This is a genomic window from Thermostichus sp. OS-CIW-31, assembly GCF_054060305.1.
This window is the reverse complement of the sequence record NZ_JBSSDA010000007.1, coordinates 1-57,671: the sequence shown is the minus strand read 5'-3', so window position 1 is coordinate 57,671 and position 57,671 is coordinate 1. Positions and strand designations below refer to the sequence as shown.

The 57,671-nt window shown below is 57.6% G+C and carries 49 protein-coding genes and 3 pseudogenes; 29 read left to right on the top strand and 23 right to left on the bottom strand.

Annotation, left to right across the window (positions count from 1 at the left end; genetic code table 11):
- Positions 1–209 precede the first annotated feature (209 nt).
- Positions 210–1,196, top strand: a complete 987-nt coding sequence (hemC, locus tag ACVWY9_RS05910; protein ID WP_457387771.1) for a hydroxymethylbilane synthase — start codon at positions 210–212, stop codon at positions 1,194–1,196.
- Between the two features lie 251 nt (positions 1,197–1,447).
- On the opposite strand, the gene ACVWY9_RS05905 is transcribed toward hemC, so the two are convergent.
- The 9 genes from ACVWY9_RS05905 to ACVWY9_RS05865 all read right to left on the bottom strand — a co-directional run bounded on the left by ACVWY9_RS05905 (position 1,448) and on the right by ACVWY9_RS05865 (position 10,908).
- The gene (locus tag ACVWY9_RS05905; protein WP_457387770.1) at positions 1,448–2,938 is read right to left on the bottom strand and encodes a DUF2157 domain-containing protein; all 1,491 of its coding nucleotides are present in this window, start codon (positions 2,936–2,938) and stop codon (positions 1,448–1,450) included.
- A 17-nt stretch (positions 2,939–2,955) separates the two neighbouring features.
- Positions 2,956–3,702, bottom strand: a complete 747-nt coding sequence (gene purC / locus ACVWY9_RS05900; RefSeq protein WP_414344193.1) for a phosphoribosylaminoimidazolesuccinocarboxamide synthase — start codon at positions 3,700–3,702, stop codon at positions 2,956–2,958.
- 10 nt (positions 3,703–3,712) lie between these two features.
- The gene (locus ACVWY9_RS05895; RefSeq protein ID WP_011433382.1) at positions 3,713–5,272 is read right to left on the bottom strand and encodes a sugar transferase; all 1,560 of its coding nucleotides are present in this window, start codon (positions 5,270–5,272) and stop codon (positions 3,713–3,715) included.
- A gap of 353 nt (positions 5,273–5,625) precedes the next feature.
- Positions 5,626–6,363 (bottom strand): class I SAM-dependent methyltransferase, encoded by a 738-nt coding sequence (locus ACVWY9_RS05890; RefSeq protein WP_041436582.1) that lies wholly within the window; start codon positions 6,361–6,363, stop codon positions 5,626–5,628.
- A gap of 77 nt (positions 6,364–6,440) precedes the next feature.
- Complete coding sequence (locus ACVWY9_RS05885) at positions 6,441–7,331, bottom strand: FAD-dependent thymidylate synthase (protein ID WP_011433380.1); 891 nt, start codon at positions 7,329–7,331, stop codon at positions 6,441–6,443.
- 70 nt (positions 7,332–7,401) lie between these two features.
- Complete coding sequence (locus ACVWY9_RS05880; protein WP_457387769.1) at positions 7,402–8,172, bottom strand: DUF4397 domain-containing protein; 771 nt, start codon at positions 8,170–8,172, stop codon at positions 7,402–7,404.
- 197 nt (positions 8,173–8,369) lie between these two features.
- Positions 8,370–9,689, bottom strand: a complete 1,320-nt coding sequence (locus ACVWY9_RS05875; protein WP_457387803.1) for a bifunctional sterol desaturase/short chain dehydrogenase — start codon at positions 9,687–9,689, stop codon at positions 8,370–8,372.
- A 445-nt stretch (positions 9,690–10,134) separates the two neighbouring features.
- A complete protein-coding gene (locus tag ACVWY9_RS05870; protein WP_414344197.1) occupies positions 10,135–10,659 on the bottom strand; it encodes a DUF192 domain-containing protein in 525 nt (174 codons plus the stop codon).
- Positions 10,660–10,731: 72 nt separating this feature from the next.
- The gene (locus ACVWY9_RS05865; protein WP_187147162.1) at positions 10,732–10,908 is read right to left on the bottom strand and encodes a hypothetical protein; all 177 of its coding nucleotides are present in this window, start codon (positions 10,906–10,908) and stop codon (positions 10,732–10,734) included.
- Between the two features lie 21 nt (positions 10,909–10,929).
- Between ACVWY9_RS05865 and ACVWY9_RS05860 the strand changes: the two genes are divergently transcribed.
- From ACVWY9_RS05860 to ACVWY9_RS05840, 5 genes are all read left to right on the top strand, one after another.
- Positions 10,930–12,240, top strand: a complete 1,311-nt coding sequence (locus tag ACVWY9_RS05860) for a serpin family protein (protein WP_457387768.1) — start codon at positions 10,930–10,932, stop codon at positions 12,238–12,240.
- 137 nt (positions 12,241–12,377) lie between these two features.
- Positions 12,378–13,571, top strand: coding sequence for an RNA-guided endonuclease InsQ/TnpB family protein (locus ACVWY9_RS05855; RefSeq protein WP_457387802.1), 1,194 nt, complete (start codon positions 12,378–12,380; stop codon positions 13,569–13,571).
- Positions 13,572–13,639: 68 nt separating this feature from the next.
- Complete coding sequence (locus tag ACVWY9_RS05850) at positions 13,640–14,254, top strand: Uma2 family endonuclease (protein WP_011433374.1); 615 nt, start codon at positions 13,640–13,642, stop codon at positions 14,252–14,254.
- A 93-nt stretch (positions 14,255–14,347) separates the two neighbouring features.
- Positions 14,348–14,935: a hypothetical protein gene (locus ACVWY9_RS05845; protein WP_457387767.1), complete on the top strand. Its 588-nt coding sequence runs from the start codon at positions 14,348–14,350 to the stop codon at positions 14,933–14,935.
- 159 nt (positions 14,936–15,094) lie between these two features.
- Positions 15,095–18,820: a PAS domain S-box protein gene (locus tag ACVWY9_RS05840; RefSeq protein ID WP_457387766.1), complete on the top strand. Its 3,726-nt coding sequence runs from the start codon at positions 15,095–15,097 to the stop codon at positions 18,818–18,820.
- On the opposite strand, the pseudogene rpsU reads toward ACVWY9_RS05840, so the two are convergent.
- Positions 18,817–18,960: pseudogene (rpsU, locus tag ACVWY9_RS05835) on the bottom strand (30S ribosomal protein S21). The gene ACVWY9_RS05840 and the pseudogene rpsU overlap by 4 nt on opposite strands.
- Positions 18,961–19,291: 331 nt before the next feature.
- Between rpsU and apcD the strand changes: the two are divergent.
- From apcD to ACVWY9_RS05815, 4 genes and pseudogenes are all read left to right on the top strand, one after another.
- Positions 19,292–19,765 carry an allophycocyanin subunit alpha-B gene (apcD, locus tag ACVWY9_RS05830; protein WP_099812040.1) on the top strand — a complete coding sequence of 158 codons (474 nt, stop codon included), beginning with the start codon at positions 19,292–19,294 and terminating at the stop codon, positions 19,763–19,765.
- A gap of 267 nt (positions 19,766–20,032) precedes the next feature.
- On the top strand, positions 20,033–20,518 hold the full coding sequence (locus ACVWY9_RS05825; protein ID WP_099812041.1) for an allophycocyanin subunit beta: 486 nt from the start codon (positions 20,033–20,035) through the stop codon (positions 20,516–20,518).
- A gap of 39 nt (positions 20,519–20,557) precedes the next feature.
- Positions 20,558–21,958, top strand: coding sequence for a chlorophyll a/b binding light-harvesting protein (locus ACVWY9_RS05820; RefSeq protein WP_457387765.1), 1,401 nt, complete (start codon positions 20,558–20,560; stop codon positions 21,956–21,958).
- 307 nt (positions 21,959–22,265) lie between these two features.
- A pseudogene (locus ACVWY9_RS05815) lies at positions 22,266–22,851 on the top strand (Uma2 family endonuclease).
- Here the strand turns inward: ACVWY9_RS05815 and ACVWY9_RS05810 are convergent.
- Positions 22,829–24,607: a flavin reductase gene (locus ACVWY9_RS05810; RefSeq protein ID WP_457387764.1), complete on the bottom strand. Its 1,779-nt coding sequence runs from the start codon at positions 24,605–24,607 to the stop codon at positions 22,829–22,831. The pseudogene ACVWY9_RS05815 and the gene ACVWY9_RS05810 overlap by 23 nt on opposite strands.
- 236 nt (positions 24,608–24,843) lie before the next feature.
- Between ACVWY9_RS05810 and ACVWY9_RS05805 the strand changes: the two genes are divergently transcribed.
- Positions 24,844–25,074, top strand: a complete 231-nt coding sequence (locus ACVWY9_RS05805) for a DUF2555 domain-containing protein (RefSeq protein WP_414355764.1) — start codon at positions 24,844–24,846, stop codon at positions 25,072–25,074.
- Positions 25,075–25,109: 35 nt separating this feature from the next.
- On the opposite strand, the gene ACVWY9_RS05800 is transcribed toward ACVWY9_RS05805, so the two are convergent.
- The 3 genes from ACVWY9_RS05800 to pdxA all read right to left on the bottom strand — a co-directional run bounded on the left by ACVWY9_RS05800 (position 25,110) and on the right by pdxA (position 27,862).
- On the bottom strand, positions 25,110–25,541 hold the full coding sequence (locus ACVWY9_RS05800; RefSeq protein WP_457387763.1) for a hypothetical protein: 432 nt from the start codon (positions 25,539–25,541) through the stop codon (positions 25,110–25,112).
- 87 nt (positions 25,542–25,628) lie between these two features.
- On the bottom strand, positions 25,629–26,744 hold the full coding sequence (locus tag ACVWY9_RS05795) for an aldo/keto reductase (RefSeq protein WP_457387801.1): 1,116 nt from the start codon (positions 26,742–26,744) through the stop codon (positions 25,629–25,631).
- 29 nt (positions 26,745–26,773) lie between these two features.
- Complete coding sequence (gene pdxA / locus ACVWY9_RS05790; protein ID WP_457387762.1) at positions 26,774–27,862, bottom strand: 4-hydroxythreonine-4-phosphate dehydrogenase PdxA; 1,089 nt, start codon at positions 27,860–27,862, stop codon at positions 26,774–26,776.
- 183 nt (positions 27,863–28,045) lie between these two features.
- Here pdxA and ACVWY9_RS05785 point away from each other — a divergent pair, with 183 nt between their 5' ends.
- The 5 genes from ACVWY9_RS05785 (at position 28,046) to chlP (ending at position 33,446) form a co-directional block, all read left to right on the top strand.
- Positions 28,046–29,026 (top strand): alpha-ketoacid dehydrogenase subunit beta, encoded by a 981-nt coding sequence (locus ACVWY9_RS05785; protein ID WP_414331610.1) that lies wholly within the window; start codon positions 28,046–28,048, stop codon positions 29,024–29,026.
- A 105-nt stretch (positions 29,027–29,131) separates the two neighbouring features.
- Positions 29,132–30,511, top strand: coding sequence for a DUF3084 domain-containing protein (locus ACVWY9_RS05780; protein WP_457387761.1), 1,380 nt, complete (start codon positions 29,132–29,134; stop codon positions 30,509–30,511).
- Positions 30,508–30,978: a pre-16S rRNA-processing nuclease YqgF gene (locus tag ACVWY9_RS05775; RefSeq protein ID WP_414358351.1), complete on the top strand. Its 471-nt coding sequence runs from the start codon at positions 30,508–30,510 to the stop codon at positions 30,976–30,978. The genes ACVWY9_RS05780 and ACVWY9_RS05775 overlap by 4 nt, the downstream gene beginning before the upstream one ends.
- Complete coding sequence (locus ACVWY9_RS05770) at positions 30,950–32,101, top strand: extracellular solute-binding protein (protein WP_457387760.1); 1,152 nt, start codon at positions 30,950–30,952, stop codon at positions 32,099–32,101. Before ACVWY9_RS05775 ends, ACVWY9_RS05770 begins: the two co-directional genes overlap by 29 nt.
- Positions 32,102–32,225: 124 nt before the next feature.
- The gene (gene chlP / locus ACVWY9_RS05765; RefSeq protein WP_011433360.1) at positions 32,226–33,446 is read left to right on the top strand and encodes a geranylgeranyl reductase; all 1,221 of its coding nucleotides are present in this window, start codon (positions 32,226–32,228) and stop codon (positions 33,444–33,446) included.
- A 7-nt stretch (positions 33,447–33,453) separates the two neighbouring features.
- On the opposite strand, the gene ACVWY9_RS05760 is transcribed toward chlP, so the two are convergent.
- On the bottom strand, positions 33,454–34,272 hold the full coding sequence (locus ACVWY9_RS05760; protein ID WP_457387759.1) for a hypothetical protein: 819 nt from the start codon (positions 34,270–34,272) through the stop codon (positions 33,454–33,456).
- A 398-nt stretch (positions 34,273–34,670) separates the two neighbouring features.
- On the opposite strand from ACVWY9_RS05760, the gene secD reads away from it, so the two are divergent.
- Together secD and secF are read left to right on the top strand one after the other, a co-directional pair.
- Entirely contained in the window at positions 34,671–36,017 is a 1,347-nt protein-coding gene (gene secD, locus ACVWY9_RS05755) for a protein translocase subunit SecD (RefSeq protein WP_457387758.1), read from the top strand.
- Positions 36,014–37,015, top strand: a complete 1,002-nt coding sequence (secF, locus tag ACVWY9_RS05750; RefSeq protein ID WP_414357750.1) for a protein translocase subunit SecF — start codon at positions 36,014–36,016, stop codon at positions 37,013–37,015. The genes secD and secF overlap by 4 nt, the downstream gene beginning before the upstream one ends.
- Before the next feature lie 73 nt (positions 37,016–37,088).
- Here the strand turns inward: secF and ACVWY9_RS05745 are convergent, their stop codons facing one another.
- Positions 37,089–38,921, bottom strand: coding sequence for an FAD-dependent oxidoreductase (locus tag ACVWY9_RS05745; RefSeq protein ID WP_457387800.1), 1,833 nt, complete (start codon positions 38,919–38,921; stop codon positions 37,089–37,091).
- A 229-nt stretch (positions 38,922–39,150) separates the two neighbouring features.
- On the opposite strand from ACVWY9_RS05745, the gene ACVWY9_RS05740 reads away from it, so the two are divergent.
- Entirely contained in the window at positions 39,151–40,353 is a 1,203-nt protein-coding gene (locus ACVWY9_RS05740; RefSeq protein ID WP_457387757.1) for an argininosuccinate synthase, read from the top strand.
- 101 nt (positions 40,354–40,454) lie between these two features.
- Positions 40,455–40,784 (top strand): hypothetical protein, encoded by a 330-nt coding sequence (locus tag ACVWY9_RS05735; protein ID WP_457387756.1) that lies wholly within the window; start codon positions 40,455–40,457, stop codon positions 40,782–40,784.
- A 165-nt stretch (positions 40,785–40,949) separates the two neighbouring features.
- On the opposite strand, the gene ahcY is transcribed toward ACVWY9_RS05735, so the two are convergent.
- On the bottom strand, positions 40,950–42,230 hold the full coding sequence (ahcY, locus tag ACVWY9_RS05730; RefSeq protein ID WP_457387755.1) for an adenosylhomocysteinase: 1,281 nt from the start codon (positions 42,228–42,230) through the stop codon (positions 40,950–40,952).
- A gap of 94 nt (positions 42,231–42,324) precedes the next feature.
- On the opposite strand from ahcY, the gene ruvX reads away from it, so the two are divergent.
- A complete protein-coding gene (gene ruvX, locus ACVWY9_RS05725; RefSeq protein ID WP_457387754.1) occupies positions 42,325–42,837 on the top strand; it encodes a Holliday junction resolvase RuvX in 513 nt (170 codons plus the stop codon).
- Between the two features lie 130 nt (positions 42,838–42,967).
- Positions 42,968–44,185: an NAD(P)/FAD-dependent oxidoreductase gene (locus ACVWY9_RS05720; RefSeq protein WP_457387753.1), complete on the top strand. Its 1,218-nt coding sequence runs from the start codon at positions 42,968–42,970 to the stop codon at positions 44,183–44,185.
- On the opposite strand, the gene proC is transcribed toward ACVWY9_RS05720, so the two are convergent.
- The 5 genes from proC to speB form a co-directional block, all read right to left on the bottom strand.
- On the bottom strand, positions 44,182–44,985 hold the full coding sequence (gene proC, locus ACVWY9_RS05715; RefSeq protein ID WP_457387752.1) for a pyrroline-5-carboxylate reductase: 804 nt from the start codon (positions 44,983–44,985) through the stop codon (positions 44,182–44,184). The genes ACVWY9_RS05720 and proC overlap by 4 nt on opposite strands.
- A gap of 5 nt (positions 44,986–44,990) precedes the next feature.
- The gene (locus ACVWY9_RS05710; RefSeq protein WP_011433347.1) at positions 44,991–45,566 is read right to left on the bottom strand and encodes a cell division protein SepF; all 576 of its coding nucleotides are present in this window, start codon (positions 45,564–45,566) and stop codon (positions 44,991–44,993) included.
- Positions 45,567–46,132: 566 nt separating this feature from the next.
- Positions 46,133–46,816 carry a YggS family pyridoxal phosphate-dependent enzyme gene (locus ACVWY9_RS05705; protein ID WP_457385506.1) on the bottom strand — a complete coding sequence of 228 codons (684 nt, stop codon included), beginning with the start codon at positions 46,814–46,816 and terminating at the stop codon, positions 46,133–46,135.
- A gap of 103 nt (positions 46,817–46,919) precedes the next feature.
- On the bottom strand, positions 46,920–47,768 hold the full coding sequence (locus ACVWY9_RS05700) for a prohibitin family protein (RefSeq protein ID WP_457387751.1): 849 nt from the start codon (positions 47,766–47,768) through the stop codon (positions 46,920–46,922).
- A gap of 72 nt (positions 47,769–47,840) precedes the next feature.
- The gene (gene speB, locus ACVWY9_RS05695) at positions 47,841–48,764 is read right to left on the bottom strand and encodes an agmatinase (protein ID WP_414413650.1); all 924 of its coding nucleotides are present in this window, start codon (positions 48,762–48,764) and stop codon (positions 47,841–47,843) included.
- 193 nt (positions 48,765–48,957) lie between these two features.
- Between speB and ACVWY9_RS05690 the strand changes: the two genes are divergently transcribed.
- The 7 genes from ACVWY9_RS05690 (at position 48,958) to ACVWY9_RS05660 (ending at position 57,376) form a co-directional block, all read left to right on the top strand.
- On the top strand, positions 48,958–49,710 hold the full coding sequence (locus tag ACVWY9_RS05690) for a DUF561 domain-containing protein (RefSeq protein WP_011433343.1): 753 nt from the start codon (positions 48,958–48,960) through the stop codon (positions 49,708–49,710).
- 257 nt (positions 49,711–49,967) lie between these two features.
- Positions 49,968–51,122 (top strand): RNA-guided endonuclease InsQ/TnpB family protein, encoded by a 1,155-nt coding sequence (locus ACVWY9_RS05685; protein ID WP_457387750.1) that lies wholly within the window; start codon positions 49,968–49,970, stop codon positions 51,120–51,122.
- A gap of 224 nt (positions 51,123–51,346) precedes the next feature.
- Positions 51,347–52,081, top strand: a complete 735-nt coding sequence (gene rph / locus ACVWY9_RS05680; protein ID WP_011433341.1) for a ribonuclease PH — start codon at positions 51,347–51,349, stop codon at positions 52,079–52,081.
- Positions 52,082–52,606: 525 nt separating this feature from the next.
- Complete coding sequence (locus tag ACVWY9_RS05675) at positions 52,607–53,848, top strand: response regulator (protein WP_011433340.1); 1,242 nt, start codon at positions 52,607–52,609, stop codon at positions 53,846–53,848.
- 604 nt (positions 53,849–54,452) lie between these two features.
- Positions 54,453–56,150 (top strand): ABC transporter ATP-binding protein, encoded by a 1,698-nt coding sequence (locus ACVWY9_RS05670; protein ID WP_414332172.1) that lies wholly within the window; start codon positions 54,453–54,455, stop codon positions 56,148–56,150.
- A 12-nt stretch (positions 56,151–56,162) separates the two neighbouring features.
- Positions 56,163–56,801: a riboflavin synthase gene (locus ACVWY9_RS05665; RefSeq protein WP_414332173.1), complete on the top strand. Its 639-nt coding sequence runs from the start codon at positions 56,163–56,165 to the stop codon at positions 56,799–56,801.
- 11 nt (positions 56,802–56,812) lie between these two features.
- Positions 56,813–57,376, top strand: a complete 564-nt coding sequence (locus ACVWY9_RS05660; protein ID WP_457387749.1) for a shikimate kinase — start codon at positions 56,813–56,815, stop codon at positions 57,374–57,376.
- A gap of 121 nt (positions 57,377–57,497) precedes the next feature.
- On the opposite strand, the pseudogene ACVWY9_RS05655 reads toward ACVWY9_RS05660, so the two are convergent.
- Positions 57,498–57,671, bottom strand: a pseudogene (locus ACVWY9_RS05655) (photosystem II D2 protein (photosystem q(a) protein)); the annotation flags it as partial.

The window sequence follows — 57,671 nt, the reverse complement described above, 5'->3', positions numbered from 1 at the left end:
GCTCTGGGGTTGGGGAAGAGGAGCTTGACAGACCGGATCCTCCCCCGCCGAGCCGGGGAATCCATCTACTTATCCTACCGGCTGGGATCCCTGCGGTAAAGTCTTGATTTCGGGAAACTGCAATTTTGGTTAAGGATCTTAAAGGCCGCCGCCTTGCCCTGGCACAGATTCGGCTAGCGTGAGAGACAGTGTTCTTTTTTGCGGCAGCCATGAGTGAACTGGCTTCGACCCCCTCCAAACCCTCTGCTGGGATCACCAAGCCGGTGCGGATCGCCTCTCGAAAAAGCGAGTTGGCTTTGGTGCAGACCCAGTGGGTGATGGGTCAGTTGCAAGAACACCATCCGGGATTACCCCTGGAGCTCAACACCCTCTCCACCCAGGGAGACATCATCCTGGATGTAGCCCTGGCCAAAATTGGAGATAAAGGTCTCTTTACCAAGGAATTGGAGGTTAGCCTGCTCAACGGCAGCAGCGACTTGGCGGTACACAGCCTTAAAGACTTGCCCACTCGCCTGCCGGAGGGCTTGGTGTTGGGGGCGATCACGCGGCGGGAGGATCCCCTGGATGCTTTGGTGGTGGGGGAAAAGTTCCGGGATTACCGACTGGCCACCCTGCCAGAGGGGACGGTGATCGGCACTTCATCGCTGCGGCGACTGGCCCAACTGCGCCATGCCTTTCCCCACTTGCGCTTTAAGGACGTGCGGGGCAACCTCAACACCCGCCTGGCTAAGCTGGAGCGGGGAGAGTACGATGGCCTGATTTTGGCGGTGGCCGGCTTGAAGCGTCTGGGCAAAGCCGACCGGATCCACGAGGTGCTGGATCCCAGCGTGTCTCTGTACGCGGTTGGGCAGGGATCCCTGGGAATCGAGTGTCGGCAGGGAGATGAGCGGATTCTGGAGCTTATCCGACCCTTGGCCGATGCGGAGGCCACAGCCCGCTGCTTGGCAGAGCGAGCTTTCCTGCGGGCTTTGGAAGGAGGGTGTCAGGTGCCCATTGGCGTTCACAGCCAAGTCCGAGGGGAGGAGCTGCACCTAACCGGTATGGTGGCCGAGCTGGATGGCCGGCGGCTCATCCGCGATACTCAGACGGGATCCACCGCCGATCCCGAGGCAGTGGGGATGGCTCTTGCAGAAAAGCTAAAACAGCAGGGGGCCGACGAGATTTTGCAAGCCATTTTTGCCCAGGCCCGCCGTTAGGCTTTCCTATTTTTTCTGAGTAGGCTTTGAGAACTTCAGCTAGGGTCAGCTGAAGAAAAGGGGGAACAATGAAGTCACCCCTACGTGAATTGCACTCAAATGGGAAATTCGCATTCGCAGCAGCAGTATCTAAGCTCTAGCTCAGCTTGCAAAACCGCAAACTTTGTAAATTCTTGTGAATTCCAGCTCAATTCCAGCTTTTTCCTTTGCTTGATCATGTAGCGGGGCTTGGCTTCCTAGAAGGGCAAGAATTAGAGACGGGAGAAAATCCGCCGCTCAAATTTCAGCCCCAGCCAGATTACCCCGATCCCACAGGCCACCAACACCGCCGACTTGGCCAACAGGCCGGTTGGGTACTCGAAAAAGCGGGTCAGCACCACCAGGGTTAGCCCCAACAGTCCCTGCCAGAAGCGCCCCCGCCGCCCTTGCTGTAGCCCTTCCCAGCAGAGCACTGCTGACAGCCCCAGCAACAGCAAGGTCACTATCCAGGGGGCAAAGAGGACCAAGGCTGCTCCTGCCGTCACGTTCAAAGGCACAGCGCTGCCGATCCCCAGCAAAAGCGCCAAGGCAACCAGAGAAATCAGAACAGCAGCATCCTTCAGCCAAGACGAAACGGGCTGGGATCTCTTCTCCTGCCAACCCTGCCACCAGCCCCAGCCCGTCAGCAGCAGCAACCCCACTGCCGACAAGCTCGCCCAGGGATCCCCAACGTTCCAGAGGGGATCCTCGGAAAGATCGACCCACGTCCCGACAAAGCTCCAGACATAGAGCAGAACACCCAGCCCCAGCAGAGCCAAGTTCTGGGCTGTCGGGGCCAAATCCAAGCCTTGCTCCAGCTCGCCGGGAAGCTCTGGATCCCTTCCTTCGGTTGAAACCTGCCTTATCCAAGGATCATGGCGTTGGTGCCAGAGAGCCAGCCCCCACACAACTGCAACACCAAGCAGATGCAAAAGGGTTAAACCTTGGAAAGAGCTGCCCAAACGCTCGGCTAACCCTTGCAACGCCAGGCCAAAGTTCACCACGGCCAGGGCAAAAACCCAGCGAGAGCAACACCAATAGGCCAGAGGAACCAGCAGGCCCAGGGTCAACCAAGGATAGAGGAAGTTGACAGTCCCCCAATCCACGAAGTCGGCTACCATCCCCAAGCCCAGCAGAAGGCAGGCCAGTACACCACTGGGGCTGTGACGCAAGCCGTAGGCCATGGCCAAACCGCCCATCCCCCAGGCCCAAAACAGGCCTGCCGCGGATCCGCCAAGCTGAACCCACTGCGCCATCAGGCCAATACAGGCTCCCAGGGTCAGTTCACCGGCTATCAGCAGGGCGCTGCCCAGCCGTCGGGATCCCTGCTGCCAAACCTGGAAGCCAGCCACCTGCAGCCCTACCATGAGGGCCAAGCACCCCCAGGCTCTTGCCCAGCGGGGAATGGCAGCCCAGTTGGCCGCCACAAAGGAGATCACCCCTAGGCCCACCAGAACTGCGCCAAACAGTAGCAGCACCAAGACAAAACGGCTGCCGGCCGCTCGGGGCAAGCTATCCAGTTGGTAGTACTCCCACAGCCGATCCCGCTGCTCAGGTTCAATCAACCCCTGCTCCACCCAGGCATCCAGCAGGTTGGCCAGTTGGCGGCGGAAACGCTCGCCGGGGTAGGGGGGGCGGGGAGAGGTCATGGCGGGATCCCGACAAGCGAAAGGAGGCTCGGGCGTTAAAGGAGTGGGATCGCTGAGGCGATTATAGTCCCTCACCCCTGGCTCCTCTCCCTCTAGGAGAGAAGGAATTGGGATCCCACTGCCTGAAGCACCCGCTGCAACACCTCTTGATAGCCAGCTACTGGATCCCCCAGATCAAAGCGAAAGAGATCCTTGTCCAGCACTCGCGGCTCAGATCCCCCCCGATCCCAAAGACGGCAGGTATCGGGGCTAATCTCGTCGGCTAGCAGGATCTCTCCCTTCTCGTCCAGGCCAAACTCCAGCTTAAAGTCCACCAACTCTAGGCGGCAGCTTCGCCAGAAAGCCTGCAGATGGTTGTTGATGGCCAAAGCCAGGGATCCCAAGCGCTCCACCTGCTCCGGCGTGGCCAACTGCAATAGGCGGATGTGATCTGGGGTCACCAAGGGATCCCCCAAGGCATCGTTTTTGTAATAGAACTCCACCAGCGGCGGCTCGATGGGAAGGCCCTGCTCCAGACCCAGCCGTCGGCAGAGGCTACCCGCTGTGCGGTTGCGCACCACCACTTCCAAAGGCAGGATGTGCAAGGCTCGCACCTGCATCTCGGTGGGGCCGGTTTGGGCCAAGAAATGGTTGGGGATCCCTTGCTGCGCCAGGTAGGCAAACACATGGCTGGAGACGGTGCAATTCACCTCTCCCTTGCCGGCGATGGATCCCCGCTTTTGGGCGTTGAAGGCCGTGGCGTCGTCTTTGTATTGGCAAAGATAAACCCTGGGATCGGCAGTGCGGTAGATGCGCTTGGCCTTGCCCTCGTAGAGCAGCTCTTGGGGGGAGAATGGCATACGCTAACCCCTAGTATCCGGCCAGCCGTCCGCGGATCCCTTGCCAGAAGGTGATGGCCAAGATGCGCAGATCCAGCCACAGCGACCAGTTTTGCACATAGTAGAGATCATACTGGGTGCGGCGGGCAATGCTGGTATCTCCCCGCAGGCCGTGGATCTGGGCCCAGCCAGTCAGGCCGCTTTTCACCAAATGCCGATCCGGATACTTGGGGATCTCCTGGCTAAACTGCTCGACAAAGTAGGGCCGCTCTGGGCGGGGGCCCACTAGGCTCATTTCCCCTTTCAGGACGTTCCACAGTTGGGGCAGCTCGTCCAGGTTGGTGCGGCGCAAAAAGGCTCCTATCTTGGTTCGGCGCGGATCCCCGGGGCGCGTCCAGCCCGGCTGGCCGGCTGCCTCAGCATCCACTCGCATGGTGCGGAACTTGGCAATCCAAAAGCGACGCCCGTCCAAGCTCACCCGCTCTTGCCAATACAGAATGGGGCCAGGACTGCTGCAGGCTACCAGCAGGGCAATAATCAAAAACAGAGGGCTAAGCAAGATCAGGCCCAGGGAAGCTCCTAGGATGTCTACAGCTCGCTTGAGGAACCGGTTGTGGGCGTAGCGCAAAGGGGGCTGACGCAGAGTTAGAAGCGGGATCCCGTCGAGAGACTGCAGGCTGAAGTTCACCGTTAAAAAACTTAAGATATCCGGCACCAAGCGCACCTGCACCGACAATGTTTGCAAACTGAGCAACAGAGGAGCAGTTGCCAGCTCCGGTTGCCCAAACCACACCTCCTGCACTTCTGGGTGGGCTTGCAGATAGGCAATCAAATGGACCAGATCCAGACGCTCAAGAGCCGACCAGGAAGGCTCAAGCTGACTGCACAAGCAGGAGAGGGTTCCTCGGGATGAGCCGGACAGAGTCCTGTCGGCAGACTCAACCCCGCCAGAGGTAGGGCGGGCGGTGTTTAGTACTGGATATGAATCTTGACAGGGATCCCCATTTTGAGATGGGGGATCTTCCTCAAAAGAGCCTTGCTCTACGCCTGCCCAGGCGACTACCTGGAAGCCCAACTGCGGGGATCGCTGCAATCGCTCCAACACTTCCGCCAACACCGACCAGGATCCCACCCAGATGACCTGCCGCCGACCGTAGCCCCTAGAGCACAACCAGCCCATGCCCAGCCGCAACCCCACCCGTACCAAAGTCAAACTCAGCAGAGCCAACAAGCCGGCGTAGCCCACCACCAGCCGCGACAAAGAGACCGAGCGAACGAAAAAGGCCCCTGCCAGCACCAAACCAAACGTCAATCCCAACCCCACCAGCAAACTGGCCCATTCTTCAAAGCGAGACAAGCGCTTCGACTCACCGTATCCGCCTAAGCCCGCCTGAATGCCCCAATAACTGAGGGCGGTCAACAATCCCAAGGCCGCGTAGACATCCCAAGGCAAGAGCTGATGAGGACGCAAGCTGCGCAGCCAGTAGCCCGCCCCAAAGGCCAACCAAATACAAAGGCCATCGCCAAAACAGGCCAAGGGCACCCACAAACGATGCAGATCCAGACGAGTTTTATAGCCGCGTTCGGCCAAGGGTTATCTCCTTCGGCATCAAGACTGTTGACAATCTTACAGAAAAGATTGTGCATCTGAGGCTATTGGACAAGATCAGTGTTGACCAAAACTTGAATGGGTAGCCCTCACCAGATAATTCTATTGACGGCCCTTCCCAGCTTCAAAGGACTTCATGCTGCTGACACAAAATAAGTTCTTTAAGTAATTGGGATCCTCATCATGCAAGAGATAAAAATCCCTGTTGAGTGGGTTAAGTACCTTCGGAAAAGGCTGTTGTAGAAACTACCAGAATTGCAGACATTGGATGTCGAAACATGAGAGTTTAAGCAATGATCAAAGTGCAGTCTGAGAACAGCAATGATGACAGGATACTACGATTTCGTTGCCGGGCCGGCTACTGCCAGCAGAGATACACCAAAGGGCAGAGAAAACTTAGGTATCAGATAGGCTTCTGCAGCAAAAATACCCGTCAGCAGTCGATTGAGCCAAAGCGGCGGCATTTTCAGATCTTGGCTTTCCCTCAGGCGAAGCACTTTCTGCATTATGCGGATCCCTGAAATGATTGGGAAAAGAAAACTGTTGAAGAAAACAAGGGTATAAACTTCTAGACCTGAGCTTTTAAGCAACGACAAAAGTTGCCCGCGGGTATATCGTCTCTTGTGATGATTAAGCTCATCATGTAAACTCCACAGCCACGGATAAGCCGGAACAGTTACAACTAAGTAGCCAGATGGGGTTAACCTTTGACTGAGGGCTAGGAGAGCTTCTTTGTCATTCTCCAGATGCTCCAGCACATCCAGCAAAGCAATCAAATCAAATCGTTGAGAACCAAAGGGGATCCGGTTTGGCAACTCCCCCTCTGCCACGATCCCAATACCGCGAGCTTGGGCCAGCGGCAGTGCAATTTCACTCTTTTCCATAGCCCAAACTTTGCCAAATCTGGACAACATCTCCAGGTTGCCGCCGCTACCACAGCCAGCTTCCAAAATATAAGCAGAGGGGGGAAGCGACAGGGATCCAATAACCCGACTCAGAATGTGACGGCGACCCAAAAACCACCAATGCCGGTCTTCCAAGCCTGCCATTTGCTCATAAGCTTCGGGATCCATACCCGTAACCCAACAAAAGATCAAAAACAGGATTAGCCGCAGAAGGGGTTAGCAGAGCATATCTATCTAAACTAAGTTTAGGGGGATAATCGAGCCTTTCCCCAGCGATGCTTACGATACCAGGCCGCCACGTGGGGACACCACGCTTCAAAGTGGGGCCAAATCAGTTCACACAGATGTTGAATTTCTCGTTGAGCATCTTCTTTGGCTCGTAAATCCAAAAAATGCATTAGACTACGGCAATTGAAAGAGACCACGAAGTGTTGTCGGATCCCGTAGCCAATGATGTTACGGGCATCTTCATAGGGCAATCCGCACTCTTCTACCAGGCGATAATAAGCAATGGCCTGGCTGCGATATTGCGCAAGAATGATATCCAAAGCTGCGGGGGAGATGGGCTTGCAGCCCTGGCGGGTTTTGGCTTTGCCCTCCTTGACGCTGGCAGGAACGTAAAACAAAGTTTCCAGCTCTTGCAAAGACAAGGAGGACTCCGTCCCGCCACTGTGCTCCGCAATGTGCTCCGCACCGCTGTCGCGATAGGCCTCCGGCCCGCTGACGCGATCGCTGACGCAACCGTAGCCGGTCTCGCCAACAGGAGCAGCAGTCTCGGTTGTGCTCCGCACCGCTGACGCGAACAAGAGCTTTTTGCCCAAATCGGCAATTTGCTGGCCTGTATATCGGAAGGATTGAACATCAAAAGAAATTCCCACCCGATGAGTACGGGCCTGTTGCATGACGGCGTGGGGAAAATAGCCCACCCCAAAGGTGATCTGAGGATGCTCTAGAGGCCCATAGTGGCCACGGTTGCCCTCCAGCAAATGCCGCACCACGGCCTCTCCATACTTTTCCGGGATCCGGCTTTCTGAGGTGACAAAATCAGGGCTGTAATCCTGGTGCATTGCCTGGTAGATGACCCGTTCTGGATCTGGGGTTTGATTCAGCACCACAACTTGAAACAAAGCATCCACAGGCTATACCCCCTGTGAGCAAAAGGGATCCCAGAACAGTATAGGGAGGATAGAACCACAAGCAGCCTTGCTATAGGAGCCTACGAGCTCGAGTTTCCTCTGCCAGCACCAGGCTTAGGGCCGGATTGCTGCGCAACAATCCCGCTACGTAAAGGGTATAGACCTTCCCCGCCTCCAACTGGAGGTCAAACCGCTGCAGGGGAATGCTCCGGCTGGGAGCCGACTGCACACCTGGCGCGGAGGCTGAAGGGGCTATGGCCACTTGAATTTGGGTAAAGCCGGGGCGCATAGCTTGAAAGGTGGATACTTGTCCAAACGCCAACTGGGGCAGCAGTACCCGCCCTTGCTCCCCTTGCCATTGCAGGGCCGGCGCATCAGGGGCAGCGTGGACAAACCGCACCAGGGCTTGATCAAAGGGCGGATGGATGTTGTCTTCCAGCACCAGGGCCGTCATGCGATTCGGCTCGTTGGCAGCAACCACCGAGAATACTCCCCCGCCCCTGAGATTGGCTACGGTTCTGGCCGCAACCAAAGAACTCGCAGGCTGGCCAGGGTTCTCAGGCGTTGAAAACAAAACAATGTCGTACTCGCCCGCCGGTATGCGCACGTACTCGCTCACCGAGCCATAGGCTACACCCCGAGCAGCCTTCACCCCTCCCACCTCCAAGTCAATTCGAGGGGCATTGGGGGCCACATGCACCAAGCGCACTTGGACTTCAGAAACTCCCGCAGATGCCGAAGGCATCGGGATGGCACAGCCGGACAACAGCCCCGACATCAACGACCCACCCACCACGCAGAGCACTGCGCCCACCCACCGTCGCACCATGTTCACGCTCACTCCTACTCCTCACACCCAACGCTCACCGGGGATCGAGCTGCTGTGTTCCGCCAAGCCAAGGGGCGCTCTCGCTCCCCAAAAGTTCGTATTGGCGCAAGGGATCCCACCCTGCTGACGCCAAGGAACCTGCTCTTGTCTTACTCCACTTTTGCGCCCAATGCCATAGAGCTATGGGACGAGTTGGGATCCGATCCCTTCTAAACCAAAGGGAACTCGCGGGACTTCGCCTCACCTGCAGCATCTGGGTTGGGGGCAGGGATCCCTGTCTGTTCGCGCTCGCGGGACGGAGTCCTTGGAGACCGACGGCTAAACAGGCGGAAATAGGTGCTCACGGCCAGCTCTTTCAGGGGGAAAAGCAGGTAGGTCAGGGGGTTGATGGTGACGATGATGTTGCGGCAGTCTCGTTTGGCCTGGGCCAAGATCTGAGCGGCCACCCAATCTCCCGACATAACCCCAATGGGATTGAGCTGGCTCTTGAAGGGGCCGAGGATGAGCTTGCGCACTGTGCAGGGAGCATCGAGGCGGCGCAGAGTAACCAGATCGCCTAGGGCCCGCTTGGAGAGCTCGTAGAGGGGACTGAAAGCAGGGCTAGCCTCAGCCTCTGAGGTGTTCACCCACACCTCTTTGGTGGCCATCTCAGGGTTGCCGCGCACCGTCTGGAAGAATAGCTCCATTAGGCGCCAACTGGAGAAAGTGTTGACGGCATAGGACTGGCGGACAGACTCGGGATCCCGTTGCCTGTGGACGTTCAGGCCGTGGTTGAGCACCAAGATATCCACCCGCTCCAGCAGCTCAGCCAGGGATCCCTCTTGCCCCACCTGCCAGCGAACGGTCTCCACCGGCTGGATCTGGCCGTCCACTTCGATGTGAACCGAATCCGAATGGGAGCTGAGGGCGATGACTTTGGCCCCCTGCTGGTGAAAATGCTTGAGCAAGGCCCGGCCCAGGGTGCCGGAGGCGCCGGTGACGGCTACTCGCTTGCCTTTCAAGGAGAGACTGGTGCCCATGAGCCGATCTACGAGAGTCAGGGTGCCGCAAAAATAGGCGTTGGTATCGTCGAAGTGGTGCCGCCAGTGGTAGGCGCGGTTGACATGCCATTGGCTGGGAGGAACGGGGAAAGGCCCCGGTCGGTGGGTGATATCGGTCTCCAGGGCCAGCCCGTAGCCGCGCAGCATGCCTGCCACCCAAAAACTGGCCGAGTAGAGAATGCCCACCGCTGCCGCCAGGCCGTACAGCAGGGATCCCCAGCCCAATACCACCACCCAAGGGATCCCGGCCAGGATCATCGTCGCCGCTTCGGGAACGTCGTGGTGCCACTGGGATTCTCGGTACAGCTGTGCATCCACCACGCTAAGGTCGGGGCGGAACAGGCGGTGGTGCAGGATGTGTTTGGGCATCAGCCAGGGCCACCGGTGGGCCAGCCAATGGCGCACATCCCGCACGATCTCAGCCCAAAGGATGGAGGCTAGGGCGACAGCCCCCACCCCTATCCAATGACTTACGCTGCTGACATCCATAGACTCGCTTGCGGTGGCCAAACTGCTCTTGGGCTTGTCGTCGCCTGATACATTTACGCTGAACACTGCTGAACATCACTGTTCAACTATGCAGCGATAGCATTCTGTTTGTTTCCAAACAGAATGGCGGTATCCCGCAAAGCTTTGAGTAGAATACCCAAAGCGCAGTTTCCGTGTCGTCTTACTACCAATTTTCTGCTTTGCTTTGGCTACCATGTTGGCAGACTCGAAAGTAAACAGAAAGATCAACTGGTAGTAATCCGCACTGAACATATTATACATTATTTTCAGTATAGTTGAGCTTATTATTGACTAGAGTCATGCTCTTCTGTAGGCTTAGTTAGCAACCCTCAAAAATCATCGCAAAGATTCTTCAAAAGATCATCTGCGAGCCTGTCTTCCCTCACCCCCGGCCCCTCTCCCTCAGGGAGAGGGGAGGTAGAAATCAAGGGGCTACGGGCTGAAGCTCTCGGATCTCGACCGGATCTCCAACGGCCAAACCCAAAGCAGCAGCCGTCCCGCCGCGAAACTCCAGCACACCGTCCACCAACTGGGAAGGAGGCGGCCCATAGGTGGGGCAGGGTTGGGCGGGGCAACCGGGCACATCGGCGGCAATGTACACCACCTTGCCTTGGTGAAGGAAAATGATGTCCAGGTTGATCAGGGTGTTGAACATCCAAAAAGAAGCTGGCTGGGGCGGATCAAAGGGAAACCACATGCCCCGATCCGGCGGCAAATCGGTGCGAAACATCAGGCCCAAGCGCTGTTGCTCAGGGGTGCGGGCCACCTCTAGCTCAAAGCGTTGGCCGGCAAGGGTGACTTCGGCTTCAACCGGCAGTTGCTGGGGCTGCCCTATGGCTGGGGGGGATGGAGAGATGGCTTCGGTTACCTGAGTTTGTGAGGCGGGAGATCTCTCCGTGGCAGCAGTACATCCCAAGCCGGATCCCAGGAGCAGTAGAGCCAGGCCCAAGGCGACTCTGCACCCTTTTGGAACGTGTATCGTGAACAGAACCATGTGGCACTCTCCTGTGCAGGCTTCATCCTATCGCGCCAGACGCTGCTGCTGCGACTTGACCAGCCAGACGCAGGAAGTTCCCCCCTGGGAGAGCCTTGCCAATTCTTGCTTGCCGGAAGCGGCCTGTGCTTTTCCCCCTTGAGCGCAGCCGGAATGGCGGCCCTGGGCAAGGGAAGTCCACAACCGACCCGATAGCATAGCCATAGACTCTGCCAGGAGAGCCCTATGAAAGACCTGTTTAATCGATCCTTGGTGAGCCGGATCCCTCTTCTGGCTCTGCTGGGTTTACTGAGCCTGGGCCTCTGGCCCACTCACGGGATGGGATCCCGTTCACAGGAAACCCCGGTGCGGATTCCCTTTGAGCCAACGGTGACCTATGGGGAAGGGTATGGGGAAAAGACCGTGGCCCAACAAGCCCAAAGCCGCTTTGCGCTGAAACTGTTTGATCACCTGCTCCGGCAGCAGCCCCAAGAGAACCTCTTTTTCTCCCCCTTGAGCATCCGCCTGGCCCTGAGCATGCTCTACAACGGCGCCTCTGGGGAGACTCAAACGGCAATGGCCGAGGTGCTGGAGGCACAGGACCTTTCCCTCAATGAGTTGAACTGGAGCAATGCCCAAATGGTGGGCTGGCTGGCGGAGGGATCCCCGGCAGGAGGGCCAGTCCAGGTGCAAATGGCCAACGGCCTCTGGGTGAATCAAACCCTCACCTTACAGCCCCAGTTTTTGCAGGCTTTGGCCACCTACTACCAAGCGGTGGTGAATCGGGTGAATTTGGGATCCCGGCAAACGGTGAACCAGATCAACGGCTGGGTGGCCGAGCGCACCCAGGGCAAGATCAACCGCATTGTGGATCGCCTCAGCCGCGAGGATTTGATGGTTTTGCTCAATGCCATCTACTTCAAAGGCGAGTGGACTCAGCCCTTCGATCCGGAGCGCACCCAAACTCAGCCCTTTACTCGGTTGGATGGCCGCCGCGTCCGAGTACCCATGATGGTTCAATCAGGTCGTTACAACTACCTGGAAACCGAGCAGTTGCAGGTGGTGAGCCTGCCCTACGGGGAAGGAGAACTGGAAATGCTGATCCTGCTGCCCAAGAAGGGAGTGAAGCTGGAATCGCTGCGGGCAGAGCTGAGCCCGGAAACTTGGCAAGAATGGACGGGATCCCTGCGCCCCCGTGCAGGTTCGGTGCGGATCCCGAAATTTGAACTGGCTTATGAAACGGATCTCACTTCAGTTCTACAACAGTTGGGCCTGGGGATTGCCTTTTCCAACCGAGCCGATTTCAGCCAGATGACCCCAGAGCCAGCGCGGATCAGCAAAGTCCTGCACAAAGCAGCAATTGAAGTGAACGAAGAGGGATCCGAGGCGGCAGCCGCTACTGGGGTGATCGTCTCCCGGACTGCTGTCGACCGGCAAGAGCCCTTTCAATTTGTGGCAGATCGGCCCTTCTGGTTTGCCATTGTGGCCTCCGGATCCGGCGGCAACCCAGCGGCCCAAACCGTGTTGTTCATGGGATCCCTGGTGGATCCTAAATAAGGGGATCCCTCAGGGCAGCTTGCTGACTTCTTACCGGGCGTGCAGATCGCTCTTCAGCTAGAAATCGCAGGAGCCCCGCACTGTACCCGTAGGGTCAGTGCCGGGAGAAATGCGCTTTGATGAAGTACAATGAACTTATGAGCCAAATCCTGACCATCTCCTGCAAGCTCAAGGCGTTCCCGTCACAAGCCGCCAAATTGGACGCGACGATGGAGGCTTTTGGCCAAGCCTTGAACTGGGTCAACCAGAACACGCCGGAGAAGATCGTCAACGCGGTCAAGTTGCAATCCCTTTGCTACTACGAGATTCGAGCTCGGTTCGGCTTGTCCAGTAACTTGGCTCAACAGGTGTGCAGACGGGTGGCCGGCGCCCGCAAAGTGGCGAGACAGCGCAACCGTCCAGTTAAAGAGTTCAAGCGTAGGTTCGCTACCTACGACGCTCGTATCTTCTCGTTCCGCGAGAAAGACTGGACGGTGTCGCTGACCACGGTGGAGGGTCGGGAGCGCTTTGAGCTGTCCATCGGCAACTACCAGCGTGGGATACTGGCGGGTTCCAACCCAAAAGCCGCCACGCTGGTCAAGCGGAAAGACGGCTCCTACTACATCCAGATTTGCGTAGAGGGAAAGCCACCCAAGCAGCAAGATGCCGACAAGGTGATCGGGGTGGACTTGGGGAGGACAGATATTGCCCATACGTCAGAAGGGGACAACTGGAATGGACAGCAGTTGAACAGAGTCCGAGACCACTACTCCCGATTGAGGGCGGTACTTCAACGCAAAGCCAGTAAGGGCACACGCAGTTCGCGGCGCAGATGCCGTCAACTGCTGCAACGGCTGTCTGGCAAGGAGAGACGCTTTCAAACGTGGGTCAATCATCGCATCTCCAAAGCTATTGTCTCTAGGGCAAAGGCGACAAATAGCGCTCTTGCTCTGGAAGACTTGACAGGGATTCGGGAAAGGGTCAATCAACAGCCACGCAGCAAGACAGAGCGTAGGCGGGCAAATAGTTGGGCGTTTTATCAACTCCGTCAATTTTTGGAGTACAAGGCTCTGCGTGCAGGGGTTGCTTTGATTCTTGTTCCGCCTGCCTACACGTCGCAGACCTGCCACCGGTGTTTGCACATTCATCCCGACCCTGCGCAATCCTACCGCAGTGGAAAGAAGTTTAAGTGTGGACACTGTGGATGGGAAGGGGATGCGGATTTGAATGGTGCGAATGTGATTGCGCTTTTGGGGGCTGCTGTAAACCAGCCTAGAGGTTCGTGGTTGGCTTGCCAACTGCAGGGCTACCGAAAGCCCGCCCTGTACTGCGAAGCAGTCAGGGTCGGGTAGTTTACGATGTGTTGACCCCAGACCGGCTCCCTTGGTTGGTTTAGCCGTTTTTCATTGCAGAGGTCGTGATGGTCGAGGTTTTGGAAAGAGAAAAATTGGCCGAGGCACCTGCTGATAGTTCTCCGGCAGCTTCTCGAAAAATTTGGACTGACGAAGAGTTTATGGCTTTACCGGAGGATGGCAATCGCTATGAGGTTGTGAATGGAGAACTGGTTACTGTGGGCTCGGCAGGCGCAAAGCATGGGTACTACGTAAGTTTGATTCATATCATTCTAGGCTCGTACGTTCGCAGTCAAAGGATTGGATTTACCTTCGATTCCGATACTTCCTTCAAAATGAAATCCGGTAATCGCCGCTCTCCGGATTGTTCTTTTTTTTCCAAAGAACGACTGCAATCTCTGGGCGGGATCCCAAGGGGTTATATTGAGGGATCCCCAGACTTGGCTGTAGAAGTTCTCTCCGATGCCAACACCATTGGAGAGATCCATGATAGGCTCGTTGAGTATTTTGAGAATGGATCCCGGCTGGTCTGGATCATTCATCCTGAAGAGAAATACGTTCTGGTCTATCGCCGGCCTGAGCCTGAAGCATTGAAGAAACCCGGCGACATCCTGGAAGGTGGAGAGGTGATCCCTGGATTTGCGCTGGATTTATCAGAGTTTTTTGCCGAGCCGGAGTTGTAGTTTTTCACCAACGCAATGTACGGATAAGACGCCTTCAGCGCCTAGGGAAAAGCAACCCCTGTTAAGCTAGCCTAAGCAGTGGGATCCCATTTCATGGCACCGGTCTATCCGCAGGTTCTGGAGCGCAATCCCAAACGGCTGCGCATTGCCCTACAGCGGTTTACCTCTCAGCAACTGGCTTGGCGGGCGGCAGGGGGCTTGGTGCTGCTAATTTTGGGATCCCAACTGTGGGCTCGTTCGCCGCTGTTGGGTTTGGTGGCTGTGGGGATGGGCCTGTGGGCTGGGATCCCTTGGGGGCTAGGCCAGATCTTGAGCCTAGATCGAGAGAGGCAGGTGGTGACCCTGACCCACCTGCGTGGCCCTTGGGGGATTTGGCGGCAGCAGGTGTTTTCCTATCCCTTGGCTCAGTTGCAAGGAGTGCGGCTGCATCGAGTGGGTCAGGAAGTTTTGGATAACCAAGCTCAAGAGAGTTTCCAGGTCCAAAGCCAAGTGCGGCTGCAGTTTCACAGCGATCCTTCTAAACCGGAGCTGAACGAGGAGGTCATCGCCTGCTTTAGCAGCCAAGTCGGCATCAAAGGGGACGAACCAGAAGCTTTCGTGCTCTCTCAGCGGCTGGTGCGCTGGATTCAGAACTATCTATCCGAACACTTAGGAAACCTAAGAAACAACTCTTCATCCTAAAAGCCCCCTTTTCGAGGATACTGCCCCACCGTTCCAGTAGACTCAAACTTTGCTCTCCTTTTCGGGGAGATGGGGAATTGTTGGCACAGTGCTTGATCCTGGGTTAGAAATGCTGCTGAGATTCTTGTAAGCTTTGACACTCCATACACTTACGTAATTATGAGCGTCTCCTGGAATCTAGTCAACCTAAACACCTTACTCGACCGAAACACTCTGCCCGGATGGCTTTGGCTGCTCCTTTGGGGATCCTCACTGGCCGTGGTGATGTACTGGCAAAAGCGCTGGCTGCAGCGGGATCAGGTGGGTTTTCCCGATGTCATCATGCTGGCGCGTGCAGATACGACGGTGGTGGAATGTAACGAAGCTTGCCAAAAACTCTTAAGCAATTGGCGAGGCAAGCGCTGGATTGACGTGCTGCCGGCAGAAGAGCAAGAGCAGGTGCGGCAGAAGATAGCCCAGCTCACCCCTCAGCAGCCTACCTTCACCCGAGTTGGCAGGGTATCGGATGCGTCGGGGCAGACGCGCTGGTTCGAGTGGATCAACCAAGGCATTTTTGACCGGCGGGGCCGCTTGCAGTTTATTCGCGGCGTGGGCCGAGACATTACCGAGAAGAAACAGTTGGAAGAAAACCTGCGGCTGCGGGAGGCCCAACTGCGCACCTTGTTGGATGCCCTGCCATTGGCGGTGTGGGCCAGGGATCCCCAGGGAGTGCTGATTTTGCAAAATGCCACCGACCGCGCCTGGTTTGGCGATCTGCTGGGCACTTCTTTGGAGGAGGCAGCTCAGCAACATCCCCACTGGCTGGAGTACACCTCTCAAGTTCTAGCCGATCTAGAGCGGCAAGGGTTTTCCCAACTCGAGGGCAAGGAAGTAATTCAAGGTCAGGAGCGCTATACTTATCGCCTGGCCGTAAAGCTTCAGGATCAGTCTAAAGGATTAGGGCTTCTCGGCATTGTCCTAGATATCACCGAGCAGAAGCGCCTGCAACGAGAGCTAACAGATCAACAAGAACGCTTTCGCGCCTTTATCAACAACAGCCACGACATCTTGCACCGGGTTGATGCCCAGGGCCGGCTGTATTGCCTTAATCCCCCGGTGGCGGAGAAGATTCTAGGCCTTACCCCCCAGCCAGGAGAGCCTCAACCCCTGGAGCTGGTTCATCCCGAAGACCGCGAGGCCATCGCGTCTGCCTGCGAGCAACTCCTGTCCCAGCCCGGCCAGACTCTCTGCTTTGTCTATCGGATGCAACATGCCGACGGCCATTGGGTGTGGCTGGAGAGCCTCTGCACCAATCTTTTGGAGGATCCTTTGGTTCAGGGGATGGTTGCCAGTACCCGCGATATCACCCAACAAAAGCAGGTGGAACTGGCCCTGCGAGAGAGCGAAGCCCGCTTCCGGGAAATTGCAGAGGCTGTACCGGTGACTTTCTTCGTACAGTCGGCAGACTTTAGCCGCGCTCTTTACAAAAGTCCTCGTTGTGAACAGATTTTCGGATATACACCAGAGGAGCTTTATCGCCAGCCGGATCTGTGGAAGGAAAGGATCCACCCAGAGGATCTGCCAAGAGTGATGGAAACCCTGTCTCTTGCCACCCAAGGCAAAATGTCAGTTACCTATCGGATTTTCCACCCAGATGGCAGGCTGCGCTGGTTGCGTACCTCTTGTTACCCCGTCTTGAACGAGCAGCAGGAAGTCGTTCACATCGCAGGCATTACCGAAGATATTACGGAGCAGAAAGAAGCAGAGCTGGCTCTACAAGAAAGCGAAGCTCGGCTTAGGGCTATTCTGGATGGGATCCCTTTTTCTATCTTTCTCAAAGATCTGGAAGGGCGCTATCTTCATGTAAACAAGACTTATCTACAACAGAGAGGCTGCAAGGCAGAAGAGCTCATTGGAAAGTTGGATAGTGAGCTGTTCGCATCAGAAGAGGCTCTAGAATTTCGAGATCAGGATCAAAAAGCCCTGCAATCTCCGCATCCTGTCAGCTACGAGCGAACCTTTTTCCGCGATGGCAAGAGATTGACCCAGTGGGTCACCAAGCTTGCCCTGCGGGATCAGCAGGGGTCTCCTTACGCCGTTTGCGGCATCGCTATGGACATAACGGCCCTCAAACAAGCCCAAGATCTGTTGCTGAAAGAAGCAGAGCGGGAGCGGCTGCTTGGAGCTTTGCTGCGACGCATCCGTCAGGATTTGGATTTGCAATCTATCTTGCAAACCACTGTTGCAGAAGTGCGAGAGGTTTTCCAGGTGGATCGGGTGATGATCTATCAGTTGCAGGAAGGTGTAGGGGGGTTTGTAGCTGCTGAGTCGGTGGCGGATCCCTGGCCCAGCCACTTGGGCCGCTACGTGTGGGATGAGTATTTCCAAAGGGATCCGTGCTATCGCAAGTACCAAGAGGGCTTTGTCCAGGCAGTGGGGGATGTAGCAATAGCCGATTTGGATCCTTGCTATCGGGAGCTCTTGGAATCTTTCCAGGCCCAAGCCAACTTGGTGATCCCAATTCGGCGGGGAGAGGATCTCTGGGGCCTTCTGGTGGCACAGCACTGCCAATCCAGCCGCCCTTGGCAGGGGTGGGAAATCCGGCTTTTACAAGAGCTGAGCGATCAATTAGCCATCGCGTTGCAACAGGCCCAGTTATATGAACAACTGCAAGCCCTCAATCAAACCTTGGAAGAAAAGGTTCGGCAACGCACCTCTGAGTTGCAGCGATCCCTGCAATTTGAGGCCCTGCTGAAACGCATCACTGACCGGGTGCGCGACTCTCTGGATGAAGCTGAAATTCTCAACACCGCTCTGCGCGAGCTGGGAGAAAACCTAAATGCAGATGGCTGCGATATTGCCCTTTACAACGCCGATCTCACCCTTTCCACCATCAGCTACGAGTATTGTCCTCGCTTGGGGTCGGCCTTGCATACTTGTATTCCCTTTGCCCAATATCCAGATCTCTACGCCCAGTTGTTGCGAGGAGAGCCCTGCATATTTTGTTTACTTCCTGACGCCCCCCGCCAAGGATCAGTCTTGGTCTGCCCTCTGCGGGATGGGGAGCAAGTCTTGGGGGATCTGTGGGTTTTTCGCAGCAGCGAGGAAAGTTTTGATGAGCAGGAAATGAATCTCGTAGCTCAAGTGGCCAATCAATGTGCTATCGGCCTAAGGCAGGCGCGCCTATTCCGAGCTGCCCAAGAGCAGGTGCAAGCCCTGGAGCGCCTTAACCGCCTCAAAGATGACTTTATCAGCACCGTCAGCCACGAGCTGCGCACTCCTCTAACCAGCATGAAAATGGCCCTGAAAATGTTGCAGATGGCTCCCACTGGGGAGAAACGAGCTCAATACTTAGCCATTGCAGAGCGAGAATGCCAGCGGGAGATCGAGCTGATCAATGACCTGTTGGATTTGCAGCGGCTAAAGGCAGGAGCCTATGCTTTGAATCTGCAAACGCTGACCTGGGAAGCCTTGTTGGGGGATTTGCTGTTGGCTATTGGCGAACGCGCCCGTACTAAGGGGCAAACCTTTCAAGCCAACGTGCCTCTGGAGAGCAGCATCACCACAGATCCTCTCCTTTTGGGGCGTATCCTGCGGGAGCTGCTACACAACGCGGTGAAATACACCCCCGGCCAGGGATCCATCCGCCTAGAAGTCAGGGTTGAGGCCAACCGAACTCGCATCCAAGTCAGGAATAGCCAAGAGATCCCGGCTGAGGAACTCACCCGCATTTTCGATCGTTTTTACCGGATCCCCAGCCATGATCCTTGGAAAGAAGGGGGCACCGGTCTGGGCTTGGCTTTGGTGAAACAAATGGTGGATCAACTGAGGGGATCCATTGAGGTCAGCAGCGCCGCCGGCTGGACAACTTTCACGCTCCACCTGCCCCCTCTGCCCCAGTTTTAAAGGTTGAGCGGATCCCTGGGGACTCCTGCTTTGCGCTTGCGCTTTTCCAGGTTGGTTTCAAAGTAGCGATGGTTACGCAGATCTGGCAAGATTCCTGCCTCAGAAACTTAGCCCTTAAAGCGGCGCAGCGCCGATTTGATCCCTACCTTAGGGGTTCTCTCCCCCGGTACCTCTGCACAGCCCGTCTTATTGTAAGTTCTGTAGCAACAGATACGGAAATAGTTCCCAACACAGATGCTCATCTCGGCCAGAAGAGATAGAGGCTGAGTATTCTGAGGGTTGCTGTCGTATCCGGGATCTGGATTGGCCGCCAACCCAACCTTCTCAATCTGGTCACGCTGCCGAAGACGCGAGGCAGAGAGGATTTGTTGCAAGTAAGTTTCAATTCACAACTTTTTCTTAATAAGTGATTTCGGTTCTTGAGGATCTGGCTTACTTTGTTACCTGTAGAGTGTTCCTTGCCAAAAACCTATGAGCATTGTTGCCCAAGTCATCGCGCAGTCGGACGCGGCTGATCGCTTCCTCAGCAGTGCCGAGATCGCCAAGCTAGAGGATTTCTTCAGCAAGGGTCAAGTTCGCATCCGAGCCGCCCAAAAGTTAGCAGAGAACGAGCAAAAAATTGTCCAGGAAGGCAGCAAACGGTTTTGGGCCAAATGCCCCAACACCCCCAGCAATAAGGGCAACCCTCAAAAAACTGCCCTCTGTCAACGAGATCAAGGCTGGTATATCCGCTTGGTTAGCTATTGCATCTTGGCAGGCAACGATAAGCCGCTGGAAGATATCGGCTTGAACGGCATGCGAGAAATGTACATCTCTTTGGGCGTGCCGCTACCCAACCTGCGGGTGGCGATGAGCTGCCTAAAAGAGGTAGCTGCCGGCATTCTTTCTTCAGAGGAGATGGCTCTAGCTGCCCCCTACTTTGATCGACTGATTCGCGCTTTTTGAATCGATGAATGGATAGACAAATCGCTGCCCTCTCGCTCAGTTTTAGAGTTGAGGCGCGCTACTCCTGCCTCTGTGAGCTTGAGGTTTCGGCTGGCTTTGCGAGCTTGACCTGCAAGCTGTGAAGTTGTCTTAAGTTGCAATCCATAAGAGTTCTCACAGGCAATGCCTGAGCAAGCGGTGCAAGGACTCCGTCCCGCTAACGCGAACAGCATTTGCCCAATTGCCTCAAGAAATCAGTCCCTACTAGTGCTTAGAGGAGAAAAATCCATGAAAGATACCATCACTTCCCTGATTAACCCCGCCGATGAGAAAGGCTCTTACTTAGATGCCGCAGCTCTGGAACAATTAAATCGCTATTTCCAGAGTGGCAACATGCGCGTCAAGGCGGCCAAAACCATCAGCTCCAGCGCCAGCAGCATTATCAGCAAAACGGTTGCCAAGAGCTTGCTCTACGGGGATATTACCCTACCGGGGGGCAATATGTACCCTACTCGGCGCTACGCGGCTTGCTTGCGGGACCTGACCTATTTTCTACGCTATGCCACCTACGCCATGTTGGCTGCCGATCCCTCAATTTTGGATGAGCGCGTGTTGCAGGGTTTAAAAGAAACTTACATCACCCTCGGCGTTCCCATCGATCGCGTCATTCAGGCCCTCAATGCCATGAAAGAGGTCCTGACCGAAAGTCTCGACACAGAGGCAAGTCAAGAAATGGCCGTTTATCTTGACCATATCATTGCCGGTCTGAGCTAAACGTGCCTGTATTTTTGAGGGCTCACTGAGGAGCTATCTATGAATGCCAAAAAGATGCACCCATCGGGCTACCCCTGGTGGTCAGGTAACGCTCGATTGATGAACCTCTCTAATACTTTTATCGTGGCGCATGTGGCCCATGCGGCCTTGATCATGGCTTGGGCGGGGGGCTTTACCTTGTTTGAGCTGGCCAAGTTCTCGCCAGAGCGGCCCATGTACGAGCAAGGGCTGATTTTGCTGCCCCACTTGGCCACATTGGGGTGGGGGGTTGGCCCCGGTGGCCAGATCGTCAATACCTTTCCCTATGTGGCCATTGCCTCAATTCACCTGGTGGCTGCCGGCGTGTTGGCTGGAGGAGCCTACTTCCACCAAACCCAACTTCCCCCCAGCTTAGATATGGAATTCGGCAGGGCTGCCAAGTTTCACTTCACTTGGGATGATGCCAAAACGTTGGGAGTGATTTTGGGGCACCACCTACTGATTTTGGGCCTGGGATCCCTATTGTTGGTGGCCAAGGCGATGGTGTTCGGGGGGCTGTATGACGCCAACACCGGTCAGGTACGCCTGGTTACGGCTCCAACTTTGGACTTTGCCACCCTTTGGAACTACCGCACCCACCTGTTTGATGTCAATAATTTGGAAGACTTGGTGGGGGGCCATATCTATGTGGGAGCTCTTCTCTTGTTGGGAGGGGTGTGGCATATCCTGGTTCCGCCGTTTGAGTGGGTTAAAGCTCGCTTTCTCTTCTCAGCAGATGGGATCCTCTCCTACTCTCTATTCGGCATCGCCCTAGCCGGTTTTGCGGCTTCTTACTACTGTGGGTTTAACTCGCTGGCCTACCCGGTGGAGTTTTACGGCCCCACCCTGGAGCTGAAATCCGCCTTTACTCCTTACTACTTCGATCCAAATCAAACGGGAGCGTGGAACTACTCCTCAAGGGTTTGGCTGGCGAATGCTCACTTCTACTTAGCCTTCTTTTTTCTACAAGGATCCCTGTGGCATTTTCAGCGAGCGATGGGATTTGATGTCGGCAAGATGCTGCAGCTTTGGCAGCAGAGTCGGCAGGAAATGACCTCTCAGTCGGTGTATCAGGTTCAATTTCAGTGCCGACCTCAGCCTGACTTTGCAACTTTTTACGAGCCGCCCTTTGCAGGTCCAGAGCCTCTATCTGTATCTCCCGAGGATATCTACTGGTATCAGCCGCCAAAGGCTCCCAGCTCCAGATCTCTATCGTTGATAAACGGCGTTCGGCAAACTCTCTATGAAGTGAACTACACCCTTAGGAGGTGGATCTTCTACGAGCCCGCAAGAGAGAAGATAGCTTTCAATCGTTCTGACTTAAAGGCAGATTATGGTTCGCGCAAGTCAAGGGCTGATTTCTCGAAGTTTGCTCGATCTCTGCCCAAAGTCTTCTACGAGCCGAGCAGAGTTCAGGCTTAACCTACCTGGGATTTGAGGGGGTTTGGCCCTCAGGAGAGGTGATTACCCTGCCTGGGGGCTTTTTGCTTTGCTAGGGCTCCGCAGTGTGGGCTAAGGAAGGGAGTACCGATCTAGACTTGGCCTTGGTGAAGCAAATGGTGGATCAACTGAGGGGATCCATCGAGGTCAGCAGCGCCGCCGGCTGGACAACTTTCACGCTACATCTACTCCAATTGCTGCAATTCTAACCCCTACTCCACCACTCGCCCTCGCTTGGGGATTTGGGATACAGTACTGGTAGGGATCCTGAGGAGCTTTGCCTAAACCTATGACAACTCGCCTGGCTCCGCCTCTTGCCCTTGAAGACTTCCTCAAGTTGCCTTACATAGAAGATTCTCCGGCGTGGGAGTATGTGGATGGAGTTGCCATTCAAAAACCGATACCCAAAGCCCGCCACTCCATTTTGCAAAAACACTTTGCAAAAACACCTTGTGGCCGAGGTTGATGGCAGCACCACCGGCTATACTGCCCTACCCGAATTGCGATGCACTTTTTCCGGTCGTTCCATTGTTCCCGATATTGCCGTAATTGCGTGGGATCGAATTCGCCTCAGTGAAACAGGCGAGCCAGAAGATGACTTCACCGCAGCACCCGACTGGATTATCGAAATTCTTTCGCCGGGTCAAAGGGTAAGCCGTGTAATCGATAATATCCTGCATTGCCTAAAGCACGGCAGCAAATTAGGGTGGATGGTGGATTTAGACGATTACTCTATTTTGATATTTGCCCCTCAACAAGAGCCGGAAATTTGCCGAGGAGATCGTCAGCTTAAGGTGATCGATGGGATCCAGTTAGCATTGACTCCACAACAAATCTTTGTTCTCCAATACACTACCCCCGCCGCATGGCCGTAACCCCCGTGGGATCCAGCACCTTGCCCCGTTCCACCTCGGCATAGACCAGGTAGCGATCCCCGCAGTCCATCCAAGTTTTGACACGGCACTCCAGGTAAGCTAAGGCGTCCAACAAAATGGGGCAGCCATTCTCAGCAGTGGCCGTGGCCAAGCCGGCAAAGCGATCTTCTCCGGGCCGTTGAGGTCGCTGAAAGTGCCGCTGCAAGTTGCTGCCCTTGCCTTCCCGCAAGATGTTGAGCACAAAGGGTGCCTGGGGATAGGTCAGCAGTTCGGCTTCTTGGTCCTTGCTCACCGATAGAGTTAGCCCCGGCGGATTGAAGCTGGCCTGGGCCACCGACCAGGTGAGAAAGCCACGGCGGGTCTCTCCTTGCAGAGCGGTAACTACGCACAGGGATCCCACCACCCGGCTCAGGGCTTGCCCAACCCGATCCGCCTGAGTTTCGCTGCTGGTTTGGCGAGGGGCGCGGGCTCGTTTGGCTTTGCGCAGGGCCTGAGCAAACTGGGATCCCGCCTCTTGACAGGCTTCCAGGATTTCAGGGGTGGGCTTAAACTTGGCGCGGATCGTCTCAAACCCCAAGGAAAAGCCGGCATTGAGCAACTTACTCTCGATGAGATCCACCGCTTCTCCGCTCCAGCCGTAGGAGCCGAAAACCCCGGCCAATCGGGTGGTGGGAACTGAAGAAAGGATGATGCCAAGGGCGGTTTGGATCTGCACGGGAGGATGGCCGGCCAAAGTCGGGGATCCGACAACAAACCCTTGGCAGCGCTCCAGAGCTTGGGCGATCTCCTCCGGAGTGGCCCATTCGCAGTTGATCCGCTCCACCTTAACGCCGGCCCGCTCCAACCCTTGGGCTATGGCCATGGCCATCAAACCTGTATTTCCGTAAGCAGAAGTGTACAGAAGAGCTACCCGCTGCTCGCCGGGATCCTCTTCGCACCAAGTGTGGTAGTCCAGCCGCAAGCGCCGCAGGCTGTGGCGCACCAAGGGGCCGTGGGCAGGGGCATAGATTTGGGCGGGAAATTCTTCCAACTTGGCCAGGGCTGCCTTCACCTGGGACAATTGGTTGCGGTGCAAACAGTCGAAGTAGTAGCGGCGGTCTTCGCTGAGCTGCCGCCAATGTTCGTCAAACACTTGCTCATCGCACACGTGGGCGCCGAACAGCTTATCGGTGTAGAGGATCCCGGTAGCCGGATCGTAGGCACAGAGGGCATCGGGGTGGCGGGGTGTGGGCACGGTGCGAAAGTGCAACTCATGCCCTTCTCCCAAATCCAGGCGATCCCCATCTCGGATGACCCGCAAACGGAAGGACTGGTGGCCATTGTAGAAAATGCCCAGATCGGCGGCTTCTTCTTCGTCGCGACTGCGGGGCAAGGGATCCATCTCTTCAAAGGCGGCCCGTAGCGTAATGGATCCCGGTTTGGAGCAGAGCACCATCGCATAGGGAGCCAGAGGCAATAGGGCTTTGAGAGTGGCAATGCGGTTAAAGTTGACGTGGCTGAGCAAAATAAAGTCCAACCGCTGTAGGTACTGGTGTTGGGCCAGCTCTTCTAAAAAGATGCTGGTGAACGATTCCCCGGGAGGATCGATGAGAAGGGTTTGGCGGGCCTGGATGAGGTAGCTATTGGCAGTGGTGCCCCGTTGCCGAGCGTATTCCAGCTCAAACTTCAGGCGATCCCAGGTGCGGGAGCGGAGAACCAGCGTGGACGGGCCGATAGGGGCGACTTGGACATCGCGGGCGGGGATCTTGCTCTCCATAGCAGCCTCCGATGCGGTATCTGTCCTCACCTTGCCACGAAACTGGGGGAATGGGGATCCCTTTTCAGAGTTTGGGAGCCCACGGCCCGGCTTGCCCAAAAGTTAAGTCTGAGGCCCCGTCCTCACAACTGCGCAAGAAGCAAGCGATTGAGGTGGGGAGTGTGTCAAGTTTTTTCAAAGTCGGCCGGGCAAAAAGGAAGAGGCTAAGATCGGCTTGTAGCGTGTTCAGGCTGCCTATGTCTGCCCGATCCAAGTCCAAAGTGGAAGCCCCTGCTAAGGGGATGGATCCCCGCCAGTTTACTGAAGCTGATGTGGCGGCAATTGCAGAGCGGTTGGAGCGCAATGAGTATCCGACCGTCTTTGGCTGCTTGGAAGACTGGCATGCCCTTCGAGCCGTTGCCTTTTATGCTCCCCACTTGGTGGCTCCCTATGCACACCTGTTGGAGTGGGAAGTGGATGAAGATTAGGGCTGTCCTTGCAGTTCTTAAAGGGATCCCAGTGCTCAGGGCAACGAGGGGGGAGGATTTCCGTCAGAGCCTTGCCGGCGAATCAGATAGCGCACTTCTTCAAGGAGAACGTTGAACCTCTGATCCGTTTCCGCTTGCCGTTGGTTGATGGCCTGGATGGCGCGTTCGTGCTCTCGTTGTAGGGCGGTGAGGGTGACAAGAGCTTGAGTCACTTCCTCTGCCCACTCGGCAAGGTGAGCTAAGTCAGAGCGGGTCTCGCTGACAACTTGCTGTAGCTCTCGCAGGCTTTGAGCTTGGGCAGCAGCTTGTTCGGCAAATTCGGCGCGGCTTTCTTGGATGGACTGACGCAGCTCCTGGATGGATTGGCAGAGCTCCCGGATTTCTCGGCTGTTGGCAGCAGTCTGTTCAGCCGTCCAAGCCAGCAGTTGTTCCACCCGGTCTAAGCGGTCTTGGCTCTGACTATTCACTCCGATGCCTCGCCTTGTGATGCAATCGATAAACTCCATCCGATTATAAGTGAAGTTAAGCTCAGCCAAATAGGATAGGTGGAATGGTCATTCCCAGAGCCGCCGGATTGGAGAGCGATGCAGCAACTGGTGGGCTTCGGCCAGCAACTCCGGGATCCGCAGATGCTCTGGGCAGCGGGGCAAGCAGTCACCGCATTCGGTACAGCGGTCGGCAGGTGACCCCGGAAACCAATGCCCAGCTTGGCCGAACATGTTGTAGCGGTACTGGGCAAACTCCGTCATCTCGTGGGCAATGGCCAAGTTGCGCAACCGCAGCACTTCGGGAATGTGGATCCCTTCTGGGCAGGGCAGGCAGGCGTAGCACTGGGCGCAGCGGCTGGATCCCAAGCGTTCCTGCTCGGCTTGGCGCAACCGCTCCTGAATCTGAGGGCCATCCACCCACCAACGGTCGGGATCCTGTAAAGCCGACAAGGCCACCTGTAGCTCCTCAGGATGAGTGATGCCCAGGCTGAGGGTGTGAACACGGGGATCCGCCAGCAAAAAACGATAGGCAAACTCCAAGGGGCTGAAAGGTGCACAGCACTCCTGCAGGTGTTGGGGCGGGCGATAGAGCATTCCCCCTTTATCGGCAGGAGAAATGATGAACACGCCCATATCTTGCTGGGCAGCCGCTTCTAGGGCCGGTGCATTGCGCTGTTGGAAAAAGTGATAGTGCAAATTAACAAAGTCAAAGCATCCTGTCTGGATGGCCTGCAAAATTAACTCCAGGGATCCATGGGTGGAAAAACCAATGTAGCGCACCCAGCCTTCTTGCTGGAGCTGCTTGAGAATCGGCAGCCCTTTCTGCAGCACCCACTCCAGATGTTCCGGCAGGTTGATGCCATGAAAGGCAAATTGATCCAGGTAATCCACCCGCAGACGGCGCAGGGATCCCTGAAGCCGCTCTCGCAACCCATCTGTGGGAGTGAGTTTGCTGGTCAGAATCAACTGATGGCGTGAAAAGGGCAGGGTTTGCAAAATCTCGCCCAAGAGCACCTCGGCATGGCCATAAGCCTGAGCCGTTTCGATGTGGTTGATCCCTGCGGCTAGGGCTGCCTCAACGGTTGCCTGAGCTTGATCCCTGGGCACATTGACCAAGCGCATGCTGCCCAGAGAAAAAACCGAGACCAGCTGTTGGGTGCGCCCAAAGCGACGGTAAAGCATTCCGGTTGAGGTAGCACCGGCAACTTCCATCAAGCCACCCCCTGGAAACGAGAAACGGCCTCAGATTGTCGGGTACAGACGGCATTTCCCTCAGGGGATTGGGGGTTTTTGCCCAGCAGTTCTGCCGCCAGCAGGATCGCCTGCTTAAGGCTCTCGCACCGGGCCACCCCTTGGCCGGCAATGTCGAAGGCGGTGCCATGATCGGGAGAGGTGCGAACAAAAGGCAACCCAATTGTCAGGTTGACTGCCCGGTCAAAAGCCAGCATCTTCACCGGGATCAAACCTTGATCATGATAGAGAGCCAAGTAGGCATCTGCCACAGTTGGGGATCCCTGGCCATGCCAGGCTTGCGCGGGAGCCAGCCACATGGTGTCGGGGGGAAGCGGCCCCCAAATTTGGGCGTGGGCATAGGTGCGCAGCAGCTCGGTCAGCCATTCTTTTTCCTCCGATCCCAGTTGCCCCTGTTCGCCGGCATGGGGATTCAGGCCGGCTACTGCGATCACAGGATCCCGGATCCCAAAGGTGTGGCGCAGGGATCCCACCAGCAAATCCAGCGCTGTCCGCACCCGCTCTGGAGTCAGCACGGTGGGCACTTGGCCGAGGGGAATATGGGTGGTGGCCAGCAAAACCCGCATCTGCCAACCGCTGTGGGGGGAACGGGCAACAAACATCATCCCGTAGTGCTCAGACCGACTCAGCTGGGCCAAAACTTCTGTTTGACCAGGGAACCGATGGCCGGCTCGATGCCAGAGATACTTGGCGATGGGCGCTGTCACGATCCCCTGAAACTCGCCCCGCAGCGTCTGTTCGACCGCCGTTCTCAGGTAAGCAAAACTAACCGCACCACTGTCAGCATCCCCTTGACCGACACGGCCAGGCTGCAACCAAAAGCCCGTGTTGCATTCCAGCATCGGGATCCCTGCCGGATGGGCCAATGGAGCCGGCGACCGATCCCTCAGCAGGCGATAGGTGGCTTCTAGAACCTGCCGATCCCCTACAACCGTGATGTGGGCGCAAGACTGCACCTCAGGATCCGCCAGCGCCTTGAGCACAATTTCCGGCCCAATTCCCGCGGGATCCCCCAAGGTCAGCGCCAGTTTGGGCCGTGGAATGCTCATGGTGTCTTTTCTTGAGAAGACGGACGATCCCCATGTTCCAGGGGAAAGAGAGTGCTGAGGAAAGCTGTGGGGAAGGTCGCCATCCCTTTGAGCAAGAATTCTGAGCTCAGCCTATCAAGTCAGCTGCAAGGGGATCCATGCCGGCAAAATGGTTTAATGAGGGTTTAGCGATATTGAACCTCTATGGCCGAGACATTCCTTTACAACGCCTTGCGTGCTGCCCTCGACGAAGAAATGGCCCGGGATCCCAACGTATTTGTTTTGGGAGAAGATGTCGGCCATTACGGCGGCTCCTACAAAGTCACCAAAGACCTGTATCGCAAGTACGGGGAGATGCGCCTGCTGGATACCCCCATCTGCGAGAACAGCTTTACCGGCCTGGCCATTGGGGCAGCCATGACCGGCTTGCGCCCGGTGGTGGAAGGGATGAACATGGGCTTTCTGCTGCTGGCCTTCAACCAAATTGCCAACAATGCCGGTATGCTGCGCTACACTTCCGGGGGCAATTTCAAGATCCCGATGGTCATCCGCGGGCCGGGCGGGGTGGGTCGTCAGTTGGGAGCAGAACACTCGCAGCGGCTAGAGGCCTACTTCCAAGCGGTGCCCGGGCTTAAGATCGTGGCCTGTTCAACTCCCTATAATGCCAAGGGCTTGCTCAAGTCCGCCATCCGCGACGACAACCCCGTTCTCTTTTTCGAGCATGTGCTCCTGTACAACTTGAAAGAAGATCTGCCAGAAGAGGAATACCTTTTGCCTCTGGACAAAGCCGAAATCGTCCGATCCGGCTCCGATGTTACCCTGCTCACCTACTCCCGCATGCGCTACCACGTGCTCAAGGCCGTGGACACTTTGGTGCAGCAGGAGATCGACCCTGAGGTGATCGATTTAATCTCGCTGAAACCTTTAGATATGGGAACCATTGCCGCTTCGGTGCGCAAAACCCATCGGGTGATCATTGTTGAGGAAGACATGAAATCGGGTGGCATTGGGGCGGAACTGACAGCTCGCATCATGGAAGAACTGTTCGATGAGCTGGATGCGCCGGTGATGCGTTTGGCTTCGCAGGACATTCCCACCCCCTACAACGGCACACTGGAGGCGGCCACCATCGTGCAACCTGCAGATATTGTGGCGGCGGTGGAGCGGCTCCTCTACGCGGATTAGAACCCCCAAAAATCCCTACAAAACAGCGCCGAAATCTATCTCCCAGCAACTTGCAAAATCCTCAGGGCAACCTTGCTAAGATTTCCATGGCAGGGATCCGCGAATATGCAAGGCGTACTGCTGATCCTCTACATGTTGGTTGTCAGTGGCCTGATTGCCGTTGTTGGGGATCGGGTGGGCTACCGCATTGGCAAAAAGCGCCTTACCTGGTTTAACCTGCGCCCCCGCCACACGGCCATTCTGGTGGCTGTGGTGACCGGTGTGAGCATCTCCGCGCTGACCTTGGGCACGCTGCTGCTCCTCAACCGCTCCCTGTCGGAGGCTCTGTTCAGCTACACCAACCAAATTGCCCAGGCGGAGCAAGAGCTGCGGGCCCTCAACCGCCAAAAAGCCCTCTTGGAAGCGGAAAATGCCGCTCTCAGGGTTGAGCGGGATCACCTCAAGATGGATCTCGACCAATTTCGCAGCCAGCAGTCGGCAGCCCAAACCCGCCTGAGCGAAGTGCGCGATCAGCTGGCGGTGGCGCTGCAGGAGCGGCAGGAGGCGGAGGCCAAGCTGGCGGCAGCCAACGAGCAACTGGCCAAGGTGCAGCCCAGTCTGGATCGAGCCCAGGCCGAGTTGGAGGCGGTGAAGGCAGAGGTGGAGTCAGCCCGGCAGATGATTGCCACCCTGGAGTCGCAAAAACAAGCCCTGCAACTGGATCGAGATCAACTGGAGCGCTCCCTGGATGTGGTGCAGGCGGCCTTAACCCAACTGGAGAACCAGAAAAACCAGCTTGAGCAGGAGATCGAGCAGCTCAACCAATTGGCGGTGCGGCTGCGGCGGGGGGAACTGGCCATCTTGGCGGGGGAAGTCTTGGCAACGGGGGTTGTGGAGGCTCCAAGGGGGGCAAAGCCAGAGGCGATTCGGCAGCAGTTTGAGCAACTTTTGGCCCAGGCGGAACAGCGAGCCCTTGCCCTTGGATCCCAGCCCATGCCCCCTCTGGAAAACGCGATCCTGATCCGCCGGGAGGATGCCGACCAAGCCCTGGAGAAGTTGCGAGAACCCGGTAGCTGGGCGGTGCGCATTCTCTCTCTCACCAACCGGCTCAAGGGGGAGCCTGTGCCTGTGCTCGTGCAGATTTACCCCAACCAGCGGATCTTCCCCAAGGGATCCGTGCTGGCCCACGGGGTGATTCAACCGGGTCTGAGCGAAAATCAGATCCAACAGCAACTGCTGGGGCTGCTGAACCAGGCCAATCAGCGCTCGCAGGAGGAGGGGCTTCTCTCGGATCCCATCACCGGCACTGTGGGGGAGTTCTCCCAGGTCAAGTTTCTGGAGGTTGTGCAGCATCTCCGCCAGAGCACCACCCCTCTGGATGTGAAGCTGGTTGCCGACACCGACATCTACACGGCAGGACCGTTGCGGGTGAGTTTTCTGATGGCGGAAGCTTCTGGTCAACCCGGCTCTCCTGGAGTTCAACAGGCGGGGCGCCCTGAAGGATGACGGATTCACTCCATTCGGCAAGGCTGAAGAGCGAACGAGTGCTGATCGGTTTCGACCCAGGGCGCGACAAGTGCGGCATAGCTGTGGTGCAGGTGCAGGCGCTTGCGCCAATGGAGCTGAGGGTTTTACACCGGGAGGTGATCCCTTCTTCGGCAGCGCTATCTAGACTGCAAACTCTCCGGCAACAGTTTCAGGCGGAGCAGGTAATCCTGGGCAATCAGACGACGGCCCAAGCCTGGAAGTCTCAACTGGAATCGATTCTCCCCCCGCAGCAGATTGTCCTGGTGGACGAGCGGCACAGCTCCCAAGAAGCCCGTCAGCGCTACTGGGATTTTTACCCACCGCAGGGATGGCAGCGGCTCTTGCCCAAGGGGATGCGGGTGCCGGCCAAGGCTTACGATGATCTGGTGGCTCTCATTCTGGTGGAGCGGTACTGCTGTGGGCGAGATACGGCTAAGCCGGCGTGAGCTGCTGCAGGGGATCCTGCTGGGGCTGGTGGCAGCAGGATGTGGGGGGCCGGATGCGCACTTGCCTCTTATCGTGGCGCTTAAGCAAGGGATCCCTGCCAGTTTGCTCAACGAGTTTCGCCGCAGGACTCAGGCCCGCTTTCGGCTGCAACTGTTGGATAGTCGGGATCAGTTGTTGGCCTATCTCCGGCAAAGTGTTCAGCCGGCTGATCCGGCCTGGTGGGATCCGGGGGGATGGTTCCGGCGGCGGCTGCCGGTGGCGGCTTTGAGTTTGTTGGGGGCCGACGGATTGGATCGGGCCATTGCTGCCGGTTGGCTGGATCCGCTACCGGAAAGCCTGCTGGGAGAACGATGGCAGAATCTGGATCCCCGTTGGCAAGCTGCGGCACGCCGGGGAGGGCAGACTTGGGGTGTGCCCTGGCGCTGGGGGGTAACGGCCATTGCCTACCGCCGCGATCGGGTGAGGGAGCCCATCCGGGACTGGGCGGATCTGTGGCGGCCTGAGCTGGCCGGCAAACTGACTCTGCCGGATCATCCACGGGAGGTGATTGGGCTAACCCTGAAGAAAATGGGCCGCTCCTACAACGATCCCCTCGACCCTGAGGATGTGGAATTACGGCAAGAGCTGGGATCCCTGCACCGCCAGGTTTTAACTTACACCTCTTCCGACTACCTGCCCATCTTGCGCTTGGCCGATAGCTGGGTGGCCGTGGGCTGGTCGCAGGATCTCTACGCCACCCAAGCCAACTACCCTGAGCTGGCAGTGGTGATCCCGGCCTCCGGATCCGCCATCTGGTGGGATGTCTGGGTGCGACCCCACGTCGAAGACCATGCCCACGAAGACAATGCCCACACAGAATCAACCCAGACAGATTCCGGATCCCTGTTGGCTGACTGGCTTGATTTTGTCTTGAATCCTGAATTTGCCCCCCGCTTGGTCAATCTGAGCGGGATCCCTTCGGTTTTGCCGCTGGATTTGGCTCAACTTGCCCCCCGCCTGCAACGCAGAGCCGACTTGCAAATCTCCACTTGGCAACGCTCGGAGATCTGGCGCCCCCTGAGCTCAGCCGAAGCCGAGTCCTATCTCAACCTCTGGGATCAAATGCGGCGGGGCCTTTTGTAGAAACACAGTGAGCGCGAGCCCTCCACTCTGCAACACTTCGTCAAGGTCCGCAATGCTTCTGAGGAGCTGTGGTAGGATGCCTGCTGTCTGATGAGCCAGTTGCACTTGCATCGAGGAGAGCACCTTGAGTCTGAGAGTTGCTGTTGTGGGTGGCGGCCCAGCCGGAGCCTCTGCTGCCGAAGTTCTGGCCCAAGCTGGAATCGAGACCTTTTTGTTTGAGCGGAAGCTGGACAACGCCAAGCCCTGCGGGGGCGCCATTCCCCTCTGTATGGTCTCCGAGTTCGACCTCCCCGAGGGGATCATCGACCGCAAAGTGCGCAAGATGAAGATGATCTCCCCTTCCAACTATGAGGTGGATATCGCCCTCGAAAAAGAAAACGAGTACATCGGCATGTGCCGCCGCGAGATCTTGGATGCCTTCTTGCGCAATCGTGCCCACCAAAAAGGGGCGGAGCTGATCAACGGCAAGGTAATGCATCTGGAAATCCCCCAGAATGGCCGGGATCCCTACATCCTGCACTACAACGATTTTTCCGACGGATCGAGGCAAGGGGTGCCGCGTTCTTTGGCTGTGGATGTGGTGATCGGGGCGGATGGGTTCCACTCCAAGGTGGCAGAAGCCATTGGTGCTGGCGACTACAACTATGCGCTGGCCTTTCAGGAGCGCATCCGGCTCCCGGACGACAAAATGGCCTACTACGCAGAGCGGGCAGAAATGTATGTGGGGGACGATGTTTCTCCAGACTTTTATGCCTGGGTGTTTCCCAAGTCCAACCATGTAGCCGTGGGCACCGGCACCATGAGGGCAAACCAAGCCCACATCCAAAAGTTGCAAGCTGGGATCCGCGCCCGTGCTGCCGAGCGGATTCGAGGAGGCCAGGTGATCAAGGTGGAAGCCCATCCGATCCCAGAGCATCCCCGTCCGCGCCGTGTGGTGGGCCGTGCTGCTTTGGTGGGAGATGCGGCGGGATACGTAACCAAATCCAGCGGCGAAGGGATCTATTTTGCCGCCAAGTCAGGCCGCATGTGCGCCGAGACCATCGTCGAGACCTCCAACGGCGGCAAGCGCATTCCCACAGAGGAGGATCTAAAACTGTATCTCAAGCGCTGGGATCGCCAGTACGGCCTGACCTACAAGGTCTTGGACATCCTGCAGCGAGTGTTCTACCGTTCCAACGCTACCCGCGAAGCCTTTGTGGAGATGTGCGCCGACCGGGACGTGCAGAGGATGACCTTTGACAGCTACCTCTACAAGACGGTAGTGCCCATGAGCCCTTGGGTGCAGTTCAAGATCACGGTCAAAACCCTGGGCAGCCTGATTCGCGGCAACGCTTTGGCTCCCTGAAGTAACCCTACTGCCACTGGAAGGTCACCGTGACGCGATCCCAATTGGCCTCGGTTTTCAGCACACTGGCGGAGGCCCTTTGTCCGGGGGGCACGTTGCTGGGCTCAAATGCTGCCACTCGCGTATCGACAACTTCTTCTCCCCGATAGAAGGTGAAACGAGCACGGGCGTTGAGAACCGTGCGGGTGCTGCGGTTGATCGCTTCCACGCTTAGGCGGCTACCGGCCCCCACTCGTTCTTCCCGAATGGATCCCACGATTACAAAATCTCCTGGGCTAGCGGCAGACTCGGCTGGGGTGGCGGTCGGAACTGGGGTGCCAGGCTGTGGGGCCGTCTCGCTTTGCTTGGGATCCGACTGCCTCAGCAGCTCCAAAACACGGGCCAACTCCTGCTGAAAGAAAACAAAGGCTTCCCGCGATTGGTTGGCCACCTGGGCCAAAATCAGTCGATCCGACTCCTCTACCGGAATTTCCAGGAGGGGAGCTGGCCCTTTTAGGGTGACTCGGATGCTGGCGACTTCTTGGTTGATGAACTTATCCAGGTAGGGAAAGATGTTGAGAATGCAATCTTGGAAGGATCCCATCGGCATGATGCGATTGTTCGTCAGCACCAAGTCGGCCCGCTCACAGCTAGTCCGATCCTCCATATCAATTTCCAGGGGCACGCGAAAGGAGCCGAGGCTGGTGTTGGTGATGGTGACCCCAATGCCGTACACCTCCTGCCGCCAGCCGTGAATGATCTCCAGGCTGGGGCTGGTGACTTCCTCGGTGAAATACTCTCCGGCCCAGGTCGGGGATCCCCACAGAGGCAGGGCCAGTAGCAGCACAGGGAAATGGCAGGTCAGTCTCCCCTTCACCTCAACCTTCCTTCACTCAACTCGCGGACTTTGGGGCAGAGCAGCGGTGTTTCTTGCTCCCCCGGAATGGCAATAGCCTAACCCAGGGCTGGCGCAAACCAGCGAGGGCAGTCTTTGAATAATCTTTCCAACAATAACGGCTTTGAACTTCATCCGCTCTGCCCAAAGGGATAGCCCAGTACCCGTCTTCATCGAGCTGGGGGTTGCCTTGGCGGTGGATCCCAGGGGCTATTTTGTCGGGGCAGCGCCACGGGCTCTGCCGTTTTCCGCTGGGATCCCGTCTGCGATAGGATCAGAAGGTTCAGAAAGTGCCAAAATCCTAAGAGCCTCAGATCGAGTGCGACCGTGTTCCTCACCTTCTCAGCAGTATGGCTAGATCCTCAGCGTCGTGGCTCAGTCGGCTCTCCTTTTTGCGAGGGCTGATCTTCATCTTGGCCGTGGTGGTTGCCCTCGTTTACTTGGGCTTCAGCCGGGAGGTTCGCCTTGGCCTTGACCTCAAGGGAGGAACCCAGCTCACGCTACAAGCTGTGCCCACCGAGGAGGTGCCTGAAATCACCCCCGAAGTGATGCAGGGGGTAGAGGCCGTCATCCAGCAGCGGATCAACGGGCTGGGGGTGGCTGAGCCTCTGGTGCAGATCAGCGGCCAAGACCGCCTGTTCGTGCAGTTGCCGGGGGTGGCGGATCCGGATCGGGCCATTGCTCTCCTTGGAGATACAGCCCAACTGGAGTTTCGCAAGGGCTTGGTTCCCGTCGGCGCGCTGCCCCGCAACGAGCGGGGAGAGATAACAGCGGGGGAGGATCCGGATACTCTGTTTGAGCGGGTCGGCCTCACCGGGGATCTGCTGCGCAATGCCTATCCCCAAGCCCCTCGCCGCGGATCCCAGAGTTGGGAGGTGCTGCTGGAGTTCAAGCCGGAGGGGGCAGAAAAATTTACTCAGCTCACCCGAGATCTGGCCGGAACAGAACGTCCATTGGGCATTTTTCTGGACGACGTGTTGATCAGTGCCCCGATCGTGGGGCCGGAGTTTGCCCGCACCGGCATCACCGGCGGGACGGCGGTGATCACGGGCAATTTTACGGTGGAAACCGCCACTGACTTGGCGGTCAAGCTCAGGGCAGGAGCGCTGCCGGTTCCCATTCAGGTGATTGAAAATCGCACTGTCGGGGCCACTTTGGGGGAAGTGAGCGTGCGCCGCAGCCTCTATGCCGGGATCGGGGGCCTGGTGCTGGTTTTCCTCTTTATGGTGGCCTACTATCGCCTGCCAGGGCTGATTGCGGACATTGCTCTGCTTATCTACGCCCTCTGCACCTTTGCTCTGTTCCAACTGCTGGGGGTAACCATGACTCTGCCGGGGATCGCCGGCTTTATCCTCAGCATCGGCATGGCGGTGGATGCCAATGTGCTGATCTTCGAGCGCATCAAAGAAGAGTTGCGGGCCGGCAAATCCATCTACAAGTCCATTTCGGAAGGGTTTAACCGCGCCTTCAGCAGCATCCTGGACAGCAATGTGACTACCCTTTTGGTCTGTGGCGTGCTTTTCTGGCTAGGGATGGGACTGGTGAAAGGGTTTGCGGTAACCCTGGGCATTGGCATTCTGGTGAGCTTCTTTACGGCCATCACCTGCACCCGTAGCCTGCTCTTGGCGGCAATGGGGATCCCCAGCTTGCGCAAACCCCAGTTTTACGGCGTTCGGATGGAGACAGCTCAATCATGACGGCTCAAGAGCTATCCCCCGTAGATCCCGCCTCTCGGTTGCTCGACTATCGCTTCGACATTGTTGGACGGAGCAAGCTGTGGTTCAGCTTGTCCTTGGCGGTGCTGCTGGTGGGGCTGGTCAGCATGGCCTTTTCCCTGGCTTCTCTGGGAACTCCCCTGCGGCTGGGGTTGGATTTTTCCGGCGGCACCTTGCTGGATCTGAGCTTTGAGCGGCCTGTCACCACCGAGGAGCTGCGACGGGCGCTGCAGGAACACAACCTGGGCACCAGCATCATCCAGCTGGACACCCAAACGGGCCAGGAAGCCCTGATCCGCATGCCCCCTTTGTCGGAGACGGAGCGCTTGGCCGTGGAAGCCACCCTGCGGCAGGAGGTTGCCCCCTTCCAGCGCAATCTGGTCGAGACGGTTGGCCCGACGGTGGGGCGTTTGCTCTTGCGTTCCGGCATCGTGGCGGTGCTCATCTCTTTCGGGCTCATCGTGCTGTACCTGGCCCTGCGCTTTCAGTGGGATTACGCGGTGTTTGCCATTGTGGCGCTGCTGCACGATGTAGTGTTGACGATAGGGCTATTTGCCCTTTTGGGCCTGACGGTGGGTATGGAGGCGGACAGCCTGTTTGTGGTGGCGCTGCTGACCATCATCGGCTTTTCCGTCAACGACACCGTGGTCATTTACGACCGCATCCGCGAGAATCTGCGTCTGGTGAGCCGCAAGGTCAGCCTGGCCGAGGTGGTAAACCTATCTCTGAACCAGACCTTTGCCCGCTCCCTGAACACCACCCTGACGACGATGCTGCCCCTAGTTGCCATCGCCATTTTCGGGGGAGCTACCTTGAAGGGGTTTGCCATTGCCCTGCTCATTGGCTTTACTTTGGGGGTGTATTCCAGCATTTTTATCGCCAGCCCCCTGTTGGTGTGGTGGCGGCAGCAGCGCTATGGCAAAAGTAGCGAAGATGCCCGCGCAGGCAGGGATCCCGATTCACTTCCCTCTGAGGGCTAGGGCCCCGATATCGGAAAAATTGGGTCGATTGGGTGGGGATCTGTCGTTCGCGCTGAGACGGTGTCCTCTGGGTTCACCATTGCAGTCTTTGCCCATGGGAGATCAGGTAGCGCTGTAAATCGGCTATTTTGCCTTGCGGTACGATCTGAGCTGGGATCAGGCCGGGAGCTTGACTGCGCAGCCAAGCCACGGTCAGGCCTGCTGCCGAGCCGATGGTCCATTCACCGTAATGCACGCGGGTGGCGGCGTTGACAATGTGGCTGACGGCGATCCCTTTGCCGCCGATGAGCAGGTTATCCACCTTCTGCGGGATCAGGGCTTCCAAGGGAATGAGAATGGGACGGACGGAAAACTCGTTGACTGGCGCGGAGCTGGCCGAAAGAGAGGGCTCCCAGTTGCGGTAGCGACAGCCGTGGATATCGATGGCGTAGTGGGTAACTCCCACCACGGTGGGGCTGAAGTCCCGTCCCCCAGTGGTGCCGACGCGAATATCCTGCTCCAACATCAGGAACTCTGCTTGGCCGTAGGCAGCTCGCCCCAGGATGCGCCGACCTTCGCGGATGTAGGGGTAGAGGCTAAGGCCAGAGCGAGTGCCCAGCAAGGACTCTTCGGCAAACACCAAGGAGAGGGGATAGCCAGAGCGGGATTGAGTTTCCATCAGCCACTCGGCAAACAGCAGGGCGTGGTTTTCTCCATCTTTGATGGCCGAGACATCCAGGCCCCCCAGCCAGTTGTGGCGCTGCCCTGAGGCCACTAGCCGCTCTTCCGTCAGGATCAGGGGCGGGTTCATGATCCCCCAGTCGTTGCCGCGGTTCCAGTTCACCAGCGTCAGGTCGCCTGGAACAGGCGTGCTGTAGAAGGGATCCCGGCGGCCCTTGCTGACGATGCGGCGGTAATTGAAAAAGCTCTGGCCGCTGAAGGTGGGGAAACCCTCCATGTCGAACTCGCGGCGGTGTTCGGCGCGGGAATAGCCCGGCTGCAGCTGGACCAGCTCGGCGCGGGAGCGCCCGCCATCGTCGTGGATGGCCAGCACGAAGGGAAAGGTAAAGGCTTGAGTACACTCCGGGTTGCTGGCGGGGGCAGCATTGGGCTCGCCGGTCACATCGTGCCCTTCCGAACCCAGCCGATAGGGGATCCCGGCCCAGCCCACCAGCTCGCCGGTATCGGTGGCATCGATCACGAAGAATGGGCGGCCCGGCGGCGCTTGTAGACGCAGCACTCGCTTGGCGAACACCTCCGTCTCCTGCCAGCCATACCAGCTCACCAGCTCCCGCCACAGCCGTCCCGGCGGCACAAAGTTGGGATCCCGCGGCTGCCGCTGCACAGCATAAATGCTTTCAATCCGGGATCCATCGGCGCTGAAGGTGGCCCCCTTGAAAGCCGTTTGGGTAGCCCAGCGACTGTTGGGGGCATTTTGGGCTGCCTGTTGCAGCCAGGTTTCCACCGCCTGCAGCCCCGCCTGAGGCGGAAAACACAGCCCTCCCACCCAGCAACTGTTGATCTCGGCCACGCGGGTTCCCGGAGGGATCCCTGTCCAAGCAGGAAGATCCACCGGCTGGCTCTCAATGAGGGCTTTGAACCGTAGCCAGTGGCGGGAAAAATTGCCCCGTTGCCGCATTGGCAGCGATTCATCAATGGCCGATACCCCCTGGGAGGTGATCTGCCCCCCCAGCCAAGGGGTGAGCTCGATGAGACAGGTCTGCACCCCCCCTCGCATGGCGTGGCCCGCTGCCGCCACACCCCCCAAGGATCCCCCCACCACCACCAGCTCGCACTCCCAAATCTCGTCCGGCTGCGGCAAGGGATCCAACAAGGGCCAACCGTGGGCGGTAAAACGGGGCACCTCCGGCTCGGAGACGGCAACAGGGGATCCCACCTCTGGCTGGGAGAGGGCGGCAAACCCCATCCCGGCCACAAAGCTCAGCAGCGACAGGATTCCCAGCCCCACAGTTCGCTTGGGCTCAGATCCCCGGCACGCCGCAGCCGTCTTTTTGCCAGCCATGCTCACTCACACCCCCGGCCTTTCCCCGGCAGGAGAAATCCCCTTGAGAATAGCTGAGGAAACCGACATTGAGGCCAGCCAGGATCCACGCCACAGGGCATAATGGGCTAGCAACTTTTCAAGCAGGGATCCGATGGGACGGGCGAAGAAGGTGGTATTGGCCTATTCAGGCGGGGTGGATACTTCCGTCTGTATCCCCTACCTCATGCATGAGTGGGGGGTGGAATCGGTGGTCACCCTGGCGGTGGATCTGGGGCAAGGGGCGGAGCTGGAGGCCATTCAGGCCAAAGCCCTCAGGGCGGGGGCAGAGCAATCTCTGGTGCAGGAGGCTGTCCAGGCCCTCATTACCGACTATGCCTTCCCGGCCATCCAGGCCAACGCCCTCTACGAGCAGCGCTACCCCCTTTCCACGGCCCTGGCCCGACCCCTGATTGCCAAGCTGCTGGTGGAAGTGGCGGAAGAGGTGGGCGCCGATGCGGTGGCCCACGGCTGCACCGGCAAAGGCAACGACCAGGTGCGCTTTGATCTGGCTATTGCTGCTTTAAATCCCCAGCTCAAAGTGTTGGCCCCTGCCCGCGAGTGGGGGATGACCCGCGAGGAGACCATTGCCTATGGGGAGCGCTACGGGATCCCCATGCCCGTGCAGAAGTCCAGCCCCTACAGCATCGACCTCAACATTTTGGGCCGCAGCGCTGAAGCCGGCATCCTAGAAGATGCCGACCGGGAGCCGCCGGAGGAAGTGTATGCCCTCACCCGGCCTATTTCCCAGACACCCGACGAGCCCGCCTACGTGGAGATTGAGTTCGAGCAAGGGATCCCTGTCGGGGTGGATGGGCAGCGCCTCAGTCCCAAAGCCCTCTTCGAGCAGCTCAACTCCTTAGCTGGCCTGCATGGGGTGGGCCGCATCGACATGATTGAAAACCGCCTGGTGGGGATCAAGTCGCGGGAGATCTACGAGTGCCCCGCTTTAACCGTCTTGATCCAAGCCCACCGCGAGCTGGAAAGCCTCACCCTCACCCGCGATGTCATCCATTACAAGTACGGCATCGAGACCACCTACAGCCAGTTGATCTACAACGGCCTTTGGTACTCGCCGCTGCGGGAGGCTCTGGACGCCTTTATCCGCGCCACCCAGAAAAGCGTCACCGGTGTCGTGCGGATGCGGTTGCACAAGGGCCAGGCAGTCTGTGTGGGCCGTCGCTCTCCCTACTCTCTTTACAACCCAGAGCTGGCCACCTACGGGGAAGGGGATCAATTCGACCACCGCGCCGCCGAAGGCTTTATCTACATCTGGGGCCTGCCCACCCGTGTCTGGGCCCAGGTGCACCGGGGCTAGGCTGAAGTGGTGATCCCACTCTCATTCCATTGGATGGATCTCTGGACAACCTGTTGGAGTTACCCAAACGCGCCTCGGCGGAGACAATGAGAGGGGCAGCTATGCCTGAAGCCAACATCCTCATTGACTTCGCCAAGGTTGGGGGGCTGGAATCCTTGGCAAGACTGGCAACTCTGGAGGTGCTTGACGTGGTACTGGCAGAAGTCGATGACCTTTGCAAGTCCCAGGCTCTTGCTTTGGGCGTGCAGGTTGTCCAGGTGCAGGAAACGTGGCTTCCAGAGGCAATGGTTCTGAAGAAAAGTGGGTTGTCGATAGCTGACGCATTGTGTCTTCACTACTGCCGTACCAGCAGCTCTACGCTCCTCTCCAACGATGGCCGGTTGCGCAGAGCTTGCGCGGAGAGCGGCGTTGCCGTCCACGGCAGCCTTTGAGTAGTGTGTGAGCTCTATAACCAAAAGGTTTGTCTGCCGGAGGTACTGTGCAACTGGCTGGATCGCTGGGAGAAGGAGTTGAAAGCTCGCCTCCCTGCTGACGAGTTGGCCCAGGTGCGACAGGTTTTAGGATGTATCTCAGGTTCGTAGCGCCAGCACCCACCCTCAAGTCCCGGCAGTCCAGGTGTTGCCGTACTCGATCTGCTCGGGGGTGAGGCTGTCGATTTGGATCCCCATGGCCTTGAGCTTGAGGCGGGCGATGGCCTCGTCCACCTCGAGAGGAATGGGGTGAAGCCCTGGGGCCAAGCGGCCCCGGTTTTTCACCAGGTATTCGCAGGCCAGGGCCTGGTTGGCAAAGCTCATGTCCATGACGCTGGCGGGGTGCCCTTCGGCAGCAGCCAAGTTAATCAGGCGGCCTTCCCCCAGCACCACCACTGACTTGCCCGACTGCAGACGGTATTCTTCCACAAAAGGCCGCACCGTCTGTCGGGAGACCGACCGCTCCTGCAGCGCTACCAGGTCGATTTCAATGTCAAAGTGGCCGGCGTTGCAGACCATCGACCCATCCTTCATGCGGTCGAAGTGCTCGCCGCGAATGACGTGCTTGTTGCCGGTGACGGTGATGAAGATGTCCCCCAGAGCAGCGGCTTCTTCCATCGGCATCACCCGGAAGCCGTCCATCACCGCCTCCAGAGCCCGCACCGGGTTGACTTCCGTGACAATCACCTGGGATCCCATGCCACGGGCCCGCATGGCCACTCCCTTGGCGCACCAGCCGTAGCCAGCCACCACCACCGTCTTCCCGGCCAAAAGAATGTTGGTACAGCGCAGGATCCCGTCCAGGGTGGATTGGCCGGTGCCGTAGCGGTTGTCGAACAGGTGTTTGGTCTCGGCGTCGTTGACGGTCATCACCGGGAAGCTGAGCACCCCCGCCTTGAGCATGGCCCTAAGGCGCACCAGGCCAGTGGTGGTCTCTTCCGTGGTGCCGATGAGCTCCGACAGTTGCTCCTGACGGTGCTGCACCAGCTCCGCCGTCACATCTCCGCCATCGTCGATAATCAGGTTGGGGCGGTGATCTAGGGCAATCTGGACATGGCGGCGGTAGGTGGCCACATCTTCTCCTTTGAGGGCAAACACCGAAATGCCATGGTCCGCCACCAGGCTGGCGGCCACATCGTCTTGGGTGGAAAGGGGATTGCTGGCAATGAGAACGCTATCCGCCCCCCCTGCTTGTAGAGCCAGGGCCAGGTTGGCCGTTTCGGTCGTAATGTGGCAGCAGGCCACCAAGCGCAGCCCGGCAAAGGGCTTTTCTTGAGCAAAGCGCTCCCGGATCTGGGCCAGCACCGGCATCTCCCGCGCCGCCCACTGGATCCGTTGCTTGCCCAGGGGGGCGAGGTTCAGATCTTTCACTTCATGCTTCGGGACAGACAGGGTAGCGCTGGTCATCGAGTGTTGCTCCAAACAGGGTCATCGAGAGAGGATAGGGGAACGGAAACTGCAAGCCCCAAAGGGGGCCAGGCAGCCATAAAGATCAGCAAGGATGTCGATAAGCCTGAACTATTCTGCCACAAGGGATCCCCTTTCAGCGCTGGGGCTGGATGTAGGCAACCGCCGCATTGGCGTGGCCGGCTCCGACCGGCTGGGGCTGCTGGCTACTGGCCTGGGGGTGATCCAGCGCCGTTCCCTCTCAGAGGATATTGCCCAAGTGCAGGAGTGGATCCGCCGCCGCCAGGCCACCGTGGTGGTGGTGGGGATCCCCCTTCTGGCGGATGGGTCGGTGGGATCCCAGGCCCGCAAAGTCCAGCGGTTTGTGCGCGCTTTGCAGGTGGCCGTGGATCTTCCCGTTGTTACGGTCAACGAATACCTGAGCACCGTGCAGGCGGAGTGGGATCTGCGCGAGGCGGGGATCCCGGCCAAAGCCCAGAAGGGCTTCATCGATCAGCAGTCGGCGGCGGTGATTCTCCAAACTTGGCTGGACGAGCGACGGGCTGCCTTGTCGGAAGTGCCGGGCTGGCAGAGCTGGGACAACAAAGACTACGCTGGAGAAGTCTAGCCGGGAAAGTTCAAGTCAGTTCACATCAAAGGTGGGCTATCCCTCGTCGGCTTATCTGCACCAGCGGGGTGTGACTTTTAAGTCGGGGCCTTTCGCGCAGCTTTGATAACGTCACGTTAACCATCTGAGCATGAATCGCATTTGCATCCTTGGGGGCGGCTTTGGCGGGCTGTACACAGCTTTGGAACTGAGCCGGCAACCCTGGCCAGAACCACCCCAGATCACCTTGGTCGACCGGCAGGAGCGGTTTGTCTTTGCCCCCCTGCTTTACGAGCTGCTCACCGGAGAAATGGAAGACTGGGAGGTGGCCCCCCGTTTCCAAGATCTGCTGCCCCCAGAATCGGTGCAGTTTCGCCGGGGATCCGTCCGGGCTATCGACCCGCAAGCCCGCCGAGTGGAGCTGGAAGATGGGCAGAGCTTGGAGTATGACGCGCTGGTGCTGGCGCTGGGGGGAGAAACCCCTCTGGAGAGCGTTCCGGGAGCGGCGGAGTTTGCTTTTCCCTTTCGCACCCTGGCAGATGCCCAGCGGCTGCGCGCCCACCTGAAGGCGTTGGAAGAGCGGGATCCGGCTCAGCCTGTGGCTCTGGCCATTGCCGGGGCAGGGGCCAGTGGGGTGGAATTGGCCTGCAAATTGGCAGATCGGCTGGGTGAGCGGGGACGGATCCGCCTCATCGAGTTGGGATCCCAAATCTTGTCCGGCTTTGCTCCCTCCAGTCGGGAGGCAGCCCAAGAGGCACTGACCCAACGGCAGGTGCAGGTGGAGTTGCAAACCAAGGTCTTGGGCATCGAGGCCCTTGGCGAGAACGGCGCCCCGCCCTTCCGTCTGCAGCTCCAGCGACTGGAGACCCAGGAGACGGCCACGGATCTTGTGGATGCTGTGCTGTGGACTGTCGGAACCCGACCGGCAGCCGTGATTGCCAATTGGGATCTGCCCAAAACGGAGCGGGGACGGCTGCAGGTTTTGCCCACCCTGCAAACCCCCACCTTCCCAGAGATCTTCGCCTTGGGAGATGCAGCAGCAGTGGTGGATGCGGAAGGCCAGCCGGTGCCCTCCACGGCCCAAGCGGCTTTTCAACAGGCCGGTTATTGCGCCTGGAACCTCTGGGCTTTGCTCACCCAGGAGCGGCCTCTCTTGCCCTTTCGCTACTTTTCCTTGGGGGAAATGCTCAGCCTGGGGGTGGATACGGCGGTGCTTTCTGCCCTTGGCGGACTCACCCTGACCGGACCCCTGGGCTATTTGGCGCGGCGAACTGCCTATTTGGTTCGCCTCCCCACCCTGGAACACCAGATCAAGGTGGGATGGAATTGGATCACCCGTCCCCTGTGGCAAGGGCTGCTGGCCCGCTAGGATCCCCGCAACTGGCAAGAGCGCTCGTAGGCCGCTCGCACTGCCTGCATCAGGGCTCCCCGCACCCCCGCCTGCTCCAAGGCTTGGATCCCGGCAATGGTCGTCCCCCCTGGACTGGTGACCCGGTCTTTGAGAACGGCAGGGTGCAGATTTTCTTGCTGCAAGAGGGCAGCAGTACCCGCCAAGGTCTGCAGGGCCAACTGGGTAGCAATGGGACGCGGCAGCCCCACCTGTACCCCTCCGTCGATCAGCCCTTCCAGAATCACCGCCAGATACCCCGGCCCGGAACCCGAAAGTGCCGTCACCGCATCCATCTGGCTTTCGGCCACCGTCACCACCTCGCCCACCGCGCGAAACAGCTTCTCCACCTGCTCCACCTGCATAGGCGTCACCCCTGGCCCGTAGCTGATGGCCGTTATGCCCGCCCCCACCAGCGCCGGCGTGTTGGGCATCGTGCGCACCACCTTTTGTTTGGGAAAAGCCTGCTGCAACTGCTGCAAGGGGATCCCGGCCATAATCGAGATCACCAGCTCTGTGGCGGACAGCCGGCCCATCTCAGCCACCACTGTCGGGAAGAGCTGCGGTTTAACGGCCAGAAACAGAATCTCAGACTCTCCCGCCTGGGATGGATCCGCCAACAATCGGATACCCAGCTCCTGCTGCAGGGCCACAGCCTTATCCAGATCAGGCTCCCGCAAGGCCACCTGCGCTGCGGGATAAACTCCCACAGCTACCCAACGCCGCAGCAGGGCGGATCCCATGGCTCCACCCCCGATAACACTTAGCAGTGGCCGCTCCATAGCAACTAGTGCTGACCTACTGCCTGCAGATGCTCATAGGTGCTGGGCCAGAGGGGGGTAGGGCTTTGCAAAGGGCGCTGCAGCGGCTGCACCACTTGGCTACTGGGGGTGGAAACCATCACCGTGCTGGGGGTGAACAAAAAAATGTTCTCTCCGATGCGCTCTTGGTGGCCATCGATGGCGTAGGTGCCGCCGGCAACGAAATCCACAGAGCGCTGCGCCTCAGCGGGATCCATTAGGGTCAAGTTCATGATCACCGTCTTGCGCTCCCGTAGGTACTGGATAACCTGAGCCATCTCATCGAAGCTGCGCGGCTCCATCACCACCACTTCACTGGTGGGTGGGTTTACGCCCGGTAATCCAATCACGTTGCTCCCCATACTGCCCCCTGCTGAGCGATCCCGATGCTGACTGCGCCGATGGCCCCGCGACTCTTCTCGACCGGCAGAGCCCTCCCCCGCTTCCACTCCCCGTTGCCGCCGCCCTCGCGGAAGGGTACTCACTTCCTCCTCTTCGGGGGGAGCAGCCGGTTGGGAACGGCGTCCCTCGTAGAGCAGTTGGTAATCATCCTGCCCTTCCATTTCAGAGTACTCCTCCAGGCCGTCCACGGGATCATTCAGACCCACAAAATCTCTTACCCTGCTCCAGATTCCATTGACATTCATATGCACATCCTCACTACAGGTCATGGGTTTACGGCGAGCGTAGGATTCAGGCTCTTGATTGGATCCTGAGTGGCTCACTCAAGCTAGGGGGCGTCCTTTTATTCTCGGTCAAAGTCTTTCAATAGGCTGAGACAGGGTTTGCTCAGAAAGCTGCCGAAGCGAGTGGGGGCTAACGCAGGTTAACAAAACCCCATTGATTCGACGAGTAGAGTTTACCCAGAAGAAGTGAAGATGTCATCCCGCTTGCCAAGCCGTTGCTGGGCAGGAGCGAACTCTGCTCCTCGTCTGGATTGAGCACATATTAACGGAAGTAACGCAAATGATTGCAAATTTCCCCAATAGGGCAAATCCTGGGCGGGATCCCCCCACTTTTGATTATCCAAGCCGAACTCTCGCCCCGAAGGTACCCCGCAGGGCGACTCCGGAGTTCGCGGCTTTACACAAAATTTAATCACAATTTAACGGCTTCACAGAGGTCACATCTATTCCTGCTCGGCGTCGGCAAACAAAGCGCGCCCCAGTCGGATCAAGTTAGAGCCTGCTGCCACCGCCAGGAGGTAATCGTCGGACATGCCCATGGAGAGGGTGTGCACCTGCAGATGTTCATAGCCACTGCGCTGGATGTAATCGGCCAGTTCGGCCAGCTTGCGAAACAGCTCTAGGGCCGCCTCTGAGCTCAAGCCCAAAGGCAAAATGGTCATCAGGCCCACAATTTGCACCTGCAGCAGTTGGTTCAGTTCGGGGAGGCTCTGCAACAGATCGGGGATGGGCCAGCCGAACTTATTGGGATCCGGAGCCAATTTAACCTGCAGGCAAAGCTTGGGGGTGAGGTGCAGCTCCCAAGCCTTTTGGTTGATCAGCTTGGCCAGGCGCAAGCTATCGACGCTGTCGATCCAGGCAAATTGCTTGAGGGCCGGTTTGACTTTGTTGGTCTGCAGATGCCCGATCAAGTGCCAGACGATATCGGTCAGATCTTGCAGTTGCCCTTGTTTGACGGCGGCCTCTTGCACTCGACTCTCCCCAAAGTGGCGGATCCCAGCCCGATAGGCGGCGCGGATGTGGTCGGCACTGTAGCCTTTGCTCACTGCCATGATCTCCACATGGTCTGGGATCTGGGCTCGGATGGCCTGAATGCGGCTGTGGATGAGCTGCTCGTCAAGGGGCATCGTCAGGTCAGCAGGCCGGGGATCTCTATCCCCATTCTCGTTCCAATTGGCAACAATGCTCTGGGATAGATTTTTGCAGAACCCAGAGCCAACGGGCTGTCCGCTACCGCTGCCAGGGATCCGGTCGGGAGATGATCACGCGGGTGCCGGGCGCCAGTTTGCGCGCGTAGTCCAACTGCACCACTTCTGGGTTTTGCTTCAGGGCTTCCCCCTGGAGGCGAATGGCTTGGGCTTCTCCTTCTGCCAGGATCACCAATCGTTGTTTTTCCAGCTCTGCTTTTTCCACGAGGAAGCGTTCCCGCTCTTTCTCTTGCTCGGCAATTTGCTTTTGCTCGATGGCCGTTTGGAATTGGTCGGAGAAGCGGACATTGCGCAGCAGCACGTTTTGCAAGATCAGGTCATTCTCAGCAAAAATGCTGGAGAGCTGCCGCTCCACATTTTCCTGGATCTGCTCGCGTTCTTCCGAGAAAACGGCGATGGCGCGGTGCAAAGCCAGTTCATTGCGCACCACCGTCCGCACCTCTGGGCGAATCACTTTGTCCACGTAGGAAGGGCCAATGGTCTGGTGCAGGTGGGCCACTTGGTCGGGATCCAAGCGAAAGCGCACCGAGACATCGAGGGAGATCTGCTGGCCGTCGGCGCTGAGCACTTTCAACGCATCATCCCCCTGGTTTTCGGAGCGTTGGGAGGCCATGGTGTAGGTTTGGGTGCGCACGTCGTAGAAGATAGGCGTTTCCACCAGCGGCAGCAGGAGGTGCAGCCCTTCTCCCAGCGGCTGCGGCTTCAGCCCCGTCAGGGAGTTGAACACCACGGCCCGTGTGCCGGCAGGCACCACCACCAAGCACTGCAGCAAGGTGGCCAAGAGGATCAGCAGCAATGCCCCACCCGCCAAGGGAATCCAGGACAAAGCGGGAAGTTCAAAAGCAGGACGACGGGGGTGGGCCGATTTCACAGGTGTGTTACCCAAAAACCTAAAGAACTCGAACAGGTGCCCCGGGGATGGCCGGCCAAGCTCTTCTTGAGCTTAACCCAAGGCCGCAGCCAAGATCTGGTAGGCCAGTTTGGCGACGGTGAAGGCACTGCGGCGATCGGTTTCCCGTTCTCCCGTGACCGACAGCTCGACCACATCGGCGCCGATGATTTGCCGTTGCTGTCCTAGCGCCCGGATCAGCTCCACCGTCTCCCACCAGCCCAAGCCGCCAGGTTCGGGGGTACCGGTGGCCGGCACCACAGCGGGATCCAGCCCATCCACATCCACCGTCAGGTAAACCTGGGGGCCCAAGGTGGCAATCACCTCTGGGATCCACTCCTGGGCTGGCTTGGTGTGCAAGCTGTGGGCAAAAAAGGTGTGCAGACGGCGCTCGCGAATGGTCTGGCGGTCTTCGGCGCAGATGGAGCGGATCCCCACTTGGGTGAGGCGGCTGCCCACTTGCTCCACCACGCGGGCCATGGCAGAAGCATGGGAATAGCGGGATCCCTCGTAGCTATCTCTCAGGTCGCAGTGGGCATCGATTTGCAGGACGTGCAGCTCCGGATAATGGGCCAGGTGGGCAGCAATCAGGGGCCCGCTGATGGAGTGCTCCCCACCAATGGAAAGCAGGAACCGCCCCGGTCTCACCCACTCGGCAGCGCGACGCTGGATTTCGGCCATAGCCAGCTCCTGGGCGGAAGATCCCAGACCTTCCAACTCCACCGGGGGGGCCGTCCAGTAGCGGGAGATCTCTTCCGAGAAGTCGGGGTGAAGAGCTGGCTGGCGATCCCGTACCTCGTCGTAGATCTCCACATAGGCAGAAGCCTGCAACAGCGCCTGAGGGCCTTTGGCGGTGCCTTTGCCATAGGAGGTGGTGGCCTCGTAGGGGACGGGCAGGAGAATTGCTTGGGCCATCTCCGGATCCGGCTCAGGCAGGCCCAGGAAGGGGAAGGGAGAGCGATACATGATGGCTTGCAAGAAGGGATCCCTATTCTATTGAATCTATTGAAGAATTGTGGTGAGCCAAAAGGACTGGGATGATGGGGTAAAGAGGGACCCTTGTGGGATTGAGGCAAACCCTCTAGACTGAGCAAAGGCTTCCCCAAGCCCAGTTTTAGCAGCCATTTGTTTTCACTCCTCTTAGACTGCCTTTCCACAAGCTGACGAGCCTATGACCACTGCCTCTCACGCTGCTCTTTTCGACGCTCTGGCCCAACGTCGGGCCCTCAAGATCATCAGCGGTCTACAAAACTTCGACCTGCAGTCGGTTCTGAGCATCACCCGCGCCGCCCAACAGGGAGGGGCCACTTGGGTGGATATCGCTGCCAGCCCCGAATTGGTGCAGCGGGTACGCGCCCAGATCGATCTGCCCATCTGTGTGTCGGCGGTGGAGCCGCAGCAGTTGGCCGCAGCCGTACAGGCAGGAGCAGACATGGCCGAGATCGGCAATTACGACAGCTTCTACCCTTCAGGCCGCATCTTCTCCGCAGCGGAAGTCCTAGACCTTACCCGCCGAACCCGCTCTCTTCTGCCCCGCACGCTCTTGTCGGTAACCGTTCCCCACACTCTGCCTCTGAATCAACAGGCAGAATTGGCCGAGAAACTGGAGGATCTGGGAGCCGATCTCATCCAAACCGAGGGCAGCACCAGTGCCGAGCCGGTTCACGGGGGATCCCTGGGCCTGATCGAGAAGGCTGCCCCCACCCTGGCCGCCGCCTATGAAATTAGCCGTGTCGTCTCGGTACCGGTTATCTGCGCTTCCGGCCTCTCGACGGTAACAGTGCGCTTGGCCATTGCTGCCGGCGCTTCAGGTGTAGGGGTGGGCAAAGCTGTCAGCCGGCTCCAGGATGAAGTGGCCATGGTGGCTCAAGTGCGGGCATTGGTGGAGGCCCTGGGGGGATCTCGGATCCCTGCCCTTGTCTAGGTCGATGTCTGACCGGTAAAAGTTGACCCTCTTGCGCCAGCGTGCGCTGGTGCATTTTTTTTAGATTTTCTTCGACAAGCAGGGAATAAGTAGGTAAGTAGGGCAGCTGAGGGTTGAGATCAGCCGCTAGAAGTTTTGCTGCTCACCAAATTTTCGGGCTAGAGGCCCGCACCATAGCCGCAGGCTTGGTGTCGAGAGGAAAGCCCTCCTCCATATAGGTTTGCTGGTCAAAAGTCTGGATAAACTACAATAAGCCCATGAGCCAGACTATATCCGTACGTTGCAAGCTGATAGTCCCACAAGAGTTGCGTCAAGAAATTGACCGCACTTTGCAGGGCTTTGCGAATGCTTGCAACCAGATCCTCGACACCGCCAAACAAAAGAACTGCTGGAACACCGTCAAGCTGCATCACCTGGTCTATCGACCGGTGAAGGAGGCAACGGGGCTAAAAGCCAACCACGTCTGTCAGGCGCTCCGTCGGGTGATTAGCAATGCCAAGGCGGTGAAGCAAGTCCACAAGTTCCGCCCCACCAGTCTGACTTTGGACGCTCGTACTTTTAAGTACCGAGAGTCCGACCAAGCCGTGGGCGTGACCCTGATGAGCGGACGGGTTTGGCTCAAGCTCAAGATTGGCGGTTATCAAATCGCTTTGCTGCGGGGGCAAACGCCCACCAGCGCTACTCTGTCCAAGACCAAGCAAGGGGACTACTACATCAACATTGCTGTTGAGCTGGATACTCCCCCGACTGGCAGAACTCCAAAGGTAATCGGAGTTGACTTGGGCAGGCGGGATATTGCCACCGCTAGCAACGGACGTTCTTGGAGTGGAGAACACATCCAGGCCGTCCGTGACCGGTTCAGCCGTGTACGCGCCAAGGTTCAATCCAAACGCACTCGCAGCTCTAGGAGGCTGCTGAGAAGGCTCTCTGGGAGAGAACGGCGCTACCAGACATGGCTGAACCATAACATCAGCAAAACCTTGGTCAGGGATGCCCAGGCTATTGGTGCGGCACTGGCTTTTGAAGACTTGACAGGCATCAGAGATTGCCTGAATCAGAAGTCTCGAAGTAAGGCTGAGCGGCGCAGGACTAACAACTGGGCGTTCTACCAGCTCAGGATGTTTGTGGCCTACAAGGCTGCCATTGCTGGAGTGCCTGTGGTGCTGGTGCCGCCTGCCTACACCAGTCAGACCTGCCACAAGTGCCTGCACATCCACCCTGAGCAGGGCAAGTCCTACCGCAGTGGCAAGTCGTTCAAGTGTGGACACTGCGGGTGGGAAGGGGATGCTGACCATAACGCTGCTCAAGTAATCTCTCTCCTTGGGGCGACTGTAAACTCGCCTGAAATTCGGAAACTTAGCTGTCCTCTGGGGCCGCTAGGGATTGGGATAAAGCCCGCACCCTGCGCATAGCGCGGGTGTCGGGTAGTTTACAAGTGCTTCACTTTGCTTCCGCGTAGAGGTGGCATACCCGGCAATATCCAATTTGCGGCGGTTGCTACACTTGTCGTCCTTGCCTTCCCAGACCAATTCCGTCCGCAGCCGTCGCCCCAGTCATGTTCTGCAAAGATTCCAAGTCCTGAGCCGCATTGGGCAGACATGGTTGACAATGCGAGGGATCCCTTTTTGAACTGTCCATGAGCTGGCAACGCCCAGATAATCGCACCGCTGCTCAATTGCGCCCGGTTTCTTTTGAGCGCCACTTTACCCGCTATGCCCCTGGCTCGGTGTTGGTCAAGTTCGGCCATACCCATGTCCTTTGCACCGCCAGTGTGGCCGAAGAAGTTCCCCCTTTTCTGCAGAACACCGGCCAAGGCTGGCTGACGGCTGAGTACCGCATGTTGCCCGGAGCCACGCAACAACGACAGCCGCGGGAAATGTTGAAACTATCGGGCCGTACTGCCGAGATTCAACGGCTCATCGGGCGCAGTCTGCGCGCCGCCTTGGATTTTCGCAAGCTGGGATCCCGTACCATCACCGTCGATGCCGATGTGCTGCAGGCCGATGGCGGAACGCGCACCGCCGCGATCACAGGGGGCTATGTGGCTCTGCACGACGCCATCACTTGGCTGTACAAACAGGGGGCGCTGGATCCGGCCCAGGGATCCCCGCTGCGGCAGCAGGTGGCGGCCCTTTCAGTAGGAATTGTGCAGGGAGAGGTACTTGTGGATCTGTGCTATGAGGAAGACAGCCAAGCCGAGGTGGACATGAACATTGTTATGAACGAGCAGGGATCCTTCATCGAGATCCAGGGCACTGCCGAAGCCGCCTGCTTCAGTCGCCCGCAACTGCTACAAATGTTGGAGATGGCCCAAGCCGGGATCCAAGAATTGCTACAAGCCCAACGGCAGGCTCTCAATTTAGAAAGATAGAGCCATAGCCGGACCCTAGCCTTGCAATGGTAATCCTTCAAGGCACTGCATATGGGATTGCATGGGTGTATATCCTGGTTGGCAAAGCGGTATTCCCTTGCTGTAAAGGAATGGCCGGGAAAGCTAAGATCAGCCAGTTGTTAAAATAAGTGAGCTCTCTGAAGCTGATACATTTACGCTGAACACTGCTGAACATCACTGTTCAACTATGCAGCGATAGCATTCTGTTTGTTTCCAAACAGAATGGCGGTATCCCGCAAAGCTTTGAGTAGAATACCCAAAGCGCAGTTTCCGTGTCGTCTTACTACCAATTTTCTGCTTTGCTTTGGCTACCATGTTGGCAGACTCGAAAGTAAACAGAAAGATCAACTGGTAGTAATCCGTACTGAACATATTATACATTATTTTCAGTATGGTTGAGCTTATTATTGACTAGAGTCATGCTCTCCTTTCGACGGTTTGAGCGTGTGGCTGAGGTGAATCGCTGCTCATTTGGCCTGAAGAAGTTGGCCCGGAGAACGCTGCATGTCCCGTTTTGTGTTCGGCTCGGAGGAACTTGCGCCACTGCTCAGGCAGCAAGGTTGGCGGTTTACCACTGGATATCTGCACATTCACCTCAAGGGACTGGATCCCTCTGAGGGTGCGGAACCCTGGGTGTTGACCTACTACCACGGCAGGCTGCTTTTTTCTGCCGATCAACCCCTCAACACGCAAATCCTGCTGAAACGACTCTCCCGCTTTATTCCTCGCCTCAACTTGGAATGGCCACAGCGGGCCATCTCGGTGGTGCAAGAGCGCTTGATGAAAGACCATTCCTTACCTGAGCTGCTGGAGGCTATCACGCAATTGGGCCTGCTCAAGCCGGGGGAGCTGGAAGATGCCCTGTGGCTCAACCTGCTTACCGATTTCGACCGCTACCTATTCGAACGGGCAGGCACCTGTTACTTTGAGGTGCAGGAGCAGGTCGCCCAAGAGGCCCCCATTGGCGGGTTTGAGTTGGAGCCGCTGCTGCAAGAAGCCGCCCGGCGCCACGATCGCTGGGCAGATTTGAAGGTGGCGATCCCAACCCTGTTGGCGGTGCCGGTGGTCAATTGGGAACGGGTCAACCGCTACCGCATCACCGATGAGCAACGACAGAAGCTCCACACCCTCACCAAAGATGGCCAGTCGCTGGAAGCAATCGCCAAGAAGCTGTGCCGGGATCGGCTGGAGGTGGCCAATCTCTTTGCCTCCTGGGCGAAAAAAGGTTTGGTCAGCCTACAAACACCCCAAGAGCTGCTGCAGACCAAGCGCCACAACCCGATAACCATCTTGGCGGTGGACGACAGCGTGGTGATGCAGGAAATCCTACGGCAGTATTTGCCCAACTATCAGGTGATTACAACAGGCAACCCCGCCGAGGTGCTTCCTTTGTTGTTTCAGCATCGGCCCCACCTGTTGTTGATGGATATCGCCATGCCGGGGATCGATGGTCTAGAGCTTTGCCGCATTGTGCGCAGCTTAGAAGAGTTTAAGTCCCTTCCCATCCTGATGGTTACCGCTCGCGATGGTCTGCTGGCCCGCATCCGCGGCAAATGGTCGGGGGCAACCGCCTACTTGACCAAGCCCTTCAACGAAAGCCAGCTTAATGCAGAGGTGAAGCGGCTTCTGGCCCAACAGCCGCCTGCCCACAGACAAAATCCTCTGTCGGTTCAGGGAGGCAGAACAGGTCATCCTGCCCTGTTTCAGGGATCCCCCCGTTCCCTCGAGGATCAGGCCAAGGCGTAGTGTCCTTCTGAGTTGATCCCCGTCGCCATTGGCTTTCCTGTCAAAATCAACAAAGGTTTTATGTTAGATAAGAAGTCAACTCAAGAGACCATAACTTGTCTGAGCTGACTGCTAATGTCAATGGATTGATAGCTCATTAGGACATGCCCAAAAGAGAAAAATAGGTTGCCGGGGATTTCAGAAACAAGAGACGAAGTAAGCATCCCATACACTGAAAACTTATCCGATCAACCTTCCTCATTGTCATCACGACCGGCTACTTCAATCTCTCTCAGGAACTGGCTTTTCCCCGCTGGCATTAGAGGTCGTTTAAGCCTTAGAGAAGCCTCACAAGGCTTCTGGCAAAAGAGTCCATACTAAGGGTACCGACAAACAAGCCCCGAAGACACGAAAAAAGATCGAACAGGGTTCAGCAGGCACTTCTGAAGGCAAACCAGAAATATTAAACGCTGTCGTGGATCCCGGCAAGATCAATGAGAGGGAGAAATCAAGCAGAAATTGCTCAGGATCCATGGACAGGGATCCCAAGAATACGTAAAATCGAGTAAAGAATGTAAAGAAAACGCCACACTTCTCCAATTGGTCCCGATCCCCAAGGAGCATTATGCTGCGACTGGAACACATTAGCAAAATCTATCCCACTGGTGAGGTGCTCAAGGATGTGAACTGGGAAGTTAAGCCTGGGGATCGCGTCGGCCTAGTGGGAGTAAACGGGGCCGGAAAGACCACCCAGCTCAAGATTATCTGCGGGCAAGAAGAACCGACCAGCGGCGAGGTGATCCGCCCCGCCAACCTGCGCATCGCCTATCTCACCCAAGAATTTGGAGTGGATCCCGCCCGAACGGTGCGAGAAGAGTTCTGGACAGTCTTTCAAGAGGAAAACCGCATTCACCAAGAAATTGCCCAAATCACCCAACAGATGGAGCAGGCGGACGCGGACACGTTGGAAACCCTTTTGCGCCGTCTAGATCGTCTACAGCGCCAATTTGAGAGTTTACATGGCTATGAACTGGAGGCGCGTATTGAGAAAATCCTGCCGGAAATGGGGTTTGAGCCGGAGGACGGGGATCGGTTGGTGAGCGCCTTCAGCGGCGGCTGGCAGATGCGCATCAGCCTGGGGAAAATCCTGCTGCAAAAACCCGATTTGATGTTGCTAGACGAGCCGACCAACCACCTAGACTTGGAGACCATTGAGTGGCTGGAAAACTACCTCAAGAGCTTGACGATCCCCATGGTGATTGTTTCTCATGATCGAGAGTTTTTGGATCGGCTTTGCACCCAAATTGTGGAGACGGAGCGAGGAGTTTCTACGACATACTTGGGTAACTATTCTCAATACCTACTCCAAAAAGCTGAACGGCGAGAGGCACAACAAGCTGCCTACGAACGTCAGCAAAAGGAAATTGAAAGGCAACAAACCTTCATCGATCGCTTCCGGGCCAGTGCCACCCGCAGCACTCAGGCCAAAAGCCGCGAAAAACAACTGGAAAAGATCGAGCGGGTCGAAGCGCCCATTGGCGACGTGCGTACCCTCAAGTTTCGCTTTCCCCCTGCTCCCCGCAGTGGTCGCGAGGTGGTGAAGATCGAGAATTTGACGCACATTTATGGAGATAAGATTTTGTTTTTGGGTGCGGAGCTGTTGATCGAGCGTGGGGATCGCGTCGCCTTTCTGGGGCCCAATGGGGCAGGAAAATCCACCCTGCTGCGTCTTATCACCGGCCTAGAGCAACCTACCGAGGGATCTGTGAAATTGGGAGCACACAATGTGATCCCTGCCTACTTCGAGCAAAATCAAGCAGAGGCTTTGGATCTGAGCAAAACCGTCTTGGACACCATCCATGACGAAGTGCCCGACTGGAAAAACGAAGAAGTGCGCACGCTGTTGGGTCGCTTTTTGTTCAGCGGCGACGCCGTTTTTAAGAAAGTAGCGGCTTTGAGCGGGGGAGAAAAAGCCCGCTTGGCGTTGGCGAAAATGCTACTTCAGCCGGCCAACCTACTGATTTTGGATGAGCCCACCAACCACTTAGATATCCCGGCCAAAGAGATGCTGGAAGAAGCTTTACAGCATTACGATGGCACGGTGATCCTTGTTTCTCACGACCGCTACTTTATCTCAAAAGTGGCCAACAAGATTGTAGAGATTCGCAACGGAGAGTTGGTCGCCTACCAGGGCAACTATCACTACTATCTAGAAAAGATCGCTGAAGAGAAAGAGAAAGCCCGACAAGAGCGAATCGCTGCCGAAAAACGAGCCAAAGAGCGAGAAAAACAGAAAGCCAAAAAGGCAGCCGGCAAAACCTAAGGAGCCAAAGCAATGTTTACGGGTCTGGTTCGAAGTTTGGGCACAGCCCAGTTGATCAATTCTTCACAGCTACGGGTTACCTGTCCCCGGTTGCAACCTCAGTTGGCCTATGGAGATAGCGTGGCGGTGGACGGCCTTTGCCTGACGGTGGTGGAGATTCTGCCCGATGGATTTTTGGCCGATGTTTCGCCGGAAACCCTGCGGCGCTCGACTTGGGGCCAGGGATCCCTCGGCCCGCGCACAGTCAACCTGGAACCGGCGCTGCGGGTAGGAGACAAGTTAGGGGGGCATTTTGTCAGCGGCCATATCGATGGGGTGGGGCAACTGTGGGATCAAGCCGCCACTGGCAACGCCTGGGAGCTGAGCTTCAAGGTTCCTGAAGAGATCGGGCGTTACATCGTACCCAAGGGCAGCGTGGCGGTGAATGGGGTGAGCTTGACCATTGCTGAGGTGCGCCAAGGGGGCTGCTGGTTCAAGGTGGCTGTGATCCCCCAAACCTACCGCGAGACCAACCTTTCTCAGCTCCAAGTTGGGGATCCCGTCAACATAGAGGCGGATATTTTGGGCAAGTATGTGGAAAAATTGCTGGGCTTGCTGCCCCCCGAGAGCAGCGTTTCTCTGGAGTTTCTGGCCGAGCATGGCTATATCTAGGTACCTTTCCCATGATCCACCCCGAGGAAGTTGAGCGCCTGCGCGGCGTAAATGTTTATCTCATTGGGATGATGGGCAGCGGCAAATCCACCGTGGGATCGGAGCTGGCAGCCCAGTTGCGCTTTCAATTTTTCGACACCGATGGTCTGGTGGAGCAGGTGGGGGGTTCTTCCATCGCTCAGATCTTCGCCGAGCATGGGGAAGCCTACTTCCGGGATCTGGAGACGCAGGTGTTGGCCCAGTTGAGCAGCTACACCCGGCTGGTGATCGCCACAGGCGGCGGCATTGTGTTGCGCCCCAAAAATTGGAGCTACTTGCACCATGGCCTCACTGTTTGGCTGGATGTGGCCCCCGAGCTGATTTGGCAGCGGCTCAGACGGGATCCCGGCCAACGCCCCCTGCTGCAAACCCCCGACCCCCAAGCTGCCCTGTACAAGCTGATGCAAGAGCGAGAGCCGTTCTACGCCCAAGCCGATGTGCGGGTGCCCATCCGGTCAGAAACTAGCCCGCCCCAGTTGGTTGAACAGATCTGGCAAGCCATTCGCGCCCGCCTGCGAGACGGGATCCCCTCCTAGCCACCTCGCGCCCAACACAAAAAGGGATCCCATGAGGGATCCCTGAACTCTTTAGTTTTTGATTTTTGATTACTCAAGATTCGCCGGGAGCGGATCCCTAACGCAGCCAGGGTAGCTTCCTTTAGAGCGCATTGCCGCGGGGGAGGACTTCTTCAGGGAACTCAAAGCGCTCATGGGGCTGGTCCTGCGGCGCCATCCACGCCCGAATCCCCTCGTTCAGCAAAATGTTCTTCGTGTAAAACGTCTCAAACTCAGGGTCTTCCGCTGCCCGCACCTCCTGACTGATAAAGTCATA

Coding starts and splice junctions, on each gene's coding strand:
- hemC (WP_457387771.1), top strand. CDS start 210: ATGAGTGAACTGGCTTCGACCCCCTCCAAACCCTCTGCTGGGATCACC.
- purC (WP_414344193.1), bottom strand. CDS start 3,702: ATGCCATTCTCCCCCCAAGAGCTGCTCTACGAGGGCAAGGCCAAGCGC.
- ACVWY9_RS05890 (WP_041436582.1), bottom strand. CDS start 6,363: ATGGATCCCGAAGCTTATGAGCAAATGGCAGGCTTGGAAGACCGGCAT.
- ACVWY9_RS05875 (WP_457387803.1), bottom strand. CDS start 9,689: ATGGATGTCAGCAGCGTAAGTCATTGGATAGGGGTGGGGGCTGTCGCC.
- ACVWY9_RS05865 (WP_187147162.1), bottom strand. CDS start 10,908: ATGGCTATGCTATCGGGTCGGTTGTGGACTTCCCTTGCCCAGGGCCGC.
- ACVWY9_RS05860 (WP_457387768.1), top strand. CDS start 10,930: ATGAAAGACCTGTTTAATCGATCCTTGGTGAGCCGGATCCCTCTTCTG.
- ACVWY9_RS05855 (WP_457387802.1), top strand. CDS start 12,378: ATGAGCCAAATCCTGACCATCTCCTGCAAGCTCAAGGCGTTCCCGTCA.
- ACVWY9_RS05850 (WP_011433374.1), top strand. CDS start 13,640: ATGGTCGAGGTTTTGGAAAGAGAAAAATTGGCCGAGGCACCTGCTGAT.
- ACVWY9_RS05845 (WP_457387767.1), top strand. CDS start 14,348: ATGGCACCGGTCTATCCGCAGGTTCTGGAGCGCAATCCCAAACGGCTG.
- ACVWY9_RS05840 (WP_457387766.1), top strand. CDS start 15,095: ATGAGCGTCTCCTGGAATCTAGTCAACCTAAACACCTTACTCGACCGA.
- apcD (WP_099812040.1), top strand. CDS start 19,292: ATGAGCATTGTTGCCCAAGTCATCGCGCAGTCGGACGCGGCTGATCGC.
- ACVWY9_RS05825 (WP_099812041.1), top strand. CDS start 20,033: ATGAAAGATACCATCACTTCCCTGATTAACCCCGCCGATGAGAAAGGC.
- ACVWY9_RS05820 (WP_457387765.1), top strand. CDS start 20,558: ATGAATGCCAAAAAGATGCACCCATCGGGCTACCCCTGGTGGTCAGGT.
- ACVWY9_RS05810 (WP_457387764.1), bottom strand. CDS start 24,607: ATGGAGAGCAAGATCCCCGCCCGCGATGTCCAAGTCGCCCCTATCGGC.
- ACVWY9_RS05805 (WP_414355764.1), top strand. CDS start 24,844: ATGTCTGCCCGATCCAAGTCCAAAGTGGAAGCCCCTGCTAAGGGGATG.
- ACVWY9_RS05795 (WP_457387801.1), bottom strand. CDS start 26,744: ATGCTTTACCGTCGCTTTGGGCGCACCCAACAGCTGGTCTCGGTTTTT.
- pdxA (WP_457387762.1), bottom strand. CDS start 27,862: ATGAGCATTCCACGGCCCAAACTGGCGCTGACCTTGGGGGATCCCGCG.
- ACVWY9_RS05785 (WP_414331610.1), top strand. CDS start 28,046: ATGGCCGAGACATTCCTTTACAACGCCTTGCGTGCTGCCCTCGACGAA.
- ACVWY9_RS05780 (WP_457387761.1), top strand. CDS start 29,132: ATGCAAGGCGTACTGCTGATCCTCTACATGTTGGTTGTCAGTGGCCTG.
- ACVWY9_RS05775 (WP_414358351.1), top strand. CDS start 30,508: ATGACGGATTCACTCCATTCGGCAAGGCTGAAGAGCGAACGAGTGCTG.
- secD (WP_457387758.1), top strand. CDS start 34,671: ATGGCTAGATCCTCAGCGTCGTGGCTCAGTCGGCTCTCCTTTTTGCGA.
- secF (WP_414357750.1), top strand. CDS start 36,014: ATGACGGCTCAAGAGCTATCCCCCGTAGATCCCGCCTCTCGGTTGCTC.
- ACVWY9_RS05745 (WP_457387800.1), bottom strand. CDS start 38,921: ATGGGGTTTGCCGCCCTCTCCCAGCCAGAGGTGGGATCCCCTGTTGCC.
- ACVWY9_RS05740 (WP_457387757.1), top strand. CDS start 39,151: ATGGGACGGGCGAAGAAGGTGGTATTGGCCTATTCAGGCGGGGTGGAT.
- ACVWY9_RS05735 (WP_457387756.1), top strand. CDS start 40,455: ATGCCTGAAGCCAACATCCTCATTGACTTCGCCAAGGTTGGGGGGCTG.
- ahcY (WP_457387755.1), bottom strand. CDS start 42,230: ATGACCAGCGCTACCCTGTCTGTCCCGAAGCATGAAGTGAAAGATCTG.
- ruvX (WP_457387754.1), top strand. CDS start 42,325: ATGTCGATAAGCCTGAACTATTCTGCCACAAGGGATCCCCTTTCAGCG.
- ACVWY9_RS05720 (WP_457387753.1), top strand. CDS start 42,968: ATGAATCGCATTTGCATCCTTGGGGGCGGCTTTGGCGGGCTGTACACA.
- proC (WP_457387752.1), bottom strand. CDS start 44,985: ATGGAGCGGCCACTGCTAAGTGTTATCGGGGGTGGAGCCATGGGATCC.
- ACVWY9_RS05710 (WP_011433347.1), bottom strand. CDS start 45,566: ATGGAAGGGCAGGATGATTACCAACTGCTCTACGAGGGACGCCGTTCC.
- ACVWY9_RS05705 (WP_457385506.1), bottom strand. CDS start 46,816: ATGCCCCTTGACGAGCAGCTCATCCACAGCCGCATTCAGGCCATCCGA.
- ACVWY9_RS05690 (WP_011433343.1), top strand. CDS start 48,958: ATGACCACTGCCTCTCACGCTGCTCTTTTCGACGCTCTGGCCCAACGT.
- ACVWY9_RS05685 (WP_457387750.1), top strand. CDS start 49,968: ATGAGCCAGACTATATCCGTACGTTGCAAGCTGATAGTCCCACAAGAG.
- rph (WP_011433341.1), top strand. CDS start 51,347: ATGAGCTGGCAACGCCCAGATAATCGCACCGCTGCTCAATTGCGCCCG.
- ACVWY9_RS05675 (WP_011433340.1), top strand. CDS start 52,607: ATGTCCCGTTTTGTGTTCGGCTCGGAGGAACTTGCGCCACTGCTCAGG.
- ACVWY9_RS05670 (WP_414332172.1), top strand. CDS start 54,453: ATGCTGCGACTGGAACACATTAGCAAAATCTATCCCACTGGTGAGGTG.
- ACVWY9_RS05665 (WP_414332173.1), top strand. CDS start 56,163: ATGTTTACGGGTCTGGTTCGAAGTTTGGGCACAGCCCAGTTGATCAAT.
- ACVWY9_RS05660 (WP_457387749.1), top strand. CDS start 56,813: ATGATCCACCCCGAGGAAGTTGAGCGCCTGCGCGGCGTAAATGTTTAT.